Origin of the sequence: Methylobacterium sp. SD274, assembly GCF_017355285.1 — a bacterium.
In the GTDB taxonomy this organism is placed as follows: Bacteria; Pseudomonadota; Alphaproteobacteria; order Rhizobiales; family Beijerinckiaceae; genus Methylobacterium.
Map to the genome: position 1 here is coordinate 1 of NZ_JADIJP010000020.1, position 53503 is coordinate 53503.

60 protein-coding genes, 2 tRNA genes and 2 pseudogenes (1 of these 64 cut by a window edge) are annotated in these 53503 nt (G+C 63.9%); 28 read left to right on the forward strand and 36 right to left on the reverse strand.

Annotated elements, in window-relative coordinates:
- The first annotated feature begins 370 nt into the window (after positions 1-370).
- Positions 371-832, forward strand: a complete 462-nt coding sequence (locus IPV08_RS16675) for an iron-sulfur cluster assembly scaffold protein (protein ID WP_207412683.1) — start codon at positions 371-373, stop codon at positions 830-832.
- A gap of 4 nt (positions 833-836) precedes the next feature.
- Positions 837-1193, forward strand: a complete 357-nt coding sequence (gene yidD / locus IPV08_RS16680; RefSeq protein WP_207412684.1) for a membrane protein insertion efficiency factor YidD — start codon at positions 837-839, stop codon at positions 1191-1193.
- Here yidD and IPV08_RS16685 read toward each other — a convergent pair.
- Complete coding sequence (locus IPV08_RS16685) at positions 1167-1844, reverse strand: helix-turn-helix transcriptional regulator (protein ID WP_207412685.1); 678 nt, start codon at positions 1842-1844, stop codon at positions 1167-1169. The two genes, yidD and IPV08_RS16685, sit on opposite strands and share 27 nt — an antisense overlap.
- 192 nt (positions 1845-2036) lie before the next feature.
- Here IPV08_RS16685 and IPV08_RS16690 point away from each other — a divergent pair, with 192 nt between their 5' ends.
- Positions 2037-2384, forward strand: coding sequence for an antibiotic biosynthesis monooxygenase (locus tag IPV08_RS16690; RefSeq protein WP_207412686.1), 348 nt, complete (start codon positions 2037-2039; stop codon positions 2382-2384).
- Between the two features lie 31 nt (positions 2385-2415).
- Positions 2416-2886 (forward strand): OsmC family protein, encoded by a 471-nt coding sequence (locus tag IPV08_RS16695; protein ID WP_207412687.1) that lies wholly within the window; start codon positions 2416-2418, stop codon positions 2884-2886.
- Here IPV08_RS16695 and IPV08_RS16700 read toward each other — a convergent pair.
- Positions 2873-4234, reverse strand: coding sequence for a 2-hydroxycarboxylate transporter family protein (locus IPV08_RS16700; protein WP_207412688.1), 1362 nt, complete (start codon positions 4232-4234; stop codon positions 2873-2875). The two genes, IPV08_RS16695 and IPV08_RS16700, sit on opposite strands and share 14 nt — an antisense overlap.
- Before the next feature lie 356 nt (positions 4235-4590).
- Between IPV08_RS16700 and thrS the strand changes: the two genes are divergently transcribed.
- Positions 4591-6618 carry a threonine--tRNA ligase gene (gene thrS / locus IPV08_RS16705; RefSeq protein ID WP_207412689.1) on the forward strand — a complete coding sequence of 676 codons (2028 nt, stop codon included), beginning with the start codon at positions 4591-4593 and terminating at the stop codon, positions 6616-6618.
- Between the two features lie 58 nt (positions 6619-6676).
- On the opposite strand, the gene IPV08_RS16710 is transcribed toward thrS, so the two are convergent.
- From IPV08_RS16710 to IPV08_RS16735, 6 genes are all read right to left on the reverse strand, one after another.
- A complete protein-coding gene (locus tag IPV08_RS16710) occupies positions 6677-7798 on the reverse strand; it encodes a branched-chain amino acid ABC transporter substrate-binding protein (RefSeq protein ID WP_207412690.1) in 1122 nt (373 codons plus the stop codon).
- A 76-nt stretch (positions 7799-7874) separates the two neighbouring features.
- A complete protein-coding gene (locus tag IPV08_RS16715; protein ID WP_056429399.1) occupies positions 7875-8231 on the reverse strand; it encodes a DUF6867 family protein in 357 nt (118 codons plus the stop codon).
- A 190-nt stretch (positions 8232-8421) separates the two neighbouring features.
- Positions 8422-9192 (reverse strand): ABC transporter ATP-binding protein, encoded by a 771-nt coding sequence (locus IPV08_RS16720; protein ID WP_207412691.1) that lies wholly within the window; start codon positions 9190-9192, stop codon positions 8422-8424.
- Positions 9189-10001, reverse strand: a complete 813-nt coding sequence (locus IPV08_RS16725; RefSeq protein ID WP_056429444.1) for an ABC transporter ATP-binding protein — start codon at positions 9999-10001, stop codon at positions 9189-9191. Before IPV08_RS16725 ends, IPV08_RS16720 begins: the two co-directional genes overlap by 4 nt.
- Before the next feature lie 104 nt (positions 10002-10105).
- Entirely contained in the window at positions 10106-11434 is a 1329-nt protein-coding gene (gene livM, locus IPV08_RS16730) for a high-affinity branched-chain amino acid ABC transporter permease LivM (RefSeq protein WP_056429447.1), read from the reverse strand.
- Positions 11435-11459: 25 nt separating this feature from the next.
- Complete coding sequence (locus IPV08_RS16735; protein ID WP_056429449.1) at positions 11460-12377, reverse strand: branched-chain amino acid ABC transporter permease; 918 nt, start codon at positions 12375-12377, stop codon at positions 11460-11462.
- A gap of 323 nt (positions 12378-12700) precedes the next feature.
- Here IPV08_RS16735 and IPV08_RS16740 point away from each other — a divergent pair, with 323 nt between their 5' ends.
- From IPV08_RS16740 to IPV08_RS16750, 3 genes are all read left to right on the forward strand, one after another.
- On the forward strand, positions 12701-13327 hold the full coding sequence (locus tag IPV08_RS16740) for a GNAT family N-acetyltransferase (protein WP_056454281.1): 627 nt from the start codon (positions 12701-12703) through the stop codon (positions 13325-13327).
- Positions 13328-13404: 77 nt separating this feature from the next.
- A complete protein-coding gene (locus IPV08_RS16745) occupies positions 13405-13608 on the forward strand; it encodes a hypothetical protein (RefSeq protein ID WP_207412692.1) in 204 nt (67 codons plus the stop codon).
- 117 nt (positions 13609-13725) lie between these two features.
- Positions 13726-14343 (forward strand): PRC-barrel domain-containing protein, encoded by a 618-nt coding sequence (locus IPV08_RS16750; protein ID WP_207412693.1) that lies wholly within the window; start codon positions 13726-13728, stop codon positions 14341-14343.
- Between the two features lie 216 nt (positions 14344-14559).
- Here IPV08_RS16750 and IPV08_RS16755 read toward each other — a convergent pair.
- Positions 14560-14644, reverse strand: a tRNA-Leu gene (locus IPV08_RS16755).
- Between the two features lie 115 nt (positions 14645-14759).
- The gene (locus IPV08_RS16760) at positions 14760-15065 is read right to left on the reverse strand and encodes a FliM/FliN family flagellar motor switch protein (RefSeq protein WP_056426499.1); all 306 of its coding nucleotides are present in this window, start codon (positions 15063-15065) and stop codon (positions 14760-14762) included.
- Positions 15066-15202: 137 nt separating this feature from the next.
- Here IPV08_RS16760 and lipB point away from each other — a divergent pair, with 137 nt between their 5' ends.
- The 3 genes from lipB (at position 15203) to IPV08_RS16775 (ending at position 18949) form a co-directional block, all read left to right on the forward strand.
- Positions 15203-15856, forward strand: a complete 654-nt coding sequence (gene lipB, locus IPV08_RS16765; RefSeq protein WP_207412762.1) for a lipoyl(octanoyl) transferase LipB — start codon at positions 15203-15205, stop codon at positions 15854-15856.
- A 412-nt stretch (positions 15857-16268) separates the two neighbouring features.
- Positions 16269-17429, forward strand: coding sequence for a PepSY-associated TM helix domain-containing protein (locus tag IPV08_RS16770; RefSeq protein ID WP_207412694.1), 1161 nt, complete (start codon positions 16269-16271; stop codon positions 17427-17429).
- Between the two features lie 329 nt (positions 17430-17758).
- Positions 17759-18949, forward strand: a complete 1191-nt coding sequence (locus IPV08_RS16775; RefSeq protein ID WP_246747998.1) for a calcium-binding protein — start codon at positions 17759-17761, stop codon at positions 18947-18949.
- Between the two features lie 743 nt (positions 18950-19692).
- Here the strand turns inward: IPV08_RS16775 and IPV08_RS16780 are convergent.
- Both IPV08_RS16780 and IPV08_RS16785 read right to left on the reverse strand, forming a co-directional pair.
- A complete protein-coding gene (locus IPV08_RS16780; protein ID WP_207412695.1) occupies positions 19693-20427 on the reverse strand; it encodes a helix-turn-helix transcriptional regulator in 735 nt (244 codons plus the stop codon).
- A gap of 13 nt (positions 20428-20440) precedes the next feature.
- A complete protein-coding gene (locus IPV08_RS16785) occupies positions 20441-21343 on the reverse strand; it encodes an alpha/beta hydrolase (protein WP_207412696.1) in 903 nt (300 codons plus the stop codon).
- A 288-nt stretch (positions 21344-21631) separates the two neighbouring features.
- Between IPV08_RS16785 and IPV08_RS16790 the strand changes: the two genes are divergently transcribed.
- Together IPV08_RS16790 and IPV08_RS16795 are read left to right on the forward strand one after the other, a co-directional pair.
- Positions 21632-22297, forward strand: a complete 666-nt coding sequence (locus IPV08_RS16790) for a DUF2268 domain-containing putative Zn-dependent protease (RefSeq protein ID WP_207412697.1) — start codon at positions 21632-21634, stop codon at positions 22295-22297.
- Between the two features lie 131 nt (positions 22298-22428).
- Positions 22429-22893 carry a GNAT family N-acetyltransferase gene (locus tag IPV08_RS16795; protein WP_246747999.1) on the forward strand — a complete coding sequence of 155 codons (465 nt, stop codon included), beginning with the start codon at positions 22429-22431 and terminating at the stop codon, positions 22891-22893.
- 166 nt (positions 22894-23059) lie between these two features.
- Here IPV08_RS16795 and IPV08_RS16800 read toward each other — a convergent pair whose 3' ends face one another.
- The 3 genes from IPV08_RS16800 to IPV08_RS16810 all read right to left on the reverse strand — a co-directional run bounded on the left by IPV08_RS16800 (position 23060) and on the right by IPV08_RS16810 (position 26289).
- Positions 23060-24862, reverse strand: a complete 1803-nt coding sequence (locus IPV08_RS16800; RefSeq protein WP_207412699.1) for a calcium-binding protein — start codon at positions 24860-24862, stop codon at positions 23060-23062.
- Positions 24863-25005: 143 nt separating this feature from the next.
- Complete coding sequence (locus tag IPV08_RS16805; protein WP_207412700.1) at positions 25006-25893, reverse strand: cation diffusion facilitator family transporter; 888 nt, start codon at positions 25891-25893, stop codon at positions 25006-25008.
- Positions 25894-26022: 129 nt separating this feature from the next.
- The gene (locus tag IPV08_RS16810; RefSeq protein ID WP_207412701.1) at positions 26023-26289 is read right to left on the reverse strand and encodes a hypothetical protein; all 267 of its coding nucleotides are present in this window, start codon (positions 26287-26289) and stop codon (positions 26023-26025) included.
- Between the two features lie 305 nt (positions 26290-26594).
- Between IPV08_RS16810 and queA the strand changes: the two genes are divergently transcribed.
- Positions 26595-27683 (forward strand): tRNA preQ1(34) S-adenosylmethionine ribosyltransferase-isomerase QueA, encoded by a 1089-nt coding sequence (gene queA, locus IPV08_RS16815; protein ID WP_207412702.1) that lies wholly within the window; start codon positions 26595-26597, stop codon positions 27681-27683.
- Positions 27684-27766: 83 nt separating this feature from the next.
- Here the strand turns inward: queA and IPV08_RS16820 are convergent, their stop codons facing one another.
- On the reverse strand, positions 27767-28561 hold the full coding sequence (locus tag IPV08_RS16820; RefSeq protein WP_207412703.1) for a DUF4239 domain-containing protein: 795 nt from the start codon (positions 28559-28561) through the stop codon (positions 27767-27769).
- Between the two features lie 203 nt (positions 28562-28764).
- Here IPV08_RS16820 and tgt point away from each other — a divergent pair, with 203 nt between their 5' ends.
- From tgt to IPV08_RS16835, 3 genes are all read left to right on the forward strand, one after another.
- Complete coding sequence (tgt, locus tag IPV08_RS16825; protein ID WP_207412704.1) at positions 28765-29943, forward strand: tRNA guanosine(34) transglycosylase Tgt; 1179 nt, start codon at positions 28765-28767, stop codon at positions 29941-29943.
- 361 nt (positions 29944-30304) lie between these two features.
- Positions 30305-30380: transfer RNA gene (locus tag IPV08_RS16830), tRNA-Lys, on the forward strand.
- A gap of 136 nt (positions 30381-30516) precedes the next feature.
- On the forward strand, positions 30517-31203 hold the full coding sequence (locus IPV08_RS16835; protein WP_207412705.1) for a hypothetical protein: 687 nt from the start codon (positions 30517-30519) through the stop codon (positions 31201-31203).
- Between the two features lie 152 nt (positions 31204-31355).
- On the opposite strand, the gene IPV08_RS16840 is transcribed toward IPV08_RS16835, so the two are convergent.
- From IPV08_RS16840 to IPV08_RS16860, 5 genes are all read right to left on the reverse strand, one after another.
- Positions 31356-31553, reverse strand: coding sequence for a hypothetical protein (locus IPV08_RS16840; protein ID WP_207412706.1), 198 nt, complete (start codon positions 31551-31553; stop codon positions 31356-31358).
- Positions 31554-31608: 55 nt separating this feature from the next.
- A complete protein-coding gene (locus IPV08_RS16845; RefSeq protein ID WP_207412707.1) occupies positions 31609-31788 on the reverse strand; it encodes a hypothetical protein in 180 nt (59 codons plus the stop codon).
- Positions 31789-31790: 2 nt separating this feature from the next.
- Positions 31791-32594 (reverse strand): hypothetical protein, encoded by an 804-nt coding sequence (locus IPV08_RS16850; protein WP_207412708.1) that lies wholly within the window; start codon positions 32592-32594, stop codon positions 31791-31793.
- Positions 32595-32608: 14 nt separating this feature from the next.
- Positions 32609-33250, reverse strand: a complete 642-nt coding sequence (locus IPV08_RS24695) for a hypothetical protein (RefSeq protein WP_246748000.1) — start codon at positions 33248-33250, stop codon at positions 32609-32611.
- Between the two features lie 77 nt (positions 33251-33327).
- Entirely contained in the window at positions 33328-33987 is a 660-nt protein-coding gene (locus tag IPV08_RS16860) for a hypothetical protein (protein WP_207412709.1), read from the reverse strand.
- Positions 33988-34066: 79 nt separating this feature from the next.
- On the opposite strand from IPV08_RS16860, the gene IPV08_RS24700 reads away from it, so the two are divergent.
- From IPV08_RS24700 to IPV08_RS16875, 5 genes and pseudogenes are all read left to right on the forward strand, one after another.
- On the forward strand, positions 34067-34354 hold the full coding sequence (locus IPV08_RS24700) for a helix-turn-helix domain-containing protein (protein WP_246748001.1): 288 nt from the start codon (positions 34067-34069) through the stop codon (positions 34352-34354).
- Positions 34355-34601: 247 nt separating this feature from the next.
- Positions 34602-35084: pseudogene (locus IPV08_RS16865) on the forward strand (DUF3280 domain-containing protein); the annotation flags it as partial.
- Positions 35085-35126: 42 nt separating this feature from the next.
- On the forward strand, positions 35127-35537 hold the full coding sequence (locus tag IPV08_RS24705; RefSeq protein WP_246748005.1) for a cupin domain-containing protein: 411 nt from the start codon (positions 35127-35129) through the stop codon (positions 35535-35537).
- A 281-nt stretch (positions 35538-35818) separates the two neighbouring features.
- On the forward strand, positions 35819-35992 hold the full coding sequence (locus IPV08_RS16870; protein ID WP_207412710.1) for a hypothetical protein: 174 nt from the start codon (positions 35819-35821) through the stop codon (positions 35990-35992).
- 149 nt (positions 35993-36141) lie between these two features.
- Positions 36142-36375: a hypothetical protein gene (locus tag IPV08_RS16875; RefSeq protein WP_207412711.1), complete on the forward strand. Its 234-nt coding sequence runs from the start codon at positions 36142-36144 to the stop codon at positions 36373-36375.
- Positions 36376-36866: 491 nt separating this feature from the next.
- Here the strand turns inward: IPV08_RS16875 and IPV08_RS16880 are convergent, their stop codons facing one another.
- Complete coding sequence (locus tag IPV08_RS16880) at positions 36867-37400, reverse strand: MucR family transcriptional regulator (protein WP_207412712.1); 534 nt, start codon at positions 37398-37400, stop codon at positions 36867-36869.
- Positions 37401-37652: 252 nt separating this feature from the next.
- Between IPV08_RS16880 and IPV08_RS16885 the strand changes: the two genes are divergently transcribed.
- Together IPV08_RS16885 and IPV08_RS16890 are read left to right on the forward strand one after the other, a co-directional pair.
- On the forward strand, positions 37653-38018 hold the full coding sequence (locus IPV08_RS16885; RefSeq protein WP_207412713.1) for a hypothetical protein: 366 nt from the start codon (positions 37653-37655) through the stop codon (positions 38016-38018).
- Between the two features lie 73 nt (positions 38019-38091).
- Positions 38092-38412 (forward strand): hypothetical protein, encoded by a 321-nt coding sequence (locus IPV08_RS16890; protein ID WP_207412714.1) that lies wholly within the window; start codon positions 38092-38094, stop codon positions 38410-38412.
- Between the two features lie 329 nt (positions 38413-38741).
- Here the strand turns inward: IPV08_RS16890 and IPV08_RS16895 are convergent, their stop codons facing one another.
- Together IPV08_RS16895 and IPV08_RS16900 are read right to left on the reverse strand one after the other, a co-directional pair.
- A complete protein-coding gene (locus IPV08_RS16895) occupies positions 38742-39263 on the reverse strand; it encodes a phospholipase A2 family protein (protein WP_207412715.1) in 522 nt (173 codons plus the stop codon).
- 551 nt (positions 39264-39814) lie between these two features.
- Positions 39815-40543, reverse strand: a complete 729-nt coding sequence (locus IPV08_RS16900) for a thermonuclease family protein (protein ID WP_207412716.1) — start codon at positions 40541-40543, stop codon at positions 39815-39817.
- A gap of 105 nt (positions 40544-40648) precedes the next feature.
- On the opposite strand from IPV08_RS16900, the gene IPV08_RS16905 reads away from it, so the two are divergent.
- Positions 40649-40873: a hypothetical protein gene (locus IPV08_RS16905; protein ID WP_207412717.1), complete on the forward strand. Its 225-nt coding sequence runs from the start codon at positions 40649-40651 to the stop codon at positions 40871-40873.
- Between the two features lie 53 nt (positions 40874-40926).
- Here IPV08_RS16905 and IPV08_RS16910 read toward each other — a convergent pair whose 3' ends face one another.
- The gene (locus IPV08_RS16910; protein ID WP_207412718.1) at positions 40927-41580 is read right to left on the reverse strand and encodes an SOS response-associated peptidase family protein; all 654 of its coding nucleotides are present in this window, start codon (positions 41578-41580) and stop codon (positions 40927-40929) included.
- Positions 41581-42183: 603 nt separating this feature from the next.
- On the reverse strand, positions 42184-42456 hold the full coding sequence (locus IPV08_RS16915) for a hypothetical protein (RefSeq protein ID WP_207412719.1): 273 nt from the start codon (positions 42454-42456) through the stop codon (positions 42184-42186).
- A gap of 84 nt (positions 42457-42540) precedes the next feature.
- Here IPV08_RS16915 and IPV08_RS16920 point away from each other — a divergent pair, with 84 nt between their 5' ends.
- A complete protein-coding gene (locus tag IPV08_RS16920) occupies positions 42541-42765 on the forward strand; it encodes a hypothetical protein (RefSeq protein ID WP_207412720.1) in 225 nt (74 codons plus the stop codon).
- Between the two features lie 776 nt (positions 42766-43541).
- On the opposite strand, the gene IPV08_RS16925 is transcribed toward IPV08_RS16920, so the two are convergent.
- The 9 genes from IPV08_RS16925 to IPV08_RS16965 all read right to left on the reverse strand — a co-directional run bounded on the left by IPV08_RS16925 (position 43542) and on the right by IPV08_RS16965 (position 52543).
- Entirely contained in the window at positions 43542-43766 is a 225-nt protein-coding gene (locus IPV08_RS16925) for a hypothetical protein (protein WP_207412721.1), read from the reverse strand.
- Positions 43767-44849: 1083 nt separating this feature from the next.
- Positions 44850-45059: a hypothetical protein gene (locus tag IPV08_RS16930; RefSeq protein ID WP_207412722.1), complete on the reverse strand. Its 210-nt coding sequence runs from the start codon at positions 45057-45059 to the stop codon at positions 44850-44852.
- 52 nt (positions 45060-45111) lie between these two features.
- Positions 45112-45423, reverse strand: coding sequence for a hypothetical protein (locus tag IPV08_RS16935; protein WP_246748002.1), 312 nt, complete (start codon positions 45421-45423; stop codon positions 45112-45114).
- Between the two features lie 457 nt (positions 45424-45880).
- Entirely contained in the window at positions 45881-46090 is a 210-nt protein-coding gene (locus tag IPV08_RS24710) for a hypothetical protein (RefSeq protein ID WP_246748003.1), read from the reverse strand.
- 188 nt (positions 46091-46278) lie between these two features.
- A complete protein-coding gene (locus IPV08_RS16945; RefSeq protein ID WP_207412725.1) occupies positions 46279-46995 on the reverse strand; it encodes a hypothetical protein in 717 nt (238 codons plus the stop codon).
- A complete protein-coding gene (locus IPV08_RS16950; protein ID WP_207412726.1) occupies positions 46992-47183 on the reverse strand; it encodes a hypothetical protein in 192 nt (63 codons plus the stop codon). The genes IPV08_RS16945 and IPV08_RS16950 overlap by 4 nt, the downstream gene beginning before the upstream one ends.
- Positions 47180-47875: a hypothetical protein gene (locus IPV08_RS16955; RefSeq protein ID WP_207412727.1), complete on the reverse strand. Its 696-nt coding sequence runs from the start codon at positions 47873-47875 to the stop codon at positions 47180-47182. The genes IPV08_RS16950 and IPV08_RS16955 overlap by 4 nt, the downstream gene beginning before the upstream one ends.
- Positions 47872-51645, reverse strand: a complete 3774-nt coding sequence (locus tag IPV08_RS16960; protein ID WP_207412728.1) for a tape measure protein — start codon at positions 51643-51645, stop codon at positions 47872-47874. The genes IPV08_RS16955 and IPV08_RS16960 overlap by 4 nt, the downstream gene beginning before the upstream one ends.
- A gap of 598 nt (positions 51646-52243) precedes the next feature.
- On the reverse strand, positions 52244-52543 hold the full coding sequence (locus IPV08_RS16965) for a hypothetical protein (RefSeq protein WP_207412729.1): 300 nt from the start codon (positions 52541-52543) through the stop codon (positions 52244-52246).
- On the opposite strand from IPV08_RS16965, the gene IPV08_RS24715 reads away from it, so the two are divergent.
- Complete coding sequence (locus IPV08_RS24715; RefSeq protein WP_246748008.1) at positions 52542-52793, forward strand: hypothetical protein; 252 nt, start codon at positions 52542-52544, stop codon at positions 52791-52793. The genes IPV08_RS16965 and IPV08_RS24715 overlap by 2 nt on opposite strands.
- 12 nt (positions 52794-52805) lie before the next feature.
- On the opposite strand, the pseudogene IPV08_RS25100 reads toward IPV08_RS24715, so the two are convergent.
- Positions 52806-53057 (reverse strand): annotated as a pseudogene (locus tag IPV08_RS25100) (MerR family transcriptional regulator); the annotation flags it as partial.
- 254 nt (positions 53058-53311) lie between these two features.
- Between IPV08_RS25100 and IPV08_RS16975 the strand changes: the two are divergent.
- Positions 53312-53503: the 5' portion of a hypothetical protein gene (locus IPV08_RS16975; RefSeq protein WP_207412731.1), read on the forward strand. The gene runs 132 nt beyond the window's last position; the window shows 192 of its 324 coding nt (coding positions 1-192); its start codon is at positions 53312-53314; its stop codon lies off the right edge, out of view.

Below are 53503 nucleotides of genomic sequence, written 5' to 3' on the forward strand. Positions count from 1 at the left end.
GCAGCCGTGGCAATCGGGTCCATTCCCTGATGATCCGTGTCGGTCAGGCGATAGGAGAGGGATTTGAGCGCGGCATCCATGGCATCTCCCGCACGGGCGACACGTGCGTTCATCGTCGAACTATCTGGTTTTGCGTACATCGTCGAACCATCTCGGTCGCGTTTTCAGCCGCGTTGCCGCAGGCCGGCGCCCGAACGTTAAGGTCTCCTTGGCCGTGGGCGCGACCCTGGTCGACGAACCGCCTCCTCGCGAAACGGTACGCTGGCGCCTATATCGTCGTTATCGCGCCGCCGCGCAATGCGGGGAATGCGGATCAGACCATCGTGATCGGAAGCCGGCTGTCTGTCGGCGCCCCGACGGGACCTCCCATATGCTCGACGACATCTACAATCGCCGCATTCTCGAACTCGCCGCCGACATCCCGCGTCTCGGCCGGCTCCACGCTCCGGATGCCAGCGCCACCGCCCATTCCAAGCTCTGCGGCTCCACCGTCACCGTCGATCTCTCGGTGAAGGACGGCACGGTGACGGACTTCGCCCATGACGTGAAGGCCTGCGCCCTGGGCCAGGCCTCGTCCTCTTTGATGGCCCGACACGTGGTCGGCGCCAAGGCGGACGAGCTTCGGGAGGTGCGCGATACGGTGCGCCGCATGCTCAAGGAGAACGGGCCGGCACCGCAGGGCGAGTGGGCCGACCTCGCCGTGCTGGAGCCGGTGCGGGATTTCAAAGCGCGCCACGCCTCGACCCTCCTCACCTTCGACGCCGTGGTGAATGCCCTCGATCAGGTCGCCGCCAAGGCCCAGGCCTCCCCCGACACGCAGGCCGCCGAATAGAGCCATGGTCCGCCGCGCGGCCCATTGGGCGATCCGGGGCTACCAGCTCACCCTGTCGGGCCTGATCGGCCGGCAATGCCGGCACTGGCCGTCCTGTTCGGACTACACCGACGAGGCCATCCGCCGGCACGGAATCTGGCCGGGCGGCTGGATCGGGTTTTCGCGCATCTGCCGCTGCGGCCCGTTCGGTACGCATGGCATCGACATAGTGTCCGAGTCCCTACCGCCGCGCGCGGCCTGGTACGCCCCCTGGACCTACGGGCGCTGGCGCGGAGTGAACGCCCCGCCTTCGCCGTTTGCGTGCGAGGCGGTGGAGGAGACGGATCGGGGCGTTTCAGGCGGGAGGACCGAAGGCGGCTGACAGGGCGCGCGAGCCGTCCGTCGTGAAGGCGATCACGCGGCCCCCCGCGCGGGAGGCCCAAGCCCGGTCGAGGACATGGTGCAGCAGAGCCGCGCCGAGCGCGCCGCCGAGATGGTTCCGGCGTTCGCTCCAGTCGAGACAATAGCGGCAGACGGGCCTGCGTCCCCGCTCCAGCGACGCGACGTCGAGTCCCCGATCCGTCAGGCCGGCACGGCCGGAGGCGGTGAGATTCGTCTCCGCCTCGTCGATCCACCCCCGCGCGATGAGGCCCTGCAGGAGCAGGACGCCGCGCTCGCCGGCCAGATGGTCGTAGCAGATACGGGCCTCGCGCAGGGCCGCGTCGCGCGGTCCGGTTCGGGTGCGGACCGCCCCGGTGCGCTGGGCCAAGCCCATCAGGTGCTCCAGGACGACGGCGACGTCCGACCCGGACAAGCGATAATACCGATGCCGTCCCTGCCGCTCGACGGTGAGAAGGGCCGCCGCTTCGAGCTTGGCGAGATGCCCGCTCGCCGTCGGCAGGGCGATGCCGGCCACCTCGGAGAGTTCGCTCACCGTGAGGGCGCGCCCGTCCATCAGCGCCGTGAGCATGTTGGCGCGGGCGGGGTCGCCGAGAAGCGCGGCGACGGCGGCGATGACGGGGCCATCCTGCATCGTTCGATCTTAACCGAAGCATCGTCGGCGGGCCATCGCCTATGATCCTGCCTCGGCCAAGGCAGGAGACGAGGCGTTCATGATCGCATGTGTCCTTCGAGAGGGGAGCGAGAAGTCGCGGACGGAGGCCGTCGAGCCATCTATGCGCGCCTGGAACAGGGTGCCCCCGCACCGCGTGACCGGAGAGCCGGCATGATCGCGGTCATCTTCGAGGTCTGGCCGGCACCGGATCGCGCCGACCGCTATCTCGATCTCGCCGCCTCCCTCAAGGAAGAGCTTGCCGGCATCGACGGGTTCCTGTCGGTGGAACGCTTCCGGAGCCTCACCGAGCCTGACAAAGTCCTGTCGCTGTCCTTCTTTCGGGACGAGGCGGCGGTACGCGCTTGGCGCGAACGCCCGCACCATCGGGCGACCCAGGCGGAAGGGCGTGGCGGAGTGTTTCGCGATTATCGTCTGCGGATCGCCCATGTCCTGCGCGACTACGGCATGATCGACCGGGACGAGGCACCGGCCGACAGCAATGCGGCCCACGGCGCATGACGCGCGCCGTCGACAACCGGAGAGACCGATCATGTCGACCCATATCGCGGATGTCGCCTGGGCCCTGAAGCCCGGGGAGGATTTCGCCGCCGGGCGCTACGGCCGGGGGCACACGGTCGAGTTCGATGGCGGCGTGACGCTCGCTGGCACCGCATCGGAGCACGTGGTCGGGAAATGGGCCGCTCGCGAGGCCGTCGACCCGGAGGAGATGCTGGTCGCGGCACTGTCGAGCTGCCACATGCTGACCTTCCTCCACCTCGCGCGCCTCGCGGGTTTTAGCGTCACCGCCTATCGGGACCATGCCGAGGGCGTGCTGGAGGAGACGAAGCCCGAACGTCGCGCGGTGACGCGGGTCACGCTACGCCCGGAGATCGACTGGGCCGGCGCCACGCCGGATGCCGACCAACTCGCGGCGCTCCACCAGGCCGCGCATGAGGAGTGCTTCATCGCGAATTCGGTGAGGACGGAGGTCGTCGTGGCCGCTCCCCTCAGCCCCCACTGACCCAGCGCATCACCACCAGCGTCCCCGTCACCGTCAGCGCGCCGCCGATGCGGGTGGCGATCTGGGCGAAGGGCATCAGCGCCATGCGGTTGGCGGCGGTGAGGATCGCCACGTCCCCGGTGCCGCCCTGTCCGCTATGGCAGGCATTCACGATGGCGGTCTCGATCGGGTACATGCCGAGGCGGCGCCCCACCAGGAATCCGGTGCCCATCAGCGTCACCACGGTCGAGACGATGGTGACGAGGTTCGCCAGCGTGAACGCCGCCACCAGCTTGTCCCAGGGGGTCATCGACACGCCGATGGCGAAGAGCAGCGGATAGGTCATGCTGATCTGGACGAACTTGTAGGCGACGAAGCCGCCGGCCTGGAGGCGCGGGGAGACGGCGCTGGCAAGCTTGGCGAGCACCGCGAGGAACAGCATCGCCACGGGGGCGGGGAGCCCGGTGAGGTGGTGCGTCATCACGCCGAGGAGGTAGAGCGTCACGGCGGTGAGCGCGGCCGCGCCCACCGTCGCCGCGTCCACCGGCGCGTCCTCGACCTTGGCGGCGGTGACGTCGTTGTCCCGGTCCGGTTGCAGCCGGCCCTCGCCGGTGAGATGCGGCATCCGCTTGCCCACGGCATTGAGCGTTCCGGCCAGCACGATCGCCGTCAGGCTACCGAGCATGACGGGAGGCAGCACCTGCGCGAACACGTCGCCCTGGCCCTGGCCGAGGATGGCGGCGTAGCCGATGGAGAGCGGGATCGCCCCTTCGCCGACGCCGCCGGCCATGATCGGCACCACGAGGAAAAAGAACGTGTGATAGGCGCCGAGGCCGAGCAGGGTGCCGATCAGCGTGCCCACGCAGGCCGCCGCAACGGAGCCAGCCGCCAGGGGCACGAAGATCTTGAGGAAACCCTTGATCAGCACCTCCCGGTCCATGCCCAGGATGCTGCCGACGATGATCGTGGCGATATACAAGTAGAGGAAGTTGGTGAACTTGGTGAAATCCGTGATCGCCTTCACCAGCGGCGTCGGGATCAGCATGTAATAGACCAGGGCCGAGGGAATGAAGGTCGCGAAGATGGCGCCCGCCCCGATGGTCTTCAGGACCGGCAGCCGCTTGCCGATCTCGGCGCAGGTGAAACCGCCGAGCGCCAGCACCGCGATCATCGTCGGCGCATCGGGCTTGATCTCGCCCTCCGAGGTCAGGACCGCCAGCAGGATCGCCAGGATGAGATAGACCGGCAGGGGAATGATGCCGATCTTGATGTCGACGAGCCGCCACCAGCCCTGCGGCCAGAACCGGCGCGCGGGCGTCTCCGCCGCCGGGACGGGCTCGGCGGCAGCGGCGGAAGCTGGGTTCGCCATCGATACTCTCCCATCGGCCGGTCGCCTGTCGGGCCGGCCTGATTGATCGGAGCTTCTACGGCGTACCGGCAAGAGTGTGACCCGCCACCGGCCCGCCGCGGCTCCCTGGTGCGTGCATGGGCGGATCGGGCCGGATGCTTGTCAATCGCAGCTCGTATCAACCGATCCGGATCGTCTCGGAAGTGCGTTCACGTCCGCGAGAGCCCGGAAAAGGTCGGCCGAGGCCCCGCGCGGATTTCTTCCTCCTGCGAAACGGTCTAAACCGCGCCGCACGCGCTGACGCCGCGCGCCACCTCAAACCCAAAACCGCTTACCTGCCTCGTTCGCAGGAGTGAGCCCCCGGAGACTCGTTCGCGATGCCCATTCTGACATTCCCCGACGGCAATACCCGCAGCTACGACGCCGCGGTGACCGGCCGTACCGTCGTGGAGGGCATCGCCAAGAGCCTCGCCAAGCGCACCGTCGCCATGGCGCTCGACGGGCGGGTCCGCGATCTCGACGACCTGATCGATGCGGATGTGCGCATCGAATTCCTCGACCGTGCCGACCCGCGCAGCCTGGAACTGATCCGGCACGATTGCGCCCACGTCCTGGCGGAGGCCGTGCAATCCCTGTGGCCGGAGACCCAGGTCACCATCGGCCCGGTGATCGAGAACGGGTTCTACTATGACTTCGCCCGCGACCAGCCGTTCACCCCCGAGGACTTCCCCAAGATCGAGGCGAAGATGCGCGAGCTCATCGCCCGCGACGCCCCCTTCACCAAGGAAGTGTGGAAGCGCGACGACGTGCGGGCGCTGTTCGAGTCGAAAGCCGAGAAATACAAGGTCGAGCTCGTCGACGCGATCCCGCCCGGCGAGGACCTGAACATCTACCGCCAGGGCGAGTGGTTCGACCTGTGCCGCGGCCCGCACATGACCTCCACGGGCAAGGTCGGCACCGCCTTCAAGCTGATGAAGGTGGCGGGCGCCTATTGGCGCGGCGATTCCAACAACCCGATGCTGACCCGCATCTACGGCACCGCCTGGGCCACAAAGGAAGACCTCGACGCCTATCTCCACCGGCTGGAGGAGGCCGAGCGCCGCGACCATCGCCGCCTCGGCCGCGAGATGGACCTGTTCCATTTCCAGGAGGAGGGGCCGGGCGTCGTATTCTGGCACGCCAAGGGCTGGACCATCTTCCAGGAGCTCATCGCCTATATGCGCCGCCGCCTGAAGGGCGATTACGCCGAGGTGAACGCGCCGCAGATCCTCGACAAGTCGCTCTGGGAGACTTCGGGCCACTGGGACTGGTACCGCGAGAACATGTTCGCCGCGCAAAGCGCCGGCGACGAGGCCGAGGACAAGCGCTGGTTCGCGCTGAAACCCATGAACTGCCCCGGCCATGTGATGATCTTCAAGCACGGCCTGAAATCCTACCGCGACCTGCCCCTGCGCATGGCCGAGTTCGGCATCGTCCACCGCTACGAGGCCTCGGGCGCCATGCACGGGCTGATGCGCGTGCGCGGCTTCACCCAGGACGACGCCCACGTCTTCTGCACCGAGGACCAGCTCGCCGACGAATGCCTCAAGATCAACGACCTGATCCTGTCGACCTATAGCGATTTCGGCTTCGGCGACATCGTGGTGAAGCTCTCGACCCGGCCCGAGAAGCGGGTCGGTTCGGACGCCCTCTGGGACCATGCCGAGGAGGTGATGACCCGCGTCCTGGCGCAGATCGAGGAGCAGTCGGGCGGCCGGATCAAGACCGAGATCAACCCGGGCGAGGGCGCTTTCTACGGGCCGAAATTCGAATACGTGCTCCGCGACGCCATCGGCCGCGACTGGCAATGCGGCACGACCCAGGTGGATTTCAACCTGCCGGAGCGGTTCGGGGCGTTCTACGTCGATGGCGACAGCCAGAAGAAGGCACCGGTCATGGTGCACCGGGCGATCTGCGGCTCGCTGGAGCGTTTCACCGGCATCCTGATCGAGCATTTCGCCGGCCATTTCCCGCTCTGGCTCGCGCCGGTTCAGGTGGTGGTGGCGACGATCACCCAGGAGGCGGACGGCTACGCCCGCGAGGTCGTGGCGGCCCTCAACCGCGCCGGGCTCCGGGTCGAGTCGGACCTGCGCAACGAGAAGATCAACTACAAGGTCCGCGAGCATTCGCTGGCCAAGGTGCCGGTCATGCTCGTGGTCGGCCGCAAGGAAGGCGAGGAGCGCACCGTCTCGATCCGCCGGCTGGGCAGCCAGCAGACCCGCACCGCCGCCCTCGACACGGCTCTCGCCGACCTCCTCGCGGAAGCGACCTCACCGGACATCCGCCGGGCGCAGGCCGTGAACGAAAGCGTGCCGAGCGCCGAAGTCGCGCTCGACGGCCAGCACGGGGAAAGCCCGACGCCGTGATCCGGTTTCGGTGAGCATTCCCTCTCCCCGCCCGGCGGGGAGAGGGGTAGGCGTCGTCCTACGGGACCTCGTTGCCGGCGTAGTTGATGGAGCCGTCGGCGCCCTTCTTCCACATGTACATGACGTAGTCGGGCCGGGTGATGTCGCCCTTCTTGTCGTAGGAGATGTCGCCGATCACGGTGTCGAACGGCTTGCCCTGGTGCAGATGTGCGGCGAGCTTCTGCCCATCCGTCGATTTCGTCGCCTCCATCGCCTGTTTCAGGATCTGAACGGCGGCGTAGGAATAGAGCGTGTAGCCTTCCGGCTCGAACTTGATCGCCTTGAAGGAATCGATGGTGGCCTTGGCCTTGGGGTTCTTGCGGGCGTCGGGCGAGAAGGTCATGAAGGTGCCTTCGGAGCCGGGGCCGCCGACCTGCGCGAACTCACGGTCGGCGAGGGCATCTCCGCCCATGAGGGGAGCCTGGAGGCCCTGGTCGCGCATCTGGCGGATCAGCAGCCCGGCCTCGGTGTAGTAGCCGCCGAAGTAGATCACATCGACATTGGCCTGTTTGAGCTTCGAGACGAGGGCGGAAAAATCCTTCTCGCCGGGCGTGAGGCTCTCGGAGATCGCAGCGGACCCTCCCTTGGCCTTCAGTGCCTTCAACGTCTCTTCGGCCAGCCCCTTACCGTAGGTGCTCTTGTCGTGGATGAAGGCGATCTTCTTGCCCTTGAACTTGTCGGCGAGATACGCCGCCGCGACCGCGCCCTGCTGGTCGTCACGGCCACAGGTGCGAAACGTGTTCCAGTTGCCGCGTTCGGTGAACTTGATCGCCGTGGAGGCGGGGGTGATCTGGATGATGCCGGCCTCGATCAGCGCTTCGGAGACAGGAATCGAGACGCTGGAATTGAAGTCGCCGACCACCATCTTCACGCCCTCGCCGGCGAACTTGTTGGCGACCGACACGCCCTGCTTCGGGTCGGAGGCGTCGTCACCGACCGAGACGACGAGTTTCTCGCCGTTGACGCCGCCGGCCTTGTTGATGTCCTCGACCGCCTGAACCGCGCCGTTCCGGATCTGCGCGCCGAACGCGGCGCTCGGCCCCGTGATCGGCGCGATGACGCCGATCTTGATCTCGGCCTGCGCGGTGCCCGCCAGCATCAGCGCGCCCAGCGCCACGCTCATCGCCATCAGTGTTTTCATGGTCATTTCCCCTCGATCAGCGCGGCGGATCCAACCGTCTCCGCATGGCGCATGGTTGCATGAAGATGGTGCGGATTCACGCCCCTTGCCGGTCCCGCCAGGTCAGCGGGCCGGTGCGCTCGTAGAGCCAGCGATACTGGGTGGTCATCTGCCGGGTGCGGGTGACCCGGTAGCCGAGCGCGCCGATGGCGAGGATCACCACCGCGTCGAGGGCGTAGCCGGCCGGCGAGAGCAGCGTGCCCGAGAACAGGGCATAATGCAGGAAGCGCGAGACCGCCGCGATGGCGAGCCCCGCCAGCACGCACTGCCAGAACGGACGCCATCCCCGGGCGAAGCTGCTGCCCGCCATCCAGGCCGCGCCCCCGCCCATCGCCAGCGTGACGAGGAGGAAGATGCCGAGATTGGGCGTGTCGAGGGACAGGGTCTCGGTCATGATGTCTTGCCTGGCGATGCCATCCGAAGCGGGACGCGCTTTCCCTCCCCCCTCAGCGGGGGAGGGTGGCCCGCGAAGCGGGTCGGGAGAGGGGAGCGCCGGCTCCGGAGAGGGCGCCCCCTCTCCCGCCTGCTCCGCAGGCACCCTCTCCCGCAGGGGGGAGAGGGTGAGGGCGTCATTGCCGACCCGCTCAATGCTGGCCCCCTTCGAGATAGGCGGCCTTCACCTGCGGGTTGTCGAGGAGCTCGCGGCCCGTGCCGCTCATCGTCACCGCGCCCGTCACCATGACGTAGCCGCGATGGGCCAGCTTGAGGGCGTGATAGGCGTTCTGCTCGACGATGAAGACGGTGAGACCCTCGCGCTCGTTGAGGTCGCGCACGGCCGAGAAGATCTGCTTGACGATGAGCGGGGCGAGGCCGAGCGACGGCTCGTCGAGCATGAGCAGGCGTGGGCGGCTCATCAGGGCGCGGGCGATGGCGAGCATCTGCTGTTCGCCGCCGGACATGGTGCCGCCGCGCTGGTCGAGCCGCTCCTTCAGGCGCGGGAACAGGACGCACATGCGCTCGAGATCCTCGGCGAAGTAGCGCCCGCCATGCAGGGCCGCGCCCATCTGCAGGTTCTCGCGCACGCTCATGCGAGAGAAGATGCGCCGCCCCTCCGGCGACTGGGCGATGTTGAGGCGCGCGATCTCGTGGGTCGCCATGCGGGTGATGTCGCGGCCCGCATAGGTGATGCTGCCGGTCCGTGCCTGCGGCTGGCCGAAGATCGTCATCATCAGGGTCGACTTGCCGGCCCCGTTGGCGCCGATCAGGGCGACGATCTCGCCGTCTTTGACGTGCAGATCGACGCCTTTCAGGGCCTGGATGCTGCCGTAATAGGCAGAGACGCCGCGCACATCGAGGAGCGGCGCCTGAAGCGCGCGGGTCTCCTCCACGAGGACGTTGATGCCGGCGACACTCATGCTTGCGTTCCCGTCAGGCCGACCTCGGCCTCCACCGCCGCCACTTCCTCGTCGTCGACGCCCAGATAGGCGGCGATGACGCGGGTATCGGTGCGGATGTCGTCGGGCGTGCCGTCGGCGATCTTGATGCCGTAATCGAGCACGACGATCCGGTCGGAGATCTGCATCACCACCGACATGTCGTGTTCGATGAGGAGGACGGAGGTGTCGTACTCGTCCCGGATCAATCGCAGCAGGGTGTTGAGCTCCGAGGATTCGCGCGGGTTGAGGCCGGCGGCGGGCTCGTCGAGGCAGAGCAGCACCGGATCGGTGCACATGGCCCTGGCGATTTCGAGCCGGCGCTGATCGCCGTAGGGCAGGTCGCCGGCGGCATCGTCGGCCCGCGCCGTCAGGCCGATCCGGTCGAGCCAGGCGGCGGCCTTCTCGATTCCCGCCTTCTCGGCGCTGCGATAGGCCGGCAGGCCGAGGATGCCGAGGATCGAGAAGCCCGAGGCGCGCATCAGCGGCTTGTGCATGGCCACCAGCAGGTTCTCCAGCACGGTCATGCGCGGGAACAGGCGGATGTTCTGGAAGGTGCGGGCGACGCGGGCGAGCCGGTTCACGTCATGGCCGGGCAGGCGCTCGAGAAGGTAGGTCTCGCCGCCCTTCTGCACCAGGCGGATCATGCCCTCGCTCGGCTTGTAGAAGCCAGTGATGCAGTTGAAGACCGTGGTCTTGCCCGCGCCGTTGGGGCCGATCAGGGCCGTGATGTCGCCGCGCCCCACCTTGAACGAGAGGTCGTTGACGGCGGTGAGGCCGCCGAACCGCATGGTCAGGTGGTCGACGATCAGCACCGGATCGGCGGGGCAGCCGGGAATGGCGGCGGGGGGCTCGTCCTGCAACGTCGCGAGCCGGTTGATGCCTGTGGCGAGGGTCATCGGCCGCGCTCCGCGATGGTGACGGAGGGCGTTCGCTCGGAGATGAGACCGCGTGGGCGGAACACCATCATCGCCACCATGGCGAGGCCGAACAGGAGCAGGCGGTACTCGTTGGGGTCGAACCCCTCGCCGAACACGGCCTTGAGGAAGCCGAGATTGCGCAGGAGTTCGGGGCCGCCGATCATGACGATGGCGGCGATGGCGACGCCAATCTGGCTACCCATGCCGCCGAGCACGACGATGGCCAGGATGATGGCGCTCTCCAGGAAGTTGAAGCTCTCCGGCGAGACGAAGGCTTGCCGCACGGCGAAGAACGATCCGGCGAAGCCCGCGAACATCGCCCCGAGGGCGAAGGCGGTGAGCTTGGTGATGGTGGTGTCGATGCCGAGCGAGCGGCAGGCGATCTCGTCCTCGCGCAGCGCCTCCCAGGCCCGCCCGAGGGGCAGGCGCCGCATGCGCAGGGTCACGAGGTTGGTGACGAGCGCCAGGACCAGGATCAGGTAATACAGGAAGACCAGCCGGTGCATGGCGTTGAAGCTGAGCCCGAACGTGGCGGCGAAGCCGTTCTCTCCCGCCGTGAAGGGCAGGCCAAAGAAGCTGACGCGCGGGATCGAGGAAATGCCGGCCGCGCCCCCCGAGAAGTCGGTCCAGTTGATGAGGACGAGGCGGATGATCTCGCCGAAGGCCAGGGTCACGATGGCGAGGTAATCGCCCCGGAGCCTGAGGACGGGAAAGCCCAGCAGCACACCGAAGGCGGCGGCGAACAGGCCGGCCAGGGGCAGGCAGATCCAGAAGGACAGGCCGAACACGGTGGAGAGCAGGGCGTAGGAATAGGCCCCCACCGCGTAGAAGGCGACGTAGCCGAGGTCGAGGAGGCCGGCGAGGCCGACCACGATGTTGAGCCCCCATCCGAGCATGACATAGGTCAGGATCAGGATGCCGAGATCGATCCAGTAGCGGCCCTCGCCGAGGGACCCTGTGAGGAGGGTGGCGAGGAGCGGCAGGGTGAGGGCGATCACGAGGGTGATCGGCGCGAGGATCGCGGCGAGGCGGCTCGCCCCTTCCACCACCGGCGCACGGGCGGCCCGCCGCCGCGCCCGCCCGGTGAGGTAGAGCTGCTGCACGAGGCGCAGGACGAAGATGGCGGCGCAGAGGGCGAGCACGGTGCCCCAGCGGGTGGTGATGACGAGGCCGATGCCCTGGCCGAGATCGGTGCGGTAGCTGACGATGGGCACGCACAGGCCCAGCGTCACCAGGGCGAACAGCCCCGCATCCTTGATCAGGCCGGGCAGGGGAGACGCCTCGGCGCGGGCGGTCGCGGCGATGGGGGTGGTCGAACCGGTTGCCACGTCAGACCTTCTCCACTTCGGGCCGGCCGAGGATGCCCGAAGGCTTGAAGATGAGCACGACGATGAGGATGAGGAACGCGGCCACATCCTTGTACTCGATGGTGAAATAGGCCGACCAGAAGGTCTCGATCAGGCCGATGATGATCCCGCCGATGACGGCGCCGGGAAGCGAACCGATGCCGCCGAGCACGGCGGCGGTGAAGGCCTTCACGCCGGGCACGAACCCGTCCGAGAACGAGACCACGCCGTAATAGAGCAGGTAGAGCGTGCCCGCGACGGCGGCCAAGGCCGCGCCGAGCACGAAGGTCAGGGAGATGGTGCGGTCGACATTGATGCCGAGCAGCGCCGCCATGCGCCGGTCCTGCTCCACGGCGCGCTGCGCCCGGCCGAACGGCGTCTTCTGCACGAGGTACCAGAACCCCGCGAGCAGCACGGCCGTGGTGATCATGATGATCGCCTGCTTGTAGGACAGGGTCACGGTGTATTGCTCGTTCTGGTAGAGCACGACCACGTCGCGCACGAGGGGCGGCACCGGCTTGTTGCGGGCGCCCTGCACCACCTGGACGAAGTTCGACAGGAAGATCGACACGCCGATCGCCGAGATCAGGGGCGCGAGGCGAAACGACCCGCGCAAGGGCCGGTAGGCCATCCGTTCGATCGCCCATCCCCACAGGGAAGTCAGCGCCATGGCGATGACGAGGACGATGAGGAAGACCAGGGCGACGGAGGAAAGGCCGAGCCAGGTGGTGAGGATGAGAAACGCGATGAGTGCGATGAAGGCCGAGACCATGAAGACGTCGCCATGCGCGAAGTTCACCATGCCGATGATGCCGAAGACCATCGTGTAGCCGATGGCGATCAGGCCGTAGATCGACCCGAGGGTCAGGCCGTTGATGAATTGCTGGGCGAAGAATTCCATCGATGGGCTTTCGCGAATGGCATGCCAGATGCGCGAATGGCATGCCAGATGGCCGCCCGCCGCCATCCTTCGTGGAGATCGGCGCGGGCGTGGGGAGTGTCCGCAAGAACGCCCCGGGGTCAATCCAAGAATCGTTCTCGTCCGAAGGGATTGTCAGTCAGCGTCATGACGCCGCTCTCGGAGGTCGGATGCTCGATGCGGGAAGAAGAACGCTCTCCGCCAACGCGGCCATCCCAGACAAGCCATCGTCGACCCTACGGTTTCCCGTAGTACGCAACCTTTCCGGGCACTGCCAGACATGCGCCGAGGACGGAGTTGCTGGCATGATCCACATCATCACCCCCGCCAACGAGGGCGATTACCGCGACGAGATGGAGCAGGCCTGGCGCCTGCGCCACGAGATTTTCGTGACCGAGAAAGGCTGGTCGGACCTCGCCAGGCCGGATGGCCGCGAGATCGATCAGTTCGATACGCCCCACGCCATCCATTTCCTGGCGATCGAGGATGGCAGGGTGATCGGCTATAGCCGGCTTCTGCCGACGACGCGGCCGCACCTTCTGTCCGAAATCATGCCACAGCTCTGCGAGGGCGAACGTCCGTGCGGCACCCGGACCTGGGAATGGACGCGGCAGGCCGTGGCGCGCTCACACAGGGCCCGCGGCAAGGTGGTCAACCCGGTCTCCCTCGCTCTGCTCACGGGCATCGTCGAATGGGGCATGCACCACGGCGTGAACCGCCTCGTGCTGCAGATGCCGACGCTCTATCTGCTGCACGTGGTGCAACTGCACTTCCGCGCCCGCCCGCTCGGGCTGCCCCACACGATCAGCGGCGAGGACATCATCGCGGCGACGGCAGAATTCGACGAGCGCACCCTCGCGCGCCTGCGCAGCGTCAGCGGCAACCCGGATTCCGTGCTCGCACCCTCTTCCTATGCCTATCTCGCCGCCTGAGCGGCGGCCACTCGGCAGACAGCAGACGACACCTCGAAGACGAGGGTCTTCGACAACAGAACAAAAGGGCGCTCTCCATGTACTCATCGGCAATGAACCGGGAGGATCACCTCCAGACGCTGGCAGGACATTGCATCGCGGCACGGGAGATCATCGAAACGTCGGGAACGCTGGTGATGCGCCAATTGGTCGATCTCCTGCTCTTCGAGATCGGCGTCGCCATGGCGAAGGCGACCGAGGCCGAGACCCAGACCGGGCAGCAATCGGTGCTCGGCCACTGAACCCGTCGACCACGGGACCTCCGCGCCGATCGGACGGCGCGGGCCGGGGTGAACCAGGACCCGGCCGCATGTGTTGAGGTTTCAGCAGATCGCTCCCGATCGTCTGGAAGAACCGACATGCCGGCATACGTCCGTACCCTCGCGCTCCTCATCGCCGCCGCCTCGGCGGTTCCGGCGCTCGCACAGGACGGCCAGACGGGACAATCCGCCTTCCTCACCCAGGCCCCGCTGGGGAGCTTCAAGGCGTCCAAGGTCATCGGCCTGCGCGTGGTGGGCCAGGATCACGTCAAGGTCGGCACCATCGAGGATGTGCTGGTGGATGGGAATGGCCGCATCCAGGCGGTGGTGATCGATGTCGGCGGCTTCCTCGGTGTGGGCGGAAAGCGGGTCGCGGTGGCCTTCGACCAGATGGCGTGGAACACCAACGCCAAGGCCGGAGAGCTTCCGGACCCGTCCATCGTCAAGCCGAAGGACGCCCCCTCCGAGGCTCGGGCCGCCAAAGTGACACCCGAGACCATGCCGGGCGCGAAATCCGGCGATGCCGTCCTGAAGGCGGAGAATACCGGCGATACCGACCAGGCCACCGGCCCTGCGGGCGCCGCCACCACGACCGAAGCCACGAAGGGCCGGGCGAGCGTCCATGTCGGCGAGCCGATCGAGGCGGAGATCCGCCAGACGAAAGCGGAATTGCAAGCCGCGCCGGTCTTCACCTACCCGACGCAGAAGGCGGAGTGAGGAGGCGTGGCGGGCGCGTGGTTCGGGATCGGCCGCGATCCGCCCGCATCGAACCTGGGCTGCGGAGCTTGCGGCCGGATGCGCATTCCAGACCTCCGGCCTGAACCCGAGATCCGACCCCGACGACACTCTTTTTGATAATCGCTCGATGATCCCGTCCGGCCTCGTGGCCGTCTCCGGGATCAGACGCTTCGGGGTACAACAACTCGATTGAGTTGGTGCGGCCAAGAGGACTCGAACCTCCACCCCTTGCAGGACTAGCACCTCAAGCTAGCGCGTCTACCAATTCCGCCATGGCCGCATCGGTGCCACCCGTTCCGCCGCGCTCTCCGCCGGAGGGCGGTGCGAGGCGTTTCGTGTGGCGCGGCGCAGCGGATAACAGATCGAATCTGCCACGACAAGCGCCGTCATGCGTCTCAGATGAGATCGACCGGTCCATCGAGGATCTGAACCGCCCCATCGCCGATGGTGACGCCCGGAATGCGGACCACGTCCGCCTTGCGGATGAGCTCGGTGATCTCCACCGAAATCCGGTTTCCCGTGACGACGATCTGGCCGCGCGCGATCGGGTGGTCGTTGGCGAGAATCTCGACCATATCGGTCTCGGTGGATTCGAGTTCGATCACGGCGCCGCGGCCCATGCGCAGCAGCATATGGAGCGGCATGTGACTGCGCCCGAGCACCACCGAGAGATCGACCTTGAGGTCTTCGAGAACTGCCACGCGCCACGAACTCCGTCGGCCCGCACCGGGCCTGCCATGCCGGAGTGTTCCTGAGATATGGTGAAGCCTTGGTAAACGAACCCGCCGGCAAAGACCGTCTCTCCGTCTCGACGGTCGATTTTCGGCCGCGTTCCGGCATGCGGCCGGTCCTGTGGCGGATCAGCGACACTCCCGTCCCCTACGAGGAGGCCGTGGCCGCGATGGAAGCGCATGCGGGGCGGATCGCCGGCGGGGAGGCGCCGGAGATGGTCTGGCTGCTCGAACACCCGCCGCTCTACACCGCCGGAACCTCGGCGAAGACCGGGGACCTCGTCGAGCCGGATCGATTCCCGGTCCACGCCACCGGGCGGGGGGGCCAGTACACCTATCACGGGCCCGGCCAGCGGGTGGCCTATGTGATGCTCGATCTCAACCGGCGCAGGCCGGACCTGCGCGCCTACGTCTCCGCCCTGGAGGCCTGGATCATCGCCACGCTCGATGCCTTCAACGTGCGTGGCGAACGGCGCGAGGACCGCGTCGGCGTCTGGGTGCGCCGCCCCGACAAGGGGGAGGGGGTGGAGGACAAGATCGCGGCGATCGGCATCCGGGTGCGCCGCTGGGTGAGTTTCCACGGCATCAGCCTGAACGTGGAACCCGACCTGTCGCATTTCTCCGGCATCGTGCCCTGCGGCATCTCCGGACACGGGGTGACCAGCCTCGTCGATCTCGGCCAGATCGTCACCCTGCCCGAACTGGACATGGCGTTGCGCGCGGCGTTCGAAGAAATTTTCGGGGAGACCCAGGACGAATGAAGGCTGGCGCCGGACGGATATGGCGGTGCAGGGCCCATCGGCTGCGATGGGATTTACCGCCGCGTCATCGCTTCGGCACGAAAGAGTAGACCTATAAATTTGAATTATATATCAATATTCCATGTCTATTCCGAAGGAACAAGCCCGAATAAGTAAACATTATTCCTTCATAACGGTTTATAGTCATTCCAATCTATTCGATGAGATTCATCCATCCGCCATTGAAAAATTGACACACCCGGATTCGCGTTCGTAGTTCGGCACTTATCGTCGTTCGACAGAGAGATGGTCTGTCTCACGCAGCACTGCACTTCCCCGAGGGCGCGCATAGTCGGCACATATCTCGACGTTACGGCGGGAGATCCGTTCCGGGCAATCGGGACCGCAGGGTTATTCTGGTAGGCGAGCGCATATGACGACCCGCACCGTTCTGTTCCGCCTGCATTGGCTGCTCGGCCTCACGGCGGGGCTCGTCCTGGCCCTCGTGGGCGTGACGGGCGCGCTGCTGAGCTATGAAGAGGCGCTGACGGAATGGGCGAATGCCGACCGCGCCTTCGTCACCGCGAGCGATGCGCCCCGCCTCTCGCCCGCCGCCCTCAAGGCGCGGGTCGAAGCGCAGCAGCCGGGGAGGGTGGTGAGCTCCCTGGCCCTCTGGGGCGATCCCGAGCGGAGCCCGCGCATCCGGTTCGCCAACGACCCGGCCATGGGCGCGCGGCCGCCGACCCTCTATCTCGACCCCGTCGACGGCCGGACCCTCGGGGAGATGCGCCTCGAGGACACGTTCGTCACCATCCGCAAGCTGCATCGCTGGCTGCTGCTTCCGGGCGACGGCAAGGGCTGGGGCCGCAGCATCACCGGCATCTGCGCCATCGCCCTCCTGGTCTTCCTGGCCACCGGGCTCTACCTGCGCTGGCCCAAGCTCCATACGTGGAAGATCTGGCTGAAACCCTCCCTCAAACGGCCCGGACGGCCGCGCTGGTGGTCGCTCCACACCATCGCGGGGACCTGGCTCGTGCCCTTCTACGCCGCCATCGCCCTGACCGGGTTGTGGTGGTCCTTCGACAGCTACAGGAACGCCGCGACCTGGCTCCTCACCGGTGAGACCCGCGCCCCCCGGGCGGCACGCGGACCCGGCGCGCCGCCTCAGACCACGGGCTCGGCCCTCGATACCGCCTGGGCGACGTTCAGCGCCGGGGAGGGCGCCGGCGCGCACATGGCCCTCATCGCGCTGCCGGGGCCGGAACAGGCGGCGATCCGCATCCGATTCCTCGCCACCGCCTCGGACCTGCCGAAAGCCCGCGACGAGGCGACCTTCGACCCCGCCACCGGCGCCCGCCTGTCTCAGACTCGCTTTGCCGACAAGCCCCTCGGCCGACAGATGGCCGAGAACATGCTCGAAGTGCATCGCGGCCGCTTCTTCGGCGGATTCGTCGCCTTCCTATTCTTCGCCGCCTCCCTGGCGATGCCGCTCTTCGCGGCGACCGGCCTCACCCTCTACGTCCTCCGCCGCGGCGCCCGCCGCCGCAGGCTGATGGCGGCAGCCCCTGCCGGCGCGGGGACGATCCGCGCCTGAGCGGGCGAGATCAAGCCCGCGCCCGGACTCGATGAGCACGGCGGACGGACGCCGCCGCGCGGTCGTGCGGTCAAGGCCTCCCGAGCCCCCGAGCCCTGCGCATCCGACATCGCCATTCCGATACGGACGCCTCGCAGGAGCGATCAAAGCAATTCTTATTTCCGTACTATAAAATAACCACGTACTATTCGAAGATCTGCACATATTTGCAATATGATTCCATAATAACAATCAATTAATCAATAGGTCGGACCATTAGTCCCACTAACCGATCATTAAGATTGCCTTGGTACTGAATATATTATGTATCACTAAGGAAAGCGGCGGCGATGGCATCGGTTTCATTCACGTTCGGCGGCAATTATGATTTCAACAACTTGGTCAACTTGAGCCGGAATGGACTCGATTCCTATTCAGGCCCCTCCGACCCCCACGCCATCGGGTTTGCGTGGAACGGTTATTTCATCATCAACGACAACGGGATTCAGGATGGATTAGGGACCGGCTTCGAGGATGCCGAAAGATTTGACAGCGATCCAATCGAGCCCATGCCAATCTTCGTGAATGGCAACGACTATTCGATCAATGCCGATCTTTCCGACAATACAGCGATGGTCAATCTCCAGGGCGGCACGTTCGGCGATGTCCTGCGTGGCGGCTCCGGCGGCGACACCATCGCCGGTGGCGACGGCAACGACATCATGGAAGGTGGAGCAGAAGCCGACACGTTCGACGGCGGCTCGGGCAGCGACACGGTCAGTTACGAACATGCGTCCGGTGGTGTCTATGCCAGACTGGATGAAAGAACTGGATACCAGGGTGATGCTCAGGGCGACGTATTCACGAATATAGAGAACCTCGTCGGGAGCACCTCTGATGATTCACTGGTCGGCGATGCGTCGAACAACACCATCAGGAGCAATGGCGGGCTGGACGATATCGGTGGCATGGGGGGTGATGACAGGATCGTGATTTCAGAGACACCGTTCTACGTTGGCGGCGGCGCGGGGAAAGACTTTCTCTTCGTGAGCGGCGGAGGCACCGTGAGCCTGGCCCGAGGAATGTTCGAGGAGTTCGAGGCCACTTACGTCCGGAACGACACGAAACTCGATATGTCCGCCATTACGACCGGTGCCACCGTGACGTCCCAGTCGACGGCCGGACATCATGTGGAGATCACCGGCACGTCCGGAAATGACAGCATCCGCGCCGGACGCGGCGGGGACACGATCGAGGGTAGCACCGGCAATGACAAGCTCATCGCCGGCTTGGGCGACGATACATTTCGCTTCGAGACCGGATTCGGTCGCGACGTCGTCTACAAATTCTCGGCTGGAAGCGACACATTCGATGTGTCCGCGCTCGTGGACAGTTTCGACGAGATCAAGATCAGCCAAGTCCATGGCGGCGTGAATACCCTCATCACGTTCAAAGGCGAGGGATCCGGCAACAAGATCATCCTTCGTGACGTTGACGCCGCCTCGCTGCACGCGGACGATTTCGGATTCCTGTCCATCTAGACCGTCACGCTCGACCGATCGTCTCGAAGCCCGGCCGCCGTGATGGCGCGCCGGGCGCTTGTGGACCGGGCGACGTTGGGGCTTTCGGCGACACTATCCGGATGTCCCCGAGCCGGCCCGAGAACATCGATCCTCGCCCGTCCCGTCATCCGGCATCCTTGTGGTGACGTCGAAGGGACCGGCTCGCCCTCCGCAGCGCGGCGGGACCGTGCCGGGATCGGAGCTATAGGTCGACATCCGGTACCCGCTCCTTCGCCAGCGCCCCGGATCTGCCGAAAGCCCGCGACGAGGCGACCTTCCACCCCGCCACCGGCGCCCGCCTCTCGCAGTTCCACCTCTTTCGACAAGCCCCTCGGCCGGCAGATGGCCGAGACCAGGCTCGACGTGCTTCGCGGCCTCGACCACATAGTTGCGCGATCAGAACGGCTGGCCCAGCCAGCCGTCGAGCTCTGCCGTCGCCACTCTCTCAGCGGGCGTCCGCCCATGATGCCCCTCAGGCAGCGGTCCGCCCAACACCCGACGATCCAGGCCGGCTTCCGAGTAACGATCTCCTCCGGCGGTCCACATCTGACGGCTCATTCCGTCTGTTCACGACCCTTAGCAGGCATCGGGAAGGTCCGCTTCGCGGCAGCTGGGCGGACGATGACTACGACTGGACTGAGGGATTTCGGCCAGTCCGCAATCAGTCAGATAGGAGAAAAAGTAGACTTGATGACGCCTTCCGCAATCCAACAATGGCCATATCATCCGCAAGACGTAGAGTACTCGCGCGGCGACATCCCTACGAATCGTCGAAACATGGCTGCAAAAGCACCGGTGGTTTCATAACCCAGGGCTTGGGCAGTCCCGGTCACGGACTCTCCAGCAATCAGCATCGGCACGGCCGAGAGAATCCGGGCTTGCTGACGCCACGTCGAGAGGGGACAGCCGAGTTCATGAAGAGCGAGGCGTCTCAGAGTCCGAACTGATGCGCCGGCGCGACGCGCCAACTCGTCGATCCGGTGCTCTTCTCCAGGCCGGGCCAGTATGCCGGCACAAACGCGCGCTAGGCGGGGGTCTGAGGGCATCGAGAGGGCGACACCTTCCGGGTCGAGATCGGCGAGTTCATCGACCAGCACGGCGGTGAGGCGGCCAATGCGCTCTCCATCGCTTGCGGCGCATGGATCGAGCATGCGCAGGATCAACTCCCGTACCAGCGTTGGGACCACGAAGCCGCGAGGCACATCGCCCAAGAGCCGCTGGGCGCAGGCCGGTTCGATGTAGAGCGTCCGGAGCGACACGTCTCCCCGTGCTCGGAGTGCATGCGTCAGGCGCGGCGGGATCCAGAGGGCTCGCCGAGGCGGGACGAGCCACAGGCGCTGAGCCGCCCGGATCTGCATGACGCCGGCCGTGGCATGGATAAGCTGCCCGCCGACATGGCAATGCTCGCCGACGACCGAGCCATCCACATAGTCGCGCGCGATGGCGTGGAGGGACATCGCTGACGGCTCGTCACGCGTGGCCATCGACGAGATGAGTACGGAACCAGTCACGAGCGGCAGTACTGGTTTGCTCGAAGAGCTTGACATAGGGATCGAAATGGCCTCCGGCGAGCAACATCAGATGCTTGGGTGGGAGCGCCCGCTGGTAAGCTTCCAGGCAGAGTTCCGTGGCCGTCAGCAGGTCGTGGTCGGCTACGATCATCAAGAGTGGGGTGGGGCTGATACGGGCGATATGGATGGCGGGTTCGTTCTCGCGCGCCAGTTCAGCGCTGCGGAGGGTGAGTGTGTTACGCCAAGTTGGCGCAAAATCTCGGGTCTCGGTGAAGAAGACATAGGCGTCGCTGCCGGCCATCGCACACCCTTCATGCGGATCGTTCGAGACGGCCGGGAAGGTCGCAGGCTCCTCACCCCTGAAACGCGTGGCACGATCTGCGTCGAGCCGGGAGAGCAACGCCGGCACGAGATCAGCACGCGTGCGTCGAAGTGCTGAGCGGTAGCCGCTTATCGTCGGCACTTGACTGACGACACAGCGGACGCGCCGATCGAGGGCAGCAACCTCCAGCACATGGCCTCCGCTGTAACTTGTCCCCCATAGGCCGATGCGGGCGGGATCGACCCAAGCCTGGGTCTCGGCAAAGCTGATCGCATCGCGATATCCGCGTCGCTGCAGGACGGGATCGGCTTCCTGCCGGGGCAGCCCGTCGCTGGAACCGAAGTTGGCGTGATCGTACACCAGCGCGCCGAGACCAGCGGCAGCGAAAACCTCCGCGTAGTGGTCGAGGTATTGCTCCTTCACCCCTGACAGGCCGTGCGCCATGACAATGCAGGGATGGCTCTGCGCCTCGCCTTCTGGTTCGTAGAGCCAGCCGCGCAAGTTACGGCCTTCGGAATGAAACTCGACATCGCGACGCATCTGGGATCCCCACTTGAGAAAGGATCATCTATGCCGCTTCGTCGGATGGCCGGCGTCGCCTGATCGGCCAGAAAGGACGCTGTATCGGCCAACATCATGCTGGACCTATCGTAGCGGCGGATGTCCGCTATCAGGCTCGACAAACAGTATCCTGAACGTCTCCGTCAGGTCGGAGGCGAAACGTCCGCTTCTGGCCGAAAGGCCAGAGTCCGGAAGCCATCCGTAGGCGAAGTTGCCCCATCTTGCCCTCCACGGCAGGGTGGGGATGTGAAGCACACGGAGTATCGGATGACGTGGCGACTCCATTGGCTTGAGGCATCCGGCGATCTGGGGCCCTGGCGTAGCACCATCGCTGATGAGGTCGAGATCGCTCGAAAGGTCGTAGCGGGCGTGCTACCGGTGTCGCCGCTCGACATCCTCGTGCAGCGCCTGCCCGGCGCGGTGATCCCGGAGACCGGCACGACGGGACAAGCCATGCGCCCTGGTCTGTTCTCCCTCACCATCGACCCCGACAACCCGAACTTCGCGCACTCGCTGCAAAATGGGGACCTGCGCCAGACCGTGGCGCACGAGGCCCACCACTGCATGCGTATGGCCGGTCCCGGCTACGGCTGGACCCTGGGCGAGGCCCTGGTCAGTGAGGGCTTGGCAGGCCAGTTTGTGAGCCGCCTGTTCAGCTCGCCACCCACGCCGTGGGAATGCGCCGTGACCGATGAGGTGCTCGCGGCCCACCTGCCGGACAATGCGACGCTCGTCGGCGACGGTCACGACCACCGCGCGTGGTTCTTCGGCTTCGGGGGGCGGTATCCACGCTGGCTCGGCTACACCCTCGGCTACCGGATCGTGGGCGACTGGCTGGAAGCGGGGGCGGATACCGGTGGTGAAACCTGGGTCAACATCCCCGCCCAAGAAGTCATCAAGGCCGCACGCGGACGAACGCTGTCAAACCTCTGAACCGACGAGCAGCATGGTTCGCTTTCCACCCTTTTGGGCATTCTGGCCGCCAGATTGAATGAGTGTCATGGTCGGGTGAGGCTCTTGCAGCACCGGGGCCATCCCATGGAGCGCAAGTGGCGTCTGAGCGGATGATCCTTCGTCCAGCCGAAGAGAGTGATGTGCCCGCTCTCGTGCGCCTGCTGCGGCGCTCCTGGCTTGTCACCTGGGCGCCTGAACTTCCGTTCGAGGCAGTTCAAACCTTCGCTTCGTTCGACCCTGCGCGGCTTCACGCCGAGAACCAGTGGCGAAGCTTCATCGTCGCTATCCGGGACGACGTGCTGATCGGGATGATGCAGGTCGAAGACGATCAGATCGCCGACTTGCACGTCGATCCTGCCTTTTGGAACGAAGGTGCTGGCTCGAAGCTACTCGACGCCGCCGAGCGGCAAGCCGCACGCATTCATCACGTCGTACGCCTAGAGGTGCGTGCGTTCAATTCCCGAGCACGCGCCTTCTACGCACGTCATGGTCGGAGAGAGGTGCGCAGCTATCCCGGCATGGAGTGCGGGAGCCCTGTTGAGAATGTGGAGATGCAGAAACGCGTCAAAGCCTAAGGCAGAACGTCCGCCCCGCATTGCGACGGTTTATCAGGCACCAAACGTAAGATTTTGACGACAGCGAAGACCAACACATCCCGTCGCCGGGAAGGGCAGGTGGGTCCGCGGCCATACCAGGTCCCGGCGGGGGGCATCTCGGCCCCCGCGCCGAAAATTGCCCGGATCAGACCATTAGCAGGTCCGAGGCGGTCAGGTCGGGCTTGCCGAGAAGGGTCGCGAGCAGCACCGCATCGTGGTCGGTGCCGGAGCCGTCCGCGTCGTAGAAGAGATGGCCCTTGGCCGCGTCGTAGAGGATGCGGTGGTCTTCCGTGGTCGCGGCGCCGAGGGCGAAGGCCTCGTCCGATAGGGAGCCGGGGGTCAGCGCCGTGAAGACGCTGGCATCGAGGGCGAGCCTGTCTTCGCCGTGGCTGAAATCGACGATCCGGTCCTTCTTGCCGGCGGGAAGCGTATCGAACACGAAGGTGTCGGCACCGGCATCGCCGCGCAGGACATCCGTTCCCGCGCCGCCTGTCAGGATGTCGTCCCCGGCGCCGCCGAACAGCCGGTCGTCGCCCGCGCCGCCGAGGAACTGGTTCGCCTCGGCATCGCCCCGCATGGAATCGGCGAAGGCCGAGCCCTTGACGATCTCGAAGCCGGAGACGCCCCCCGTGCCCGTGGCCCGGCCGGTTTCGAACAGCGCGCGCGCCGATGCGCCGAAATCCGAGTAATCGAGCGTGTCGGTGCCGTCGCCGCCGAGGCTGAGGCCACGGATGGCCGAGCCCGTCTCGATAGCCAGCGTGTTGTCGCCGGAGCCGAACTGGATCGCGGTGCCGCCCGAGCCGATGATGCGGCCGGCATTGACCACCACGTCGTCGAGGGCACTGACGATCTTGATGGCAATGCCCGACCCGCCGTGGATGAGCCCCGCATTGTCGATGCTCGTGAGGAACGGCGCATCCCCCTGCGACGAGTCGTCGATCAGGATTCCGAGGCCGGCGCCGTAGATCCGCGCGCCGGCGAGATTGACGATGTCGCCGCCGCCCGCCGCGATGCCTTCGGCGGTGTTGGGCAGCCCGTCGGACCCCGTGCCGCCGGCGCCGAGGCCGCGAATGGTGCCATGATTCTCGATTGTTGCACGGAAATCGATGTCGATCCCGTCGCCGTCGCCGTCATTGATGCCGTCCGGGCCGCCGCCGTCTTCGGAACCGGGCGTCGCGCCGTTGACATCGGAGCCGGCCGCATCCGCGAAGGTGCCCGTGATGATTCCGTGATTGATCACGGTCGCGGTGCCGTCCGAGCCGATGCCGGAACCGTTGCCGCCGAGGATGCGGGCGCCGGCCTTGTTCGTTACCGTGGCGACGCTGCCCTCGCCCATATTGACGCCGTGGCGGTCGCCGAGGATGGCGCCGCCGGCATCGTTGCGGATCGTCCCGCTCGCCCCGTCCTCGAACTGGATGCCGTCGGCACCCTGAACGTAGCCGGTGGCGGAACCGCCCCGGATGGTGCCGCTATTGACGAGATCCAGCGTCGCGCCGATCCGCACGCCGTCCGAGACCAGGGACAGCAGCGAGCCGGCATTGTCGATCTCGGCGAGGAACCCGCCCGTGGTCGAGGCGAGGTCGAGGGCCTGACCTGTGCTGGAGACGATGGTCGAGCCGCTATCCGTGGTGATGGTGAGCGTGCCGGCGGCGACGGTGCCGTCCTGGATCTGCACGGCATCGTCCCCGGCGCGGATGGCGCCGCCATTGTCGATCGTCGCGGTCAGGGTCGCGCCGATTTCGCTCTCGAAGCGGATCGCGCGCCCCCCGGCGGTGTTCTCGATCAGGCCGTCATTGTGGATCTCGGCGCCGTCCGGGGCGACCTGGAAGCGCACGGACTGAGCGTTGGCGGAGACAGACAGGGTTCCGTCCACTTGCAGCGTGTCGGCGCCCGCCAGGGTGAAGCGAGCGGTCTGCGTCGTGCCGTTCGCGACGGAATAGGCGGTCATGCGGTCTCATCCTCGGCCGGACGCGTCCGCGGACGAGCGGACGTCAAATCACCGGCCGTGGCGGACATTAGGGGGGTCGGATGACGCTCGAACGACGGTGCGCGTGGCGGTGGATTCTCGCGCATTCCGGGGGAGGCTCGCCCCTACACCACCGGCACGCCGCGACCCTTGGCATGCTCGGCCGGCTCCACATGGATGACGACGACGGCCCCCGCGATGGCGCCTTCGATGGCACTCTCGAGCCGGTCGCAGATGTCGTGCGAGTCCTTCACGGTCATCTCGCCGGGCACCACGAGGTGGAAATCGATGAACGTCGCCTGCCCGGCATGCCGTGTGCGCACGTCATGCGCCTCCAGCGCCCCCTCGCCATGCTCCGAGATCAGGGCACGGATCTGGGTCACCATCTCGGCCGGAGCCGCCTTGTCGAGAAGGCCGCTCACGGAATCGCGCACCATGGTCCAGCCCGACCACAGGATATTGAGGGCGACGAGGCCGGCGATGAGCGGATCGAGGATCAGGGTTCCGGTGAGGGCCACCAGGGCGACGCCGATGAGAACACCACCGGATGTGAAGACATCCGCCATCACATGGCGGGCATCGGCCACCAGGGCGGGCGAGCGCCAGACCTTGCCGCGACTCAGGAGCGCCATGGACCAGGCGGCATTGATCGCCGTCCCCACCGCGCTGACGGCAAGGCCCAGCATCGGCGCATCGAGGGGTTTCGGGTCGAGGAGGCCGTAATAGGACTCACGCAGGATGAGGATGGCGGCCACGATGATGAGGGCCCCCTCGATCACCGCCGAGAAATACTCGGCCTTGTGGTGCCCGAACTGGTGGTCCTCGTCGGCGGGCGCGGCAGCCACGCGCAAGGCGATGAAGGCGAAGGCCGCCGCCGCCACGTTGATGATGCTCTCCAGCGCGTCCGAATAGAGCGCGAGACTGCCGGTGAGCCAGTAGGCGGTGAATTTGATCGCCATCACGAGAAGGCCGATTCCGGCGCTCGCGAGGGCGGCTTTCTGTGTGCGGTCCATTTCCGGTGAGAATCCGTGACGGGCCCGGCGAATGGCGGGGCAGGGCTTGGCGCGCCCTGCCCATACGATCATCCCCATCGACAAGGCCACGGCAAAGGTTGAACCCGCCGGTGAAGGGTTTAGTCGCTGCTATGTCTGGGGTTCGATCTCTTGCGATGCCGGCGCGACCCCCACACCGCGATCCGCCTCTCTCTGGGCAGAGCGGGCGCTCTGCGCACGCGCGCGCTCAGCCTTGCGCGCGTAGCTTCGGGCCATCCAACCCCACCGGGCATTGGCCGCCATGACATCGAGACGCTGGGCCTCCCGGTCCCAGTAGGACATCAACTGCGAGTCCAGCGTGATCCGCCGGCGAGGAACCTTGGCCTTGGGGAGGGCGGTCTTGAAGGTGTCAGTCATCGCACGAACCGAATCTGAGCCAACTTGGCCGGCCACAACGCAGACTCGCGCCGACGCGGTCAAGGTTGTTTTCAACGTAGACCTGTAACCGTGCGGCCCGGTGGAGAAAGGCGGGTACATGAAAAGTGGCGATGATATGGGTTTCGCCCGTCAGGCCCTTCCGGCGACTTGGCCGTCATCTGCATGTCTATGTCCTGCATGTCTATGTCCCGCATCCACAATGCGCGACGGCCGCTTCCCGCTTTTTCCAGACGGCGATCCGCCGGCCATTGATCCCGAGCCCTGAACCGTGCTGTTGGCGCCCGATGCGCGTCGACCTCTTCGATTTCGATCTGCCCGAATCCAGCGTCGCCCTCAGGCCACCCCAGCCCCGCGATGCCGGGCGAATGTTGGTGGTCCGGCCGGGCGAGGCCCTGGAGGACCGCGCGGTACGCGATCTCGCCGACCTGCTGCGGCCGGGCGACGCCCTCGTCTTCAACGACACCCGCGTGATCCCGGCCCGCCTTCACGGCATCCGTCACCGCTCGGGATCGCCGGGGCTGCGGATGGAGGCCATGCTGCACCTGCGCGAGGCAACCGACCGATGGCGCGCCTTTGCTCGGCCGGGCAAGCGTCTCGCCATCGGTGACAGGGTGAGCTTCGGGCGGAGCGGGCAGGGCGCCGCCTGCTCCCTGGGCGTTCTCGATGCCACCATCACGGAGAAGGGGGAGGGCGGCGAGATCGTCCTGCGCTTCGATCTTTCCGGCCCCGCCCTCGACGAGGCCATCGTGCTGGCCGGCGAACTGCCGCTCCCGCCCTACATCGCGGGCAAGCGCAGCACCGACGCGCAGGACGCGGTGGATTACCAGACGGTCTATGCCCGGCAGGCCGGCGCCGTTGCCGCCCCCACCGCGGGCCTACATTTCTCCGACGAGCTCCTGGCACGGATCGACGCCGCCGGCATCCGGCGCCATTGCGTGACGCTGCATGTGGGGGCGGGCACATTCCTGCCGGTCAAGGCCGACGATACCGACCACCATCGCATGCATGCCGAGATCGGCTTTCTCGATGAGGAAACCGCGGATGCTCTCAACCGGACGCGAGACGGGGGAGGCCGCATCGTCGCGGTGGGGACCACGGCGCTGCGCCTGCTCGAGAGCGCGGCGGACGAGAATGGTAGGCTTCATGCCTTCTCCGGTCCGACCGAGATCTTCATCACGCCTGGCACCCGCATCCGCGCGGTGGACGCCTTGATGACCAATTTCCACCTGCCGCGTTCGACCCTCTTCATGCTGGTCTCGGCCTTTTCCGGGCTGGAGACCATGCGGGCGGCCTACGCACATGCCATCGCGGCCGGCTATCGCTTCTATTCGTACGGGGATTCGAGCCTGCTGTTTCCAGCCCGATCCGAGTGACGCGATAATCTGCCTCCCGCGGGTGCCCGCAGTGTCACGCTCGCGGAGAGGAGCGGGACGGCGGTGCGGCCCCGGCAGGCCGGTCATTCCTGGTGTGTCGTCATCATGCTTTTAGCCCGCTCGAACGCTTCGGGCCCGATGGCGAAGGGACCATCGAAGGGCCGCTCGTGGAGCGCGATGACACAGAGCGTTCCCACCATCGCCGTGGAGAAGATGGCGAGCGTGATCACCTGGGCGCGCGGCTTGTCCACATGGACGATACCGATGGAGATCAGCGTCAGCGTGCAGAGGAACAGCAACGTCAGCCATTTCGAATCGTCGTTCTTGCTGGCGCTCAGGGCGAGCCGCTCACCGCGAGCTTCGCGAAGGTTCATGATCGTGGTCATCAGCGCGGTATGAGCGACGGCACCGGACGCCGTGGTGTGCACCGGGTCGGCGACCATCTTCATGAGCGCGCTGAGGGCCGCGCCCGCCTCGCTGGAATACGCCGTCCCCGTTCCCATCTTCGGAAATTCGTCGGCGATCACCGCATTCGCATAGGCGAGGAGCGCCTTCTGGATGTCCGACATGTCCGAGACGGTGGCCTCGCTGAGGTCGTAGGCGGCGATCAGGTTCGCCCGCTCGGTCTGGACGATCCGCGATGCCTTGCCCTGCCGCTCCCAGGCATCGTTCGCCACGAAGCCGGTGAGCAGGGCGAGCAGGATGCCGATCGAACTGAAGAACGACGCGACGATGCCGCCGACATTGTTCAACAGATGCGCCCGCGTGGCGGGCACGTTCGTCAGGACGATCAAGACGATCGAGATGCCGGCGAACAGGCTTGCGAGTATGCCGATGATCAGTGCTAGCGGCTGATCGAGCCAGATCCCCATGAGCATCGCTATCCCTCGCGGTCGTTTGGTGAGTCGGCCGGGACGGGCAAATCCCGCTCGGAATCTCCGGATAATGGGAGGATGCGATAGCGCCGGTCGGCAGTGGCGACCAGAGGCGCGGTCAGCTTCCGGACTGTGCTGATGACCGACCGGCTGTAGGAGGCTCGCATGTTTCCGTTTTGCGGCGCGGAGCTTTAAAGACCTGGCCCATGTCCGACACTGCCTCCCTCCGAAACGCTACATCCGACCACTTCGGCTTCCGCGTCGACGCCACCGACGGACAGGCCCGCACCGGTGCAATCTCGATGCCGAGGGGGACGATCCGTACCCCGGCCTTCATGCCCGTGGGGACCGCGGCGACGGTCAAAGCGATGTATCCGGGCCAGGTCCGGGATCTCGGCGCCGACGTGGTGCTCGGCAACACCTATCACCTGATGCTGCGTCCCGGCCCGGAGCGGATGGAGCGGCTCGGCGGCCTCCACCGTTTCATGAACTGGCCGCACCCGATCCTCACCGATTCGGGCGGTTTCCAGGTGATGTCGCTCTCCGCCCTGAGAAAGCTCGACGAGCAGGGCGTGACCTTCCGCTCGCATGTGGACGGGTCGAGCCACCATATGAGCCCGGAGCGCTCCATCGAGATCCAGGGGCTGCTCGGCTCCGACATCCAGATGCAGCTCGACGAATGCGTTCGGCTTCCCGCAGAGCGGGCGGCCATCGAGAGCGCCATGCGCCTCTCCCTACGCTGGGCCGAGCGTTGCCGGATCGCCTTCGGCGAACAGCCGGGCAAGGCTATGTTCGGCATCGTCCAGGGCGGCGACCTGCCCGACCTGCGGGTGGAGAGCGCCAGGGCCCTGGCCGATCTCGATCTCAAGGGCTACGCCATCGGCGGCCTCGCGGTGGGCGAGCCGCAGGCCGTGATGCTGGCCATGATCGAGACGGTGGAGCCGCATCTCCCGGTTGGCAAGCCGCGCTACCTCATGGGAGTCGGCACGCCCGACGACCTGATGCGCTCGGTGATGCGCGGCATCGATATGTTCGACTGCGTGATGCCCACCCGCGCCGGCCGCCATGGCCTGGCCTATACACGCCATGGCCGGATAAACCTGCGCAACGCCCGGCACGGCGAGGATACGCGACCGCTGGACGAAACGTCGTCATGCCCCGCCGCGAGGGACTATTCCCGTGCCTATCTCCACCACCTCGTCCGCACCGACGAGATCCTGGGCATGATGCTGCTGACATGGAACAACCTGTCCTATTACCAGGACTTGATGGCAGGGATGCGTGCGGCGATCGCCGCGGGTCGTCTCGCCGATTTCTGCGATGAGACCCGCGAGGGCTGGGCGCGCGCCGAGGCCGAGCGCGCCGACGAAACCGTCTCCCGCTGATATCACCTTCAAGGGTGCCGGCACGCGGTTTGGTAGGGCCCCGGACGAAGTCGACACCATTTTCGCGGGAGTGACGGGACGGTCGCCATCGAGTGCGGCAGGACGCCCCCCGGCCGCGCTGTCCGTTTACCAGACTGCCGAGAGGATCATGACACGGGCATCCCCGCGTTCAGGGCGATCCAAGACGGCAGGCCTACCCAGCAAAAGCCAAACACCCCTCCGGCGCAGCCCGAGCCAAACCGTCGCGATGACATTGCCAAGCGCGGCACCGGTTGACCCCTCCACTCCAACCCCCTATTGCGAGCCACGCTTGCACCAACGGGCAGCCCGATCCCCATCGGGACCGGCCCACCGAGCAAGCGAGCGCGTAGCTCAGCTGGTAGAGCAACGGACTTTTAATCTGTAGGTCCTGGGTTCGAGTCCCAGCGCGCTCACCATTTTTTTCAATGGCTTAGCCTGACAACAGGCAGCCTTTCTAGCATTCCGGGTAACCCTACGGGTAACCTCAGTGACTTTTTGTCCTGCCCCAGCAAATCTGTGCCTGAACAAGCGCAGCGCTGAGCCCCCCCCCCAATGAGTCAGTGGATTATCCTGTTTTCGGAAAACTCGAACGCTCTAAGTGCTATTGGCTCAATCGCAAGCGCTCTAGCCGCCATCGCTGCGCTCGTCGTTGCCGCAGTAACTATGTGGATAAACAAAAGACTTCTTGATGAGAATAAGATACTGAGAAAGGCTGGAACAGAACCCGAAGTTGTCGCCTTTCTCATGCCCAATGATGATAACGTAAATGTCATCAACTTCGTAGTTGCAAATCTCGGCAGCGGCCCCGCCTTTGATATTATCGTTACGACAAATATCGATCCCGCGACCCTTAAGGTCAAGGAGGCCTTCTTTAAGCTTGGATTTGGAACTGTACCAATCAGTGTCTTGCCGCAGGGCGATAGACTAACGACCTTGTTCGCTCAAGGATTTGAAATTCTTTCTGAGCCCATACTTCCGCCTTTTGAAGTTAGCATCTCCTACAGAAATATCGATAATGAAATTTTCAAGCGGAAGACGACAGTAGATGCTAGACAATATTCTTATGTCACAAGGCTTAGAAATTCAAATGAAGAAAAGATTGTGAGAAGCCTCGATCGAATATCGCGTTCCTTCGAATCGGCGGTGTCCGGAAACTATCTCCGTGTCGAAACGGTTACCGCTAAAGAACGTAGTGCAAGAGAGGCCGAGATCATCGAGAGCTTTGACTTAAACCGCTAATGGAAAAGCGCTTAGGCAGTATGCTGGATGTTCAGGACATCAAGCAAACATGAATCACAGCACGGAATCGCCTTTGACAGGGCGGCGCTTGCGATGAATCCCGCGGGTTGCGACGTACCTAGGAACGGGGCGACCAGCCCGGGCCCGTAGAACTAGCCTGCCGCCACTGCTGCAATGGCGACCACGACCGTCAGGACGAAGCGCAAGGTTGCGCCGTTGCCCGGCACCGCCTCGATGACGGCGGCAGAGCCCGCCTTGGGCTTCACCCTGTCCCACAGTTCCGGGGGGATGACGTGCCCGTTGCTAGTGACGCGGATCTGCTTCCGGGCCGGGCCCCACGTCTCCGACATCGCGTTGATGATGCCAGCGCCTGCGCTTCCTGCGGAAGCGAGCCGTAGGCGGCATTCATGCCGAGGCCCACGCAAAACAGTAAGATTCTGAATGCTCACCCTCCACCTCATCCAGCAGTGAGATGACCCGCTCAACGATATCCAGAGCGAGGTCAGCCAGCTTCTCGAACTCATGGCGAGAGATAGCTGAGGCGGGGACCGAGCGGCGGGCCGGGAAGAGCACGACGTTGCTCATGATCAGCCCCAAGCCTTCACGGCATCGAGAAGGAGATCGCGATCTAGGATCCGCCCCTCGCATAGGATCTCATCCTTGATTCGAAGGCTCAACACCGTATCCCGCTCCGATGGGTCTCGAGGGGTACGCTTCCTCATCTCGTCAGCGATCCGGTCGCGGGTGATCGCCGCCCGGCTCGCTTCGATATCTACCAACGTATGAGAAGAGCCTGCCTGATTACCGCTCCTGGCGAAGATCGGCTGGCATGATGCAGCGAGCCATTGCGCATGCATCATCTCGAAAAGATCGAATAGGTAGGCGAGTGCGGTGCTGTCGATGGCCTCCAGGTCGCTTCCCTGTCCCGATGCTTCGCAGGCGACGTCTAGCCTCGACGAACCCACCAGCCCCTCTACGCCTTCACAGACCGCCAGGACGGCTTGATGCGCCAGTCCGGAGTCCAGGCTGCTCACACCGATGTTTGTACGGAGCACCTCGGTCTTAAAAGCCAGATCTTGGAGATTGGTCACAGGGGCCGATAGCAGCGCTTCTTCCGCTTCGGTGGCAGCCTCACAGTGATGCCGCCTCTCAGGGTCCTGCTTCCAGCTTTGCCCATGTGCGTTCGCAGCTTCAGTCGCCACTCGCCAGCGCTGATGAAGCAGCTGGGTTCTTGATAGCTCCTCCGTAGCGGAATCACTCGACACGGTATGCATCGGCTCTTTCGCGGCCGATCTGCGCAGGCGAGCTGCTGTGGCTCCGAGCGTCGCGGCGCGTTCACGCAGTGAGTGCTCGTCTGACCGGGAAGTAGGCTTTGATTTGGGGGATGCCATTGGTACGGCTCCTCTCAAGCAAGCGTTGCGAGAGCGGTAAGCAGTGTACCGCCGCCGACGATGACTGCAGCGGCAAGAAAATCGCCCGCGGCATCCATGACCCTCAGTGCTCTCACGAAAGCCGTATCGGGCCGGACGGCAGCGACCGCCTGCCATGGCTCGATCTCACCCGGAAGGATCTCGTTCGGTGGCCGCATAGGCGCGCGCCTCCGATAGAGCGACCACGATGGCAGCGACCGAGACGACGACGGGGACTTGAAGCGGCCCATCGGTGTTGCCGTGGGTATGGCGACAGGTGGAAGGTTCGTGCCGAGGAAGAGTGTGAGATCTGCGGCACGAGCCTCGGCGATGCCATAACTAGGCTGATGGGCAGCAGCGAACTCGGCCTCCTCGGCAAGCCACCAACGCAGGTGTGCCAGAAGCGTGAGCGCTCCGAAACGAGAGGCGCATGAGGTCACGACAAGCGCCTCTGTCGCCGCCTCGTGCTCATCATTGGCAATGACGGAGGCCTGGCCCTCTGGCGCGGTTTGATAGGCGTCGTATGCGCTCCGGTGTCGGACGATAGCTGCTTGGATCGGGTCAGAGGCCTGAGGGGCGTGTTCGATCGTCCGAGTCGGAACGGGCTGGCTGAAATCGGGGAAGCGGGCATGATTCATCGGTCGGGCTCCAAAGGGCTCGTGGCGGCAGGATCGGGGAGGGGACGCCGGCTACCCGCCGGCAGGGATCGGGGCGGCTAGGCGGGCGCGTAGGCCATGGCAGCGGCGCGGAGGCGGGCCGCGTTGTTGCGGGCGACAACCTCGTGGATGCTGTCCGTGTAGGAGGTGGAGAGACCGACCCGCACGCGGGGCTCGATAGCGTCAGCCGCCTTCAGTGCCTCGATACCGAGACCGGCAAGGCGAACCGTCTCGCGAGCCTCAGACCAAGCCCGCTTGAGCGCGCAGGTGAAGCAGCCCCAGCCGAGCGAGCGGAACGGCACGCGGGGATAACCGTAGGAGGAGCGGAACAGCTCCCAGGCGCGGCCCAGGACGCCGCGACGGAGGGCGGCAGGCATCGGAGCCACAGGGGCGACGGCCGGGACCACAAGGCGGCGAGCGGCGGTGGCGCAGGCCCAGAAGAAGCGGAGAGCGCGGGAGATGGCAGCGCCCCAGGTCAGGGTCGGATCGTTGCGGCGGTGCTTGCGGGCCTCGACGATGGCGCAGGACATGATCGTCGGGACGTTGAAGGTCGAACCGGTGACGAGGCCGTGCTTCGCGGCAATCTGAACGCGGCCGGCATCGCGCTTGGCGGCGCTCTCGGCCAGCATGGCGTCGTTGAACTCGTCCTTTGACGGTCCAGAGCTACGAATGCCGCTCAGGACCATGGACCAAGAGATGGTGCGGGAGTGAAAGGTCATTGCGATTGCCGTTGACTAAGTAGCTCGTTGCGATACTTATGGATCACAGCGCGCTATAGGTCAACACTTAAAGATCGATATGAGCCAAAAAGATCATGCTACGGTATCGGGCAGACAGATTGCGGCGGCTCGCGCCCTGACGGGAATGGGACAAACTGATCTAGCAAGCGCTGCATCGATTTCCGTCCCCACCCTCAAGAGGATGGAGGCCAGCGACGGCCCAGCTGCGGGCATGGCGAACAACGTCAGGGCGGTGATTTCTGTACTGGAAACCGCGGGTATCGAGTTCATCCCCGAGAACGGGGGAGGGGCCGGCGTCCGGTTTCGGGAGCGGAAGTCTGCCGACCCGATCTTGGGCGCTCCATAAAGGGGACCGCTTTTTATGGAAATGGCGGCGGCCCGTAAGGAAGCGCGCTCCAAGTCGCGCCCCCTAGAAGCCCCATTTTCGAGAGCGGTGGATCGGGCATTCGAATTTGATGATCAGGACGCTCATGGACCGACATCGGCAGGCGTCTCCGCGCATCGAGTTTGAAACTTTCCTTCCGCTGGCATGATCGGGGGACCATTCCTGCCGTGACACGTTCCACCTCCAACAAACCAAGGATGGAACGACTATGAAGGCTGGCTTCCGGACATTATCTTCCCTGGCAGGTGCGCTATTGAGTGCGACAGCCGCGTACGCTGAGCCTCCAAAGGCAGCAGTTTTCGATTTCCAGCTTGCCAACCTCGGTATCCAAGGCCCAACCGAAGCCGATAAGGCACGTCTTCGACCATTAAGTGACCTATTGCGCACCCTTCTAAAAGACAGCGGCCGTTACGTCATAGTGTCCACCGATCCTGTGAAGGATGAAGTCACCAAGGGATCGGATTTGCGGCACTGTAACGGGTGCGCCGAAGAGTATGCGAAGAAGCTCGGTGCCGACGTCGCGATCACGGGTGAGATCCAGAAGGTCTCGAACCTCATCCTCAATATCAACGTCTACATAAAAGACCTCAGCAGCGATAAGCCTGAACAGGCGTACAGCGTGGATATTAGAGGAGACAACGACGTCTCGTTTGATCGAGGCATCAAGTACCTTGTAAAAAACAATCTACCTCAGTCGGAAGTTTCAACGTCTATCCCGCCCGATGCGCACGGCATGACAGCGATCTCAAACGCTGCAGACATCAAGTGGCAGCCGGCTCCCAATGACCTGCCAAAGGGTATCGAAATCAGTCTACTCGACGGTGATCCAGCCAAGCCTGGAGCGTTCGTGCTTCGACTAAAGATCCCGGCCAATACGACTATTGCTCCGCATACCCACTCGACTGCAGAAACGGTGACAATCTTATCGGGGTCTCTCGTTCATGATATGGGAAGCACAATAGATAAGGGGCGCGGCAAGATGTTGGGAGCAGGTGGGTTCGTATCATTGCCGGCAGATATGGCTCATTCATTGTGGTCCACCGAAGAACCGGTTGTAATCCAAGTAAGCGGGACTGGACCGTTTGGCTTGAACTACATCAATCCTGCAGATGATCCGAGTAATTCTAGCGGCGCAAGCCGCTGACGTGAATTAAATTTAAGCTACGGTTATTTAACCGCCTCCGCCTATCCTCCGGGCGAGCCAAGTTGCGTATCGGCTCTCGTCGTGTGGACACGACACGCCGCACCCCGCCGGCCCCGTGATCAGATCGGGGCGGCGGGGCTGCCTCACTTCCTCCACTGCAAATCACCTGATGAGGAACGCGACCTCGCCTGTTGAGGGAAGCGGCCATGCGTAGTCTTCCGCATAGTTAATGAAAAATTACCGCCTACGGTTGGCTTTCCTGGCCGGAAGCGGACTTTGAGATGCAGCATTTCGACAACGGGCATTTGCCGGAGCCGGAAGAGCATTTTGTCGACAGTTTTATGGATCGGCTACGAACAGTGGCTGTGTTGGGCTTTTTGGTAGGCACTGAAACCGCTGGCCTTGCTGCCATGGCGTTTGGTGCTGTGTCCCTTGGTAGGTGGCTTGTAGCCTGATCCTGCCAGGTGACTGCTTAGCTCAACGCTTGAGCCGAGGTCGGTTATGGTTTCCACGGCCTTAACTGTACTCACCAAATTCGATGTAGTTCGATGAAACTTTTGCCTAAGGTCGAATTCGAGGCGGCTTTGCCTCGGGATTTAGAATAATGTTTCCCGAATTAACCTTGTCCGCTCTGCCACGCCATCTCTGGCTTGGTGTCAAAATCACGGCATCAATTGCAGGGCTTTATACTTTAGCAGCACCGTCACCGTGGGCAGGATTTGATCGCGATGCGATGGCTCATTTGGCTGCGAAGAAGACGATCGACTACGATCCAGTCATCGCCGGATCGGTGCCGAAGGTTGAGCCACGTCCGTTGAAGAAGCCGGTCAAGGTTTGAGGTTCCAACGAGTGGCGGCCTAAGCAGTGCTTAGGACCAAAGTATAGGTCTCGCGCACTGATCCCGACGTTGCGCAACCGCCGAGGCGCTCTGTACGGAGGCGTACAATTGGCAGAGGCTGACCGGAGGCAATGGGCGAGGACGACGAGATACCCTCGGACTTTCAACTAACCTTTTTCGAGATTCCCTTGCCGGCGGGCGGCACAGTCAACGCCTCAACGTGGCCTGCTCGGGAGGGCGGCTGGCGATACGCGGTCTACCGCGATGAGTTGGTCATCCGAGAAGGCAGGTGCGAGACGATCGAAGACGCACGAGCCGAGTGCTGGGCTGCGATCTGAACGCGGCGACCGCCCGGCTCGGGAAGGCGTTGACCGCCCGATGATCACATGGCTACAGGGGCACATCGCCTCGTGCGCCTCCTCAACAAGCAAGCGAGGCGACAGCGGGCCGGGTGTTCATGCCGGGCATCCGGCCCGCTTTTATGGCCCAGGTTACTCGGCTGCGGCAGCCTTCCGAGACCGACCCGCCTTCTTGGGCTTCTCAGGAGCCGAAGCAGCCTCTTCAACGACGGCCTTTTCCGGCACGGCAGCCTTCGCCTTGGCCGCACCATTCCGCTGCTGCCCGAGACCGAGTTGCTTGGCCAGGGCGGACCTTGCAGCCGAGTAGCTTGCGGCGACCATGGGGTAGTCGGCAGGTAGACCGTACTTTGCGCGGTAGGTCTCAGGGCTCAGTCCACGGAGCGTCAGATGCCGCTTCATCGTTCTGTAGGGCTTGCCATCCTCGAAGCTGATGAGATGGTCGGGCGTGATGGACTTCTTGATCTGAGCCGGCGTCGCCTTCTCGATCTTGTCCGCCTCCGCCGCGGCAGACCCACCGCTGGTAAGGCCGCTGATGGCGGCGTGCACGCTGCTCAACAGCTCGTGCAATGAACCTACCGCGACTGAGTTGTTGGAAACGTAGGCGGCGATGATGTCGGCAGTGAGTTCGATGCGGTTGTCTTGGTATTCTTTATTGCTGTCGGTCATAGTGATTTTTCCGGTTACCAATAAAGATTCCATAGGGCGCTTTCGCGCGCTTTCACAACAGGACGAACTAAATAGTGATCAAGAAAACCAAACAGTTGACAGATTTTTGAAGTGAGAAATTCCACCCGACACGTTGTCACATGGCGTATCCCCGGCAATCTTGGTCGACTTGGGGAGGGGCAACTCGCTGGCAACACGCCATTCGGCGCATTTCTGATTAGGGTGTAGGGGTAGGCAAAGAAGGAAGACCCCATGCTGTGCGGAACGATCCTGCTAAAGCGCTCTGCACTTCTAGCACTTACCGTGGGCAGCCTGTGGCTACCTGCTGGCACCGCTTCGTCTCAACTGTCGCCGGGCGCGTCCAACGCTGATCGGGATAAGCGAATGGAGGCCACGCATCGGCAGCAAGTCGAGAATTCGGCAAACCAAGCGAAGAAGGACAAAGACCGCGACGCCCGCACCGACCGTCTATCGAAGTCCGTTTGCATTGGGTGCGGCGGAGATGTTGTTCCGTTCAATCCGTCCGGCGGCGTTGTAAAGAAGGAACCGCGCAAGGCTCGGGCAGCGAAGCCCCGGCGTATCGATCCAGCAAAAGCGGATGGCGAAAGCGTCGATTGACGAACCCGACCACCCAGAGAGCTCCGCCGAGTTGCCTCACGGATCAGATCGAACTCTCGCACAGTGACAGTCAATGGCAAAGCTAGCTTTTAATTTAATGTTGGAGGAGCCGCGCGAGACATACATTGTCACCAGCGCTGCCCTGATCGTCGGCAGGATCGATTGTATTCAATCCGAACCTGTGGCGGACCAGCAGTGGGCATGGGCAATGCACCTCGATATTGGTGTGGCGCCGTTCCGGCGAGGCGGGAATGCCCGCTCAGCTGACGAGGCGGCATCAAAGATGCGTGAGGCTTGGGAGGATTGGAAGGTCTGGGCCGGGCTGCAGGATGTCGATGGAGCCGAAGGCACCGTGACAGCGACCGTTCAGATGCCCCTCAAATCGTTGATGTAGAGCATCGCATTCGCCGTCCGGCCGGCCGCTGAACGCCGGAGTGAGCACGCCTATGATCAAAATCCTGACGGCGATCTTGTCGGTCTTCGTTGTCCTGGCGCTGGTCGCCTGTGTGACGATGTTGATGCTTCCGTTCAGAGCCCTCCGGGGTCTGATGCGCAGCCCAGCCGAACCGGCTTAACCTGGTCGCCCGTACCGGCGGGATGATCGAGGCCTTCCGCACGACCCTCAGCTTGGTGATGCGGGGTGCCGTGTTCCGGCAACAGACGATCAGGTCGATATGCCAGACCAGGATGTGACAGCTGGACTTCCCCTAATGGAGCTTACCCTCAGGGAGCCTGGCAGCTCATGGCATCCGCAGCCCCGACAACGCTCAAGGCTCGGCGACGTATTTCTAGCGTGACGTCTGGTCTTTCCGAAACCGCAGTCGCCTCGCGCCTCAGCGTCTTGTCACAAGCGCACGAGCGATGTCCGGCCATATCGTAGCATGCGTCATGACGCTGACAGGCGGCATCCAGGGCGTCAGTCGGCGGAAGATCCGCGCCACGCTGGCCCAAGCCGCAATAATTGCCATGGAACAGATCCTTACCCGCGATGACGTTAGCAAGATCGCCCCTCGCGGGAGTCTCATCCTCAGGCGTCCCGCCCGGGTTGAGCTCGTTGGCGGGTCCACCGGCTTTGCTGGCTGATCCTCGCAGGACTTTCGGGATGCCGGAGCGCGCATCTGGCTCGGCGAGTGCCTCTCCGGTGCGAGAGTTCGGATCGGACAGGTCCGGGAGTGGCGGAGGCGGCCCCGGCCTTACGTCATCGATACTCTCCACGGCCCGATCCTGCGACAGGGTTTGCGCCATGGCGTCTTGTGCCAGGAGCAAGGTGAGGGACAGGATGATCGCGCTTATGGTTCTCAAATATGCCTCCTAGGAGGTGACGCGGGAGGGTGAGACGCCCCCCGTTCACCGAGCCCTTGCAACCGCTTTCCCACGTATGATCGGCGAAGCCGCTCGCGCGTCGGCCATGGGTTACCCACGACGCACTCACACCTCAGTGTGGGGGCATTCGAAGTACGAGAAGGTCTCGCTATCTGGGCCTGACCTTCCGCCGCCTAGGTACGGTGGAGACCGTAAAACCGTTCCCCATAACTTCGTAGGGCGAAGGTATTTTGCAGGAGGCGCACACGAATACCCAGTACGACCTCGGCGCTCTCGGACGCCAGGACGAGCAGGAGCAGGGGATCGGAAACAGCGGGCCTTCGGAGATGAGGCCAAGGGAGGCGGTAACCTACTCAGTCATAAAACTTCTTAGAAACGGCGATTAGTCGCCGCAAACATTTTCTGGCGTATCTCATCCATTATGGCTGAAATCTTCACCGGATCTATGCCGGCCTCAATCAGTGCTTTTGGTATTACCGCGGCGCCCGCCACCCAGCCGCTTTCGCTTCGTCTTCAGAGCAGAACATGCGCTCGCCGTCCTTCTCGCTGATCCGGGTCCGGTCATAGTCGCGCGATCCGGGGACGTGGAAGACCTTCTCGCCCTTTCGGCTGATGTTGCCCTTGATCGCGCAGCCGCCGGCCTTGAGGGCAGGCTGCGTAGGCGTTGGCGAGGGTATGAGACCATCCGGGCCGCCCGGCGCGGCGAACCCCATCGTCATCGCCCGCTCGCCCTTGCGCCAGTCGCCCGGCGCCGCGAAGGAGCCGGCCCACATCCCGAGCTTCCCCGCCTTCGCGGTGCTCTCGGCCGGGACGTAGTCCTTGGAATACCGGCGGTAGGCGATGGCGTGCCCCTGCGCGACCAGCCAACTGCTTAGATCCTCCGCGCCCTTCCGGCAGACTGCGACGGTGCGCCCGTATTTATCGGCGCCCCTAGGATCGCAAGAGACGGGCGTGGAGCCGATCCGGTCGGCCAGCGCAATGGCAGCGGCCTGCCCGCATCGGAAGGCCTTCCCTGCCCTATCCTGGCAGAGCTGTCCGCTCTCGGGCGCATCGATGCCGTGGAGACGGATGCGGGTACTGCCGATGTCGAGCGTATCGCCGTCGATCACCGAGGCCCGGCCGGTGATGGGCTCGGCCGCGAACGTAGGAGCCAGCGACAGAACGCCGACGAAGACGAGGGCGGGAAAGCGGATCGATTTCATCAATATCGGCTATCGATTTGATCTGTTGGAATGATGGTGCAGCGCAGCGCATATCCCTCTCATCAGACGGGGCGCAGTCCCCGAAGCACCAAAGGGATAAGTACCATGACCGTTCGTAAAATCGTGCTCGCCGCTCTCGCCGCCGCCACCCTGACCGGTACGGCGATGGCTGAGGATCGCGTCAACATCACGCCGACGCTCTACCGTGAACAGGCTCGCGTCACGGCATCGGTTCGTCCGGCTTCCGAGCTGACGACCACGCCGTCCCTGACCCCGCGTGCCCCTGCGAACCGGCGCCTTGTTGCCGATGCAGAAGCCTCGGCCCGTTAAGACAGCTTCCCGGCCGGCTTGGTCCCAGCACCAGGCCGGCAGCTATGAGATCCTCATTCTGGCGGATCGCGCCGTGAGCCCGTCGCCACCACCTTCATCATGGCGTCAGGCAGTGGGCGCTGTAGCTCGATGGCGATCTCGGTCGGTGCCTCAAGCCATGTCCGCCACTCCTCCCGCGTTGTCAGCAGGACCGGCATGGCCTTCGGATGGACCGCGCCGACGATCCCATTCGCATCACAGGTGAGGAACGAGAACAGCCAGTGCTCGGCCTCCTCCCTGTCTGGGTTCTCGGCCCTGGTGCCGCGCACTCCCGTCCAGGGCCGCCAGATGCCGGCGAAGGCGAAGAGCGGCCGGTCGTCATTGAGGGCGAACCATGTGGGCGTTTTCTTCGGCTTGGTATCTGCATACTCGCTGAAGGAGGACACTGGGACGAGGCAGCGATATTCCGGCTTAAGCCAAGGCCGCCAGTGCGGGCTCTTCACGTTCCGGACGTTGGTGACGGGATGCTCCCCGTACTGCTTCGGTCCAGGGATGCCCCATCGAAACATCTCGAGGGCACGCCTGTCATCCTCGATCCGCACGATAGGCGCCATTTGGTCCGGGAAGATACCCGGCATCCTCGGCAGGTTGCCGGCGCGGTCCTCCTCTACACCGAACGCCTCACGGATCTCCGCTTGTGACGTAACCAGACTGTAGAGGTTGCACATCGCTCGCGTCCGTGGCTGCCTAAAATTGTAATGTGACCCTTAAAGCTGTTCCGCGCACCCCGGGGACCAAACTCGCGAGGTGGTCTAACCACATGGAAGGCTGTCGGATTACCGAGTGCGAGCGGATCACCCGCTAGGAGTCGAAGGAGCATACGACCCTGCTGACCGCGATCGAACGAGAGCAGGCAATCGAGAACCGAACGCACGGACGTGACGGGCACGCCTACCCTCCGGCACGCCCCGTGCTTGGCGTTGAGGGAGCTTGTCCTCCCTCATGCTCGTCTGAACAACTGACCCGCCCGGCTCACGCCGCGGCGGGTTTTTCGTCTGGGCTAGGGCGTCTTGCCCTGTCGCGCCGCCTTTTGAATGGTGCGCTGGCGGATTTCGGAGAATTGCCATTTAAGCGTGCTAGTAACCGAGGCGGTTGCCTCAGCGGCGACCTCCAGCAAAATGGCCTCGAAAGCCCCCCTCGAAAGGCCGAGGCTCTTGGCGAATGCCGCTAAACCTTGAAGGGCCGCAGCATGTGCGCTGCTCTTCAACGACGCATCTTTCTAGCTCCATCTCGTCCTTAAGCCCGATCGCAGTCCGGGCGGGAGGGCTCCATCAAAGGATCCGCGCTTCGCCGACCTTGAGATCCATGCGCTTGACGACATGGGCGCCTAACAAGCCAACGTGGCGAGGCGCAGGCCCCGTCGGCTCTTGCTCAGCCGCGATCTGGATTGCATCTGCCACCGCCATCGCCAGGATCGCATAGACACGATCGGTCTCGTCAGCCCGACGGACCGCGATCAAATAGGCGAAGTGGGGAGGCTTTTTCGGCATGACTCTGCTGATGCCACGCGGGGGGCATTGCGGAAAGCCGAACTCAAGCGCCACGAGCGCAAGCCGAAGACCGGTGTGGGGGAGTAGGCAAAGGGCGACACGGGTCTATGCTGCCCTCACGACTCGGAGGGCTAGGCCATGAAAGATGATGGCGTTGTCATTGAGTACGACATGCGTCCTGAAGGGGACGGTTGGACGGTCTTCAACGTAGCGACCGGCGAGCCAGCCCTATGGAAGGGCGTCCGGCAGGTAGAGCTACCGCGCGATGATGCTGACGATCTCGTGGACCTGCTCAACGCCATGGAGCGTGCCTCGCCCGGTTCGTCCGTCACCTGGGCTGATGGCTCCCGTTCGGGGGATTAGATCATTGAATTTGCAAATCCCCAATTTTGCGCCCCCCCCCATAGGAAGCGCCTACGTTGGAGGCAGTTTGAGGATCACTCCCATAACCGCTTACACACCCACCAAGCCCAAGCCACCCGGCGAGAAGCTCGAGTTCCCGCCAGACCCCGATGCTGTAGCGGAGCGCGGGATTGATAGGGATGAACCGATCCCCGCCCCCAAACCGCCCTCCAAGCGAAGTACTGAGGAGCTGACGCCTGAGGCGCAGAAGCGCCGCTTAATCGAAGCCGCGCGCTAGGCCGGGGCCAGTGAGGACGTCGAAGTGCTTAGAGCGAACTTGCGGAAAATCGCCATGTCGAAGAAGGGCGGGGCGGGGTAGTGGGTCAGTTTGCAGATTATAGGCGAAGCGGCATCTCAGGTGCCGCTTTTTCTGCTTGGGCACCAGAAAATCTTGGCAACCCCAACTCAGGTAAGTGCGCCCATCGAAAGATGGCCTCATAACGCTGTCCTCCCAAAGAGAAGAACTCACGCATCGGCAATCAGATGGCTGGGGCTTTATCTCCACAGCAATCTGGTGAGCATATGTTCAACGTGTTTAATTCGGCAGAAAACCACGTTCCAGAGTCAACTCAGGATCTTATTCTCTACACGATGCAATTGAGTTCCGATATTCGGGCAGAGCTAGCTCAAAGCCGCGCGCTTCTAAGGGAGTCGAGAGAAATCCTTCGCGAAATGTCGTCTCTCAAGCCGAACTACGAATACCCTCCGGTAGCGCCGCCTGACACGACCGCCCCCCCCTAATCGACGGGCCGGAACAACTCAATAAACCTCAGTCCGTCCCATAGCTCGACCGCGTGACCGTCTACCATCGCCTTCGCGCGTTCGACGGCTTCGTCGTCATCCTGAGCGGAGATGCGAACCATGCCAATCACGGCTCCGGTTTTTGCAAACAAGAGGACGCGATAGGCAGGGGGCCGTCGCTCGCTCAAGCAATCCGTGCGGTATCGGGGCGTATCGGGCATCGCATCGCTCTCCTACTGGAAGCGGGAGCACACGACTCTCTCAGTCATCGGAGCCAAGGGTAGAGGCCGGTGATGGGCAACCTTAGCCGTATTGTGTGATTGTATACAATGGGTGGCGCGCACTGCTGGGTGCAGCTGGCCGATAGGGTCGGCTTTTCGTTTGTCTGCGTAGTCTGCCCCGCGCCCTCAGGGCGGTTCTTGGCGGCCAACCTGAAACCCAGATCGATCACCTCTTGTTGGGTGGCCGAATGCTCGAACCGAACATCAAACCCTTTGGTGCCCATCTACTCGCGTCCACCGCCGCACGTCTTGTAGAGGCCGATACTGCATGGGTTACGGAGCTGGCTGCTAGATTTGGCACAGATCGCGTAAACGCGATGGCCGTCCAGCGAGAGGGCAGAGGCGATGAAGGTTCAAAGCTTCGCGCTCTCTACGACAAGCGTGAGAAGGCGCTCGCAGATTGGCGCTCAGCTCGTGGGCTTGGCTGACGTCTCCTCCTTGAGCCCGGCCGCTGTCATGAAGCGCCGGGCTTTCAGTTTGAGAGGCCGATCAGGAAGGTAGGTTCGCGGGGTTAGCTCAGACCACGGACGCGCTGCCAATCACTCAGGGCACGGCTTCGGGCATCGTAGAGAGCGCGGAGTTTGGTTCCCACTTGACCACGGCCTTCGGGTTGAACCGAAACTGCATTGACCATCTCGTCACCAAATCGTGCCGCAAGCTCTGTAGCCCAAGCCGCGTCAGCCGCATAGAGGCGGCTGGCTGTGACCGACAAGAAGGGGACTGGCCTCGGGCGGGCTTTCGCGTTCGTCATGCGCGCCGATACGGATGACTCGCCGCTCCGGTTTCAGAAGTGAATACAAAATTCTCGGCCACGTTCAGGCATTGCTAATCCCGAGGTGGTCAGGCGGGGGTGTGGATAATGATCAGCTACCGATGCGGGCGATCCAAGAACGCCTGCAGCATGGCTGCCCGCGTCTCGCGCATCTCGTCCCGCACGGGCGTCACCACGCCATCGATCTGACGCTCGCTTGAAGGCGCTTAGGGCGAACCGTTGGCCCAGGTAACCGAGGAGCTCGGCTAGCGTTAGAAGCTGCCACTCAGCGGCTCCGGTGCCTCGCTTCCAGCTTCAGGAACCTTCCGGTTGGGCTGCAGCATGTCGTCGAGCATAACGAGGAGGTTAGACAATTCGCGCTTCCCATCCTCCGGCACGCCGTCATCGCTTATCCTGCGCTGGATCGTGCTTTTCACGGTCGACAACGCTTCTCGGTATCCCTCGGCGCGTTCGGTGCTCATGGTCGGGTTCCTGGCGGTGCCCGCGAGGACATAGGGCGAGCCTTTGAACCGCCTACCGCCTCTTCGCCCAGATCGGGACCGCGCCCGTCGGCCGGCCGGGCACGTTCCGAAAGTAGCGCGTCCGCGCGAAACGGATGAAGTCGGGATGAACCTCGGTCACGAGATCGCCACTCAGCACCATGGCCCCGCAGAAGTCGGAACGGATCACGCCGAGGCCTGGATGCACGCCGAATAACTGCAGCGTCGTCCAGCCCAACCGGCCAGCTTCGTCGGCGTGCTTGTCGAGGAAGTCCAGGGACGCAGCGTGAACGGCCTGCCAGCTCTGCGCGGTCAGGCCGAGGCATGGTACCACGCTCGGCTTCATGCTGAGGAAGGCTTCACGCCATGCCTGCGGTGAGTTCGGTTCGATTTTGAAGGCGGGAGAAGCTGACATCGCCACGGAATAGGGAAGGGCGAGCCCGGTCGCTATGTCTGGGATGCCACACGCGGTGAAGGGCTACATCCCCCTTCCCGTTTCTCTGCCAGTGCGCGCAACGCCTCGATGCAGAGGTTGGTGTAATGCTTCTCGATCAATGCGCCCCTGAATCATCAGGGCAGGGAGTTCTAAAGCCTCCAGAGATCGCGGACGCCTGCCTTGCATGCCAATTGCTCGATCCTGACCAAGGCCCGCGAGTGCCGAGAGTGACGCATCCGTGTGAGCCTGTCGGGACTCTGCATGTCGAGCTCGGACAGGGCGGTGCGGTGATGCCTCAGTAGCAGCCGGAGGCTTGGGTCTCGATCCCCCGGCGGCTGACGCAAGATGGCCACGGCATGGGCGCGGTTCATTGGGGCTGCGCCTTCGGCGGGATGGTCCAGGCGACCACGTGGCGGAACGGCCCGCATCCGAGGCCCGAGAGGGACTTGCTGGCCCATCCGACGCGGGTCCGGATCGCGAAGGCAAGGCCGTCGCCAAGATGGATCACGCCCACGTCCCCGGGTTGCGGGTTGTCGGTTTCCAAGAAGCCGGCGGCGGCCATGAAGTCCGAGACCATGCGGACGAAGCCGCCGCGGCGCTTGATGTGCCGAGCTGCCCCGAGTGGCGTCCGATATCGGCCCCGGAGCGGTGCGGCCGCGTCGATCCCGGTCTGAGCTAGGATCCAGTCCGAGGGGAAAAGGCAGCAGTCCGCAACACCCCACGCGAAGGGCTCCGAAGCGCCTGTGCGAAGGTGCTCGGCTAGCGTCATGCGAAGGCGGGGATCCCCGATGCGGTGATGCGGAAGGGATCGCGCGCGGAGCCCCGGGCCTTGCTCGGGCCGGCAATGGGCTCCCCGATCCTGTCGGACCAGCGCCGTACAATAGAGGTGGTGATGCCCTCGCGGGTGATATGGGTCCGCTGGCAGAAGCCACCAACGACATAGCCGGGCACGCCAGCCGGATCTGTATTCAGGATGCGCCGCTGCCGGTCCATAACCGCGCCGGCTTCGTTGGCACCGGGGTCACCGTGCATTGGTTCGACATGAGAAGCGAGCTCTGGTGACAGAGGGCTGAGAAGGCGGACGAACGGCTCCGTCTTCCACCCCGGCTCGCCATATTCGAGGGTGCCTTGCATGAAGGCCCCAGCAAATTGCCCGACGTGTTCGGAGTAGCCGAGCAACATCAGCTGCCAGCCATCGAAGCTCTTGGGGCCCATAGCGGCCAGGAGGTTGGGCGGCGGGTTGAGGATCAGAGGACCGACATCGCGCACAGCCTGGTCAAACGAGGTGAACAGGGACGGCAAGTGGCTTTGCAGAACGTGGATCGTCTGCGAGTTGCCGCGCACCAACATAGCGGCGTTTATGTGCGGGAGCGGGACCACCTTCGGGGCGATCCAGAGGAGCTTGCCGTCATCCCCAACCCAGGCTCCATCTGTGTAGACGGTCGCCGAATCCTTCTCCGCCCATGCGTTAATCGCAGTCATTTGGGTGCCTTCAGCGAATGAGGGGCGATGGACGCATAGGTTACTGAGGCGGCTCCGATGGTGAAGGCTGTGCCGGCGAGAGCCGTTCCACTCAGAGAGGCAGCGATAAGCGGCGTCAGGATCGGATCGGCATAGGCGCCTGTAGCGTTCGCCGCGAAGATCATCGTTGCCAGGATGATGCGCTTCATGAGTTTACCCCTCCATGCGGATTGATTGGCTCGCCGATACGGTCAGGCCAGCGGTGAATAATGCGAGTAGACATGCCCTCGTGGGTGACGATGGTTTCCTGCATGAACCCACCGATGGTGTGATGGCCCCGGCTTGGGTCGCGCGGATCTGGTTGCTGGGATGCCCTCATAGCCAGCATGATCAGACCAGCGGTCTCAACAACGGGGCGGGGCTTGTCCGGCTTGAGGTGCAGGCCGAGGGCTTCGACTTTATCTTGATCGGGGGCAGGCCAAGCTCCCATCGCGCCCACCATCTTCCGTAGCGTCAAAGGCGGATGATCCTCAAAATCCGGAATCGGGCCGCCGTACACGTCCCACACCTCAAACGCCTGACGCTCTTCGGACCAGCCGGCTAATACGATCTCCCATTCGGTGAGGGGGTATCGATGAAGCCGGTGCATCTCCTCTACGATCTGGCCATCCTCGACCACGCGGGCCAAGGCAACGTCGAAGCTTGGCACCTCTACACCCCAATGTGTGCGCAGCGCCCATAAGAATTGGCTGGGACCTCGCACCGCGACGACACCAGGCCATTCCGGCATCAACAAAACCTTGGAGCCTATCCATTGCAGATGCCCCACTCCGTTAGTGCCGGCACCGTCGGTCAGCATCAGTACCGAGCTTGCATCGGCCATCGCGATGATGCCGCTCATAGGACCACCTCAATCGCACCGCCGCTGCCCGCACATGCCCCTGGGGCGAACGTGCTGCCCAACAAGCCTGACAGCATCCGCTCGACAGGCTTGAAGGCAGCGTCCAACGCCAAGTTGACGATCTTGGATTTGAAGGCGGTTAGCGCATCAGCTGCGGTGGCCGTCCCCGCTACTACGCTTTTGGCCATGTCACTGAAGGCGGTGCTGAAACCGCTTGCCCATTCTGGCGCCGCCTTCTCGCGAAGACGGGATTCGATCAGATCCAGATTGGCAGCGATCTCTGGGGCATCCTTCGCGGCGCGTCTAACCGATTCAATCTGCTGCTCCAGAAGGCGGCCGGGGAAAAGGTCATCGAGGGCAGCCTTCCCGAGCTTCACCCCTTCGAGCTGACGCATCTTGTCGTAGATATCCTGCATGGCCGGCGGGATGCTGGTTAGATCCCCACTCTTGGCGGAGGCGATGAAGGTGTTGATCTGGTCGGCCGCCACCTTTGCCGATTGTGCGAAGCGGACAGTTTTCTGATCGAAGTCGTTAAGCGCCGCGACCTGAGCGTCCTGACTGAGCTCCTCGAGCTTCCGGGACAGGGTATCGGCGTTGCGTTGATCCTTCGAACGGGCAGGCCGGCGGCCAGCCTTTTCAGGGTTCTCTGCCGTATCCAGATGAGCTATTTCTGCCTGGGATAGGCCAGGGAGGTCACGGGTCAGGCGAACCCGTCGAGCAACCGGGCTCTTATCTGCCGCCTGGAGACGGTCCTCGAGCTTCTTGAGTGATTGTTCCCGTAGCTTGGTCTCGGCGGCTACTTTATCGTCGCCAGACAGGACCGTGTTTGCGGCGATCTGCTGAAGCCCAATGGCCTGGCGGTAGGCGTTGGCGAGTTGCTGTGCCTGGACGATGACGGATCCAAGATCAGGCCTTGCCTGGCCCAAAAGCTCCAAAGCCTTTGCCATGGCGAGGCTCGCCGCAGCGGCTTCTCCTGATGCCACCTTCGTTCCATCGAGGTCAGCCTTCACCGTTTGGAGGCTGGAGCCTACAGCCTTTAGAGCACCGGAAAGTGCATCTGTGTCGATCTCGCCAATGGCGCCTTGAAACGCCTCCTTTGCCTTCTCCCCTTCAGCCAGCAGGGCGTCGGTGATCTGCCCGCCCGTCTGGACCTGCGTGTTAAAGCCGGTGGAGAATGCATCGGCCGCATCCCGACCTTGCTGCGCGACGGCATCGATATCCCCGCCGGCAAAATCCTCCAGGCTGACGTCGAGGGTGTCAGTCTTGCTCTTGGCGACGCGATCGGCGTCCTCTCGAGCCACTTGGAACTCACGAACTTTCAAGGCTGCCGCGGAATATTCGTCTCCGGCCGCAGCGGCTTGTTGGGCAATGGGACCATACCGCGGGTCAATCTTCGCCGCCTCCGTTAGAACCCTGTTCAAAGCTTCGCCTGCCTGAGTGGCTGCCTCGCTCGAAGAGGGGAGTTCGCGCAGTTGGGCGATCACCGAGGCGAGGTTTACCCCTACGTTGACCGCAGCCCGTCCAAGAAGGCTGGGCGAGAAAATACCGCCGCCCAAGTCGGTTTGCGCGCTATCCTTCGATGATGCTCGGTTATAGGCGTCCAACAGGATGTCGCGGCGCTCACGCGCGGCCTTGGCAGCTGATTCAATCGTCGCCCGATCCGCCACCAGATCGCGATCCGAGCGCACCTCGCCGCTGAGGTTTTGGGCCTTGAGTTGTTGGAGCCGTTCGCCGAGCCGACCGAGAGCCGCCGTGTGCTCCTCCGTGCGAGCCGCAGCGCGGGCCTGGTAGAGTTCGTACCCGATCGTCGCGACGCTGGCTGCCGTGAGAGCTGCACCTAGCGGCCCACCGAGCATGCCGACAAGCCCACTGAAAGCTCCTGTGGCTGTCCTCGCTGCTCCAGCCAACGCGACCTTTGCAGTGCTCGTACGTGCCGATGCAGTTGCCACGCTCCCGAGCGCTTCTTGCTCTGCGAAATAGGCTCGGTTCAGCACGCCCTGAGCGCGGGACACCTCCTCCACGGCCTGCGTCCGATTCACAACGGCCGACGCGCCTACCTGTCCAGCGAGACTACCAAGACGCGCCTCGGCCTCCGTGAGAGCTTGCGAGGCGGCGCGGCGCTGAGCGGTAGAGGCGATGGCCGCAGCGTCCAACCCAGCTTGCACGCGGGCCCGCTTATGCGCCGAGGCGATCATGCTTTCATCTGCCTGCGCCTCGGCCGTAGCCAGCTTCATGGCCTGGGACGCCAGGGAGGCCTTCCGCTTCTCAATCTGCGTATCCAGCGCAGCGAGTTGCGCCGGGGCTCGCCCGTTCCCACCGGCCTGGGCTGCCGCCTGCTCCAGCGCCGGACGCTTCGCTAGGAGATCGTTCAACATGGCTTCACGCCATGCAAGCTTGCCCTTGGCCCCTTCGACCCGCGCAGCGGCCGCCTGCGAGATGCTGGCGAACACACCCTCAGCATCGCTTCGTTTCAGGAGGGCCGCGCTCTCCCTCTCGGTCGCCCTCGCCGAGATCTCCCGCAGGCGATCGACCTTCGCGGCCTGTTGCTCATAGGCACGCTGCACCTCCGGCGCAGCCTGCCGGAACTTGCTCTGGCCATCGACAGATGCGCGGACACGCTCAGCCTCGCGAAGCCGGGCTTGGGCAGTCTCACGAGTGCTGGTGGCGGTCGAGAGCGCGCCGGTCGCAGAGTCGAGACGTTCTTTAGCAGCGGCGCTTGCATCACGGAATGGGCGGGCGACGCGGGAGCTGGCCCCTCCGAGGAGTCGAGACCCGATTGGGCCGGCCAGCGCCGCGACGGCGAGGATAGCAGCGTCACCAATGCCAGCAATATTCTTGGCAACGAACTCGAGACCACCAGAGAGTGCCTTGGTCACCCCCACGCCCTTATCCAGGTTCCCGATGTAGCGGGTCAGAGCGTTATCGATCTGCTGAACGCCGCCGGCGATCGTCGGCGTGATGCGGGAAAAGACGTCATCCACTTCCGTGCCGGCGTTCAGAATGGCTTTGAACACGCGGCCCGCAGCCAATTCGCCGTTAGACCCCATCTCTTTTAGGCCACCGACCGTGGTGTTGAACTCCCTTGCAATGGCCTGAATGAGAACGGGGGAGTTCTCTGCAATGGATTTAAGCTCGTCACCAGCAAGACGCCCCGACCCGAGCGCCTGAGACAGCTGCGTGGCGATCGACGCTGATTCCGCGACAGTGGCGCCGCCAGCCTGCAAGGCCTTCTGTGTCGTCTCTACCACCTTGAGGATGTCGGTCTGGCTCGCGCCGAGCTGGCTGGAAGAGAGCGTCAGGCGGGAGAATAGGTTGGCGGTTGCCTCGTAGGATGTCCGAGTGCGTTGGGCCGTATCGAAGATTTGCTGATCGACGGCGGCACGCTGTGCCTGGATCGGCAGGACGGATGCTAGACGGTTCGAAATGTTTGTGGCGGTGTCGGCGTAGTTCTTGAAGGCGTTGAAGGCCGTGCCGCCAGCAAGGGCAGCCACGGTCGCTCCGAGCGCTGAGAACCGCTTATCGAGGCCGGCGATGGAATTCTCAGTGAGAACTGCCGACACGCTGATGGACCGCAGGGCAGTGCTCGTTTGGAACAGGTTGTTGGCGGATTGCCCAACCTTCTCGCTCGATGAAGCAATGCCATCTATCGAACGCTTTACGCGAGCACCCGTCTGCTCCGAAGCGCTCGCGGACTCACGCATCTTCGACTGAAACTGATCGGCTCCGAGGAGCCGCAGCGTCACGTCAATGCTGGCGACTGTTGCGGGCATTGATCCCCTCCATCGTGCCAACCTCGACGCCAATTTTTGTTGCGGAGGTTTCGCGGAATCTGACGAGTACGCTCGGTCGTGACACCGGGCGGGAATTCCTTAATCGGACCCGGCTACCCCTTCGGAGAGGGCAGGGGGTTGGCACGCAGGTGTCAGGCTGCATGTGCGTGGTCCCGTCCGTGCCGTGGCTTCAGGACCGGGCTGGAGCGTGCTCTGGCCATGGCAGACGCGAACACACGCCGGAGCGAAGCCTGATGCTCCTCCAGTTCCTGCGCCATGCTGGCGAGGTAGGTCCGTTCGTCTTGGGGGAGGGCGTGCCAGTAGCGGTCTACGCTAGCGCGGGTGACGCCGAAGCGTTGAGCAACGTCCCTCAGACTGAGACCGGCAGCACAGGCCAACTCGATCTCATAGCGCAGAGGGTGCGCGGCGACAGTGCTCTGCCGACCTGGCTTCTTAAGGGTGTCGTGCTGCATGCGCAGGAGCTCCACCGGATGACCGGATCTGGGAGGCCCGCACGCCCTGAGGCGCCTATGGCATGTCGATGGAACGGCTCATGCCGTTAGTGACACAAGAACATATCGTGAAAGTTTGTCTCGGATCAACCGAAAAATGAGGCGCCTGACGTTGCAGTGCCTACATCGTCTACCGCTACCGATCGAACTAAGGAGCGTCCTTCGATCGGAGTCGCGAGCCGCTGAGCATCCTGTAGGGCTGTAATCAGGGCACCGATCTTAGCAATAGGAACCCGCAGCCCCTTTGCCGTCTCACACATCTCGCCTCGGCCATTGGCAGCAGCAATGCGAAGATCAAGGCCGACATCACCGCGCTTCTCTCTCAACACGAGCCTGATGCTTTCTCGGGCCGACTTCCGCACCTCGCCGACGATCCGTTCAGGCATGGAGCGATCCTCCGTTGCGGGCCTGGGCAAGGCACTGGTCAGCGAGGGCACGGCACACGATTGGATCTGTGAGCGCCGCGGTCAGGGCGTCACGCTGCTTCAGCGAAAGAGCGGCGAGGGCGATCCTACCAGCCGGACCAAGGATATCGAGTGCGGCCACCTCACCGCGTCCTGCAGCGTAGACGAAGGCAAGGCCTTTGGTTCGGAGTATCCGCTGCGCGCCTTCGATACTGAGGCGCTGAACGTGTAGTAGCTCACGGATCCCTTTCAGCAGCGCAACGTCCTCTGGGCGATAGTAGCGCCGACGGTTCCTGCGTACGGGCCGCACCTGCGGGAATCGCGTTTCCCAGAACCTGACCACGTGTTGCTCAACGTCGAGATCCGCAGCCACATCGGCGATACCTCGAAACGTCATGACTATCCCCCCAAGATAGATGACATCTAACACATCGGTACAAGCGATAGATAGGACGCATCGATAGGGAAGCGCCGTTCTCAGAGCCGAGAGGAGCATGTCTCAAAATTTTTTTTGCTCTGAGAAAGTCTCCCCAAATTGAACAAGAGGTTTCCCGTCATTAAGCCGCGTACGCCGTTGAGGCCGATTATGGATGACAGGCCTTGAGGCGACACGACGAGGGCCGCGGCGAGCCCGCCATTATGGTAGCGGTAACTGGGATAGAGCCGAAAGGACGGAGAATGGGATGGACCTGCAGCGAGCATCGCGCGATCCTTCGAGCTCCTGCAATCACGAGTGTATAAACGGCCTCAATGGCAAAAACGACGATCGCCCTTGCAACCGTCCTGCTCATAGGAAATGGGGTAGTTACGGCTGCTGAGGATGAAACAAACCCACGGTTCTGCTACGTCGTCGCCGACACCCTCGATAAGGCGACAGTTCGGACCAAGGTACTGCTGAAGCAGGTGGAGGATCTACATCTATCCGGGCTTGCAGGTCAGCTC

Coding starts and splice junctions, on each gene's coding strand:
- IPV08_RS16675 (WP_207412683.1), top strand. CDS start 371: ATGCTCGACGACATCTACAATCGCCGCATTCTCGAACTCGCCGCCGAC.
- yidD (WP_207412684.1), top strand. CDS start 837: ATGGTCCGCCGCGCGGCCCATTGGGCGATCCGGGGCTACCAGCTCACC.
- IPV08_RS16685 (WP_207412685.1), bottom strand. CDS start 1,844: ATGCAGGATGGCCCCGTCATCGCCGCCGTCGCCGCGCTTCTCGGCGAC.
- IPV08_RS16690 (WP_207412686.1), top strand. CDS start 2,037: ATGATCGCGGTCATCTTCGAGGTCTGGCCGGCACCGGATCGCGCCGAC.
- IPV08_RS16695 (WP_207412687.1), top strand. CDS start 2,416: ATGTCGACCCATATCGCGGATGTCGCCTGGGCCCTGAAGCCCGGGGAG.
- IPV08_RS16700 (WP_207412688.1), bottom strand. CDS start 4,234: ATGGCGAACCCAGCTTCCGCCGCTGCCGCCGAGCCCGTCCCGGCGGCG.
- thrS (WP_207412689.1), top strand. CDS start 4,591: ATGCCCATTCTGACATTCCCCGACGGCAATACCCGCAGCTACGACGCC.
- IPV08_RS16710 (WP_207412690.1), bottom strand. CDS start 7,798: ATGAAAACACTGATGGCGATGAGCGTGGCGCTGGGCGCGCTGATGCTG.
- IPV08_RS16715 (WP_056429399.1), bottom strand. CDS start 8,231: ATGACCGAGACCCTGTCCCTCGACACGCCCAATCTCGGCATCTTCCTC.
- IPV08_RS16720 (WP_207412691.1), bottom strand. CDS start 9,192: ATGAGTGTCGCCGGCATCAACGTCCTCGTGGAGGAGACCCGCGCGCTT.
- IPV08_RS16725 (WP_056429444.1), bottom strand. CDS start 10,001: ATGCGGTTCGGCGGCCTCACCGCCGTCAACGACCTCTCGTTCAAGGTG.
- IPV08_RS16735 (WP_056429449.1), bottom strand. CDS start 12,377: ATGGAATTCTTCGCCCAGCAATTCATCAACGGCCTGACCCTCGGGTCG.
- IPV08_RS16740 (WP_056454281.1), top strand. CDS start 12,701: ATGATCCACATCATCACCCCCGCCAACGAGGGCGATTACCGCGACGAG.
- IPV08_RS16745 (WP_207412692.1), top strand. CDS start 13,405: ATGTACTCATCGGCAATGAACCGGGAGGATCACCTCCAGACGCTGGCA.
- IPV08_RS16750 (WP_207412693.1), top strand. CDS start 13,726: ATGCCGGCATACGTCCGTACCCTCGCGCTCCTCATCGCCGCCGCCTCG.
- lipB (WP_207412762.1), top strand. CDS start 15,203: ATGCGGCCGGTCCTGTGGCGGATCAGCGACACTCCCGTCCCCTACGAG.
- IPV08_RS16770 (WP_207412694.1), top strand. CDS start 16,269: ATGACGACCCGCACCGTTCTGTTCCGCCTGCATTGGCTGCTCGGCCTC.
- IPV08_RS16775 (WP_246747998.1), top strand. CDS start 17,759: ATGGCATCGGTTTCATTCACGTTCGGCGGCAATTATGATTTCAACAAC.
- IPV08_RS16780 (WP_207412695.1), bottom strand. CDS start 20,427: ATGTCCCTCCACGCCATCGCGCGCGACTATGTGGATGGCTCGGTCGTC.
- IPV08_RS16785 (WP_207412696.1), bottom strand. CDS start 21,343: ATGCGTCGCGATGTCGAGTTTCATTCCGAAGGCCGTAACTTGCGCGGC.
- IPV08_RS16790 (WP_207412697.1), top strand. CDS start 21,632: ATGACGTGGCGACTCCATTGGCTTGAGGCATCCGGCGATCTGGGGCCC.
- IPV08_RS16795 (WP_246747999.1), top strand. CDS start 22,429: ATGATCCTTCGTCCAGCCGAAGAGAGTGATGTGCCCGCTCTCGTGCGC.
- IPV08_RS16800 (WP_207412699.1), bottom strand. CDS start 24,862: ATGACCGCCTATTCCGTCGCGAACGGCACGACGCAGACCGCTCGCTTC.
- IPV08_RS16805 (WP_207412700.1), bottom strand. CDS start 25,893: ATGGACCGCACACAGAAAGCCGCCCTCGCGAGCGCCGGAATCGGCCTT.
- IPV08_RS16810 (WP_207412701.1), bottom strand. CDS start 26,289: ATGACTGACACCTTCAAGACCGCCCTCCCCAAGGCCAAGGTTCCTCGC.
- queA (WP_207412702.1), top strand. CDS start 26,595: ATGCGCGTCGACCTCTTCGATTTCGATCTGCCCGAATCCAGCGTCGCC.
- IPV08_RS16820 (WP_207412703.1), bottom strand. CDS start 28,561: ATGCTCATGGGGATCTGGCTCGATCAGCCGCTAGCACTGATCATCGGC.
- tgt (WP_207412704.1), top strand. CDS start 28,765: ATGTCCGACACTGCCTCCCTCCGAAACGCTACATCCGACCACTTCGGC.
- IPV08_RS16835 (WP_207412705.1), top strand. CDS start 30,517: ATGAGTCAGTGGATTATCCTGTTTTCGGAAAACTCGAACGCTCTAAGT.
- IPV08_RS16840 (WP_207412706.1), bottom strand. CDS start 31,553: ATGTCGGAGACGTGGGGCCCGGCCCGGAAGCAGATCCGCGTCACTAGC.
- IPV08_RS16845 (WP_207412707.1), bottom strand. CDS start 31,788: ATGAGCAACGTCGTGCTCTTCCCGGCCCGCCGCTCGGTCCCCGCCTCA.
- IPV08_RS16850 (WP_207412708.1), bottom strand. CDS start 32,594: ATGGCATCCCCCAAATCAAAGCCTACTTCCCGGTCAGACGAGCACTCA.
- IPV08_RS24695 (WP_246748000.1), bottom strand. CDS start 33,250: ATGAATCATGCCCGCTTCCCCGATTTCAGCCAGCCCGTTCCGACTCGG.
- IPV08_RS16860 (WP_207412709.1), bottom strand. CDS start 33,987: ATGACCTTTCACTCCCGCACCATCTCTTGGTCCATGGTCCTGAGCGGC.
- IPV08_RS24700 (WP_246748001.1), top strand. CDS start 34,067: ATGAGCCAAAAAGATCATGCTACGGTATCGGGCAGACAGATTGCGGCG.
- IPV08_RS24705 (WP_246748005.1), top strand. CDS start 35,127: ATGACAGCGATCTCAAACGCTGCAGACATCAAGTGGCAGCCGGCTCCC.
- IPV08_RS16870 (WP_207412710.1), top strand. CDS start 35,819: ATGCAGCATTTCGACAACGGGCATTTGCCGGAGCCGGAAGAGCATTTT.
- IPV08_RS16875 (WP_207412711.1), top strand. CDS start 36,142: ATGTTTCCCGAATTAACCTTGTCCGCTCTGCCACGCCATCTCTGGCTT.
- IPV08_RS16880 (WP_207412712.1), bottom strand. CDS start 37,400: ATGACCGACAGCAATAAAGAATACCAAGACAACCGCATCGAACTCACT.
- IPV08_RS16885 (WP_207412713.1), top strand. CDS start 37,653: ATGCTGTGCGGAACGATCCTGCTAAAGCGCTCTGCACTTCTAGCACTT.
- IPV08_RS16890 (WP_207412714.1), top strand. CDS start 38,092: ATGGCAAAGCTAGCTTTTAATTTAATGTTGGAGGAGCCGCGCGAGACA.
- IPV08_RS16895 (WP_207412715.1), bottom strand. CDS start 39,263: ATGGCGCAAACCCTGTCGCAGGATCGGGCCGTGGAGAGTATCGATGAC.
- IPV08_RS16900 (WP_207412716.1), bottom strand. CDS start 40,543: ATGAAATCGATCCGCTTTCCCGCCCTCGTCTTCGTCGGCGTTCTGTCG.
- IPV08_RS16905 (WP_207412717.1), top strand. CDS start 40,649: ATGACCGTTCGTAAAATCGTGCTCGCCGCTCTCGCCGCCGCCACCCTG.
- IPV08_RS16910 (WP_207412718.1), bottom strand. CDS start 41,580: ATGTGCAACCTCTACAGTCTGGTTACGTCACAAGCGGAGATCCGTGAG.
- IPV08_RS16920 (WP_207412720.1), top strand. CDS start 42,541: ATGAAAGATGATGGCGTTGTCATTGAGTACGACATGCGTCCTGAAGGG.
- IPV08_RS16925 (WP_207412721.1), bottom strand. CDS start 43,766: ATGCCCGATACGCCCCGATACCGCACGGATTGCTTGAGCGAGCGACGG.
- IPV08_RS16930 (WP_207412722.1), bottom strand. CDS start 45,059: ATGAGCACCGAACGCGCCGAGGGATACCGAGAAGCGTTGTCGACCGTG.
- IPV08_RS16935 (WP_246748002.1), bottom strand. CDS start 45,423: ATGAAGCCGAGCGTGGTACCATGCCTCGGCCTGACCGCGCAGAGCTGG.
- IPV08_RS24710 (WP_246748003.1), bottom strand. CDS start 46,090: ATGGTCTCGGACTTCATGGCCGCCGCCGGCTTCTTGGAAACCGACAAC.
- IPV08_RS16945 (WP_207412725.1), bottom strand. CDS start 46,995: ATGACTGCGATTAACGCATGGGCGGAGAAGGATTCGGCGACCGTCTAC.
- IPV08_RS16950 (WP_207412726.1), bottom strand. CDS start 47,183: ATGAAGCGCATCATCCTGGCAACGATGATCTTCGCGGCGAACGCTACA.
- IPV08_RS16955 (WP_207412727.1), bottom strand. CDS start 47,875: ATGAGCGGCATCATCGCGATGGCCGATGCAAGCTCGGTACTGATGCTG.
- IPV08_RS16960 (WP_207412728.1), bottom strand. CDS start 51,645: ATGCCCGCAACAGTCGCCAGCATTGACGTGACGCTGCGGCTCCTCGGA.
- IPV08_RS24715 (WP_246748008.1), top strand. CDS start 52,542: ATGGAGCGATCCTCCGTTGCGGGCCTGGGCAAGGCACTGGTCAGCGAG.
- IPV08_RS16965 (WP_207412729.1), bottom strand. CDS start 52,543: ATGCCTGAACGGATCGTCGGCGAGGTGCGGAAGTCGGCCCGAGAAAGC.